The organism is Actinoplanes sp. NPDC048967 (genome assembly GCF_040649415.1).
Lineage (GTDB): Bacteria > Actinomycetota > Actinomycetes > Mycobacteriales > Micromonosporaceae > Actinoplanes.
In genome coordinates this window covers 170,150-227,250 of record NZ_JBEZFL010000004.1, presented here as the reverse complement: position 1 = coordinate 227,250, position 57,101 = coordinate 170,150, and the positions used below count along the sequence as shown (strand labels likewise).

At 71.9% G+C, this 57,101-nt stretch carries 52 protein-coding genes (1 of these 52 cut by a window edge); 27 read left to right on the top strand and 25 right to left on the bottom strand.

The features are described 5' to 3' along the window. From AB0C12_RS18745 to AB0C12_RS18730, 4 genes are all read right to left on the bottom strand, one after another. Positions 1–626 carry the 5' end (the start) of a hemolysin family protein gene (locus tag AB0C12_RS18745; protein WP_360549492.1) on the bottom strand. Its footprint begins 664 nt before the window's first position, so the window shows 626 of its 1,290 coding nt (coding positions 1–626); the start codon lies at positions 624–626; the stop codon falls past the left edge of the window. Between the two features lie 92 nt (positions 627–718). Further along, entirely contained in the window at positions 719–1,186 is a 468-nt protein-coding gene (locus tag AB0C12_RS18740; RefSeq protein ID WP_360549490.1) for a GNAT family N-acetyltransferase, read from the bottom strand. Then, on the bottom strand, positions 1,186–1,893 hold the full coding sequence (bioD, locus tag AB0C12_RS18735; RefSeq protein WP_360550523.1) for a dethiobiotin synthase: 708 nt from the start codon (positions 1,891–1,893) through the stop codon (positions 1,186–1,188). The genes AB0C12_RS18740 and bioD overlap by 1 nt, the downstream gene beginning before the upstream one ends. Positions 1,894–2,573: 680 nt before the next feature. Further along, positions 2,574–3,710 carry an 8-amino-7-oxononanoate synthase gene (locus AB0C12_RS18730; protein ID WP_360550521.1) on the bottom strand — a complete coding sequence of 379 codons (1,137 nt, stop codon included), beginning with the start codon at positions 3,708–3,710 and terminating at the stop codon, positions 2,574–2,576. A 97-nt stretch (positions 3,711–3,807) separates the two neighbouring features. Between AB0C12_RS18730 and bioB the strand changes: the two genes are divergently transcribed. Next, complete coding sequence (gene bioB, locus AB0C12_RS18725) at positions 3,808–4,803, top strand: biotin synthase BioB (protein ID WP_360549488.1); 996 nt, start codon at positions 3,808–3,810, stop codon at positions 4,801–4,803. Next, positions 4,800–4,988: a hypothetical protein gene (locus tag AB0C12_RS18720; protein WP_360549487.1), complete on the top strand. Its 189-nt coding sequence runs from the start codon at positions 4,800–4,802 to the stop codon at positions 4,986–4,988. Before bioB ends, AB0C12_RS18720 begins: the two co-directional genes overlap by 4 nt. A gap of 58 nt (positions 4,989–5,046) precedes the next feature. Here the strand turns inward: AB0C12_RS18720 and AB0C12_RS18715 are convergent, their stop codons facing one another. The 3 genes from AB0C12_RS18715 to AB0C12_RS18705 all read right to left on the bottom strand — a co-directional run bounded on the left by AB0C12_RS18715 (position 5,047) and on the right by AB0C12_RS18705 (position 8,130). Further along, positions 5,047–6,117, bottom strand: coding sequence for a GNAT family N-acetyltransferase (locus AB0C12_RS18715; protein ID WP_360549485.1), 1,071 nt, complete (start codon positions 6,115–6,117; stop codon positions 5,047–5,049). Positions 6,118–6,207: 90 nt separating this feature from the next. Further along, positions 6,208–6,969, bottom strand: a complete 762-nt coding sequence (locus tag AB0C12_RS18710; protein WP_360549483.1) for an amino acid-binding protein — start codon at positions 6,967–6,969, stop codon at positions 6,208–6,210. 144 nt (positions 6,970–7,113) lie between these two features. Further along, complete coding sequence (locus AB0C12_RS18705; protein ID WP_360549482.1) at positions 7,114–8,130, bottom strand: LacI family DNA-binding transcriptional regulator; 1,017 nt, start codon at positions 8,128–8,130, stop codon at positions 7,114–7,116. A gap of 225 nt (positions 8,131–8,355) precedes the next feature. Between AB0C12_RS18705 and AB0C12_RS18700 the strand changes: the two genes are divergently transcribed. The 6 genes from AB0C12_RS18700 to AB0C12_RS18675 all read left to right on the top strand — a co-directional run bounded on the left by AB0C12_RS18700 (position 8,356) and on the right by AB0C12_RS18675 (position 16,491). Next, positions 8,356–9,063 carry a pyrimidine reductase family protein gene (locus AB0C12_RS18700; RefSeq protein WP_360549480.1) on the top strand — a complete coding sequence of 236 codons (708 nt, stop codon included), beginning with the start codon at positions 8,356–8,358 and terminating at the stop codon, positions 9,061–9,063. 104 nt (positions 9,064–9,167) lie between these two features. Next, complete coding sequence (locus tag AB0C12_RS18695; RefSeq protein WP_360549478.1) at positions 9,168–10,919, top strand: ATP-binding protein; 1,752 nt, start codon at positions 9,168–9,170, stop codon at positions 10,917–10,919. Positions 10,920–10,971: 52 nt separating this feature from the next. Beyond that, positions 10,972–12,123, top strand: a complete 1,152-nt coding sequence (locus AB0C12_RS18690; protein ID WP_360549476.1) for an exonuclease SbcCD subunit D — start codon at positions 10,972–10,974, stop codon at positions 12,121–12,123. Then, positions 12,120–14,609 (top strand): SMC family ATPase, encoded by a 2,490-nt coding sequence (locus AB0C12_RS18685; RefSeq protein ID WP_360549474.1) that lies wholly within the window; start codon positions 12,120–12,122, stop codon positions 14,607–14,609. The genes AB0C12_RS18690 and AB0C12_RS18685 overlap by 4 nt, the downstream gene beginning before the upstream one ends. Continuing rightward, entirely contained in the window at positions 14,606–15,574 is a 969-nt protein-coding gene (locus AB0C12_RS18680; RefSeq protein WP_360549472.1) for a hypothetical protein, read from the top strand. The genes AB0C12_RS18685 and AB0C12_RS18680 overlap by 4 nt, the downstream gene beginning before the upstream one ends. A 206-nt stretch (positions 15,575–15,780) precedes the next feature. Further along, a complete protein-coding gene (locus AB0C12_RS18675; protein WP_360549470.1) occupies positions 15,781–16,491 on the top strand; it encodes a helix-turn-helix domain-containing protein in 711 nt (236 codons plus the stop codon). On the opposite strand, the gene AB0C12_RS18670 is transcribed toward AB0C12_RS18675, so the two are convergent. Then, positions 16,473–17,051 carry a dihydrofolate reductase family protein gene (locus AB0C12_RS18670; RefSeq protein WP_360549468.1) on the bottom strand — a complete coding sequence of 193 codons (579 nt, stop codon included), beginning with the start codon at positions 17,049–17,051 and terminating at the stop codon, positions 16,473–16,475. The genes AB0C12_RS18675 and AB0C12_RS18670 overlap by 19 nt on opposite strands. Before the next feature lie 1,103 nt (positions 17,052–18,154). Here AB0C12_RS18670 and AB0C12_RS18665 point away from each other — a divergent pair. From AB0C12_RS18665 to AB0C12_RS18630, 8 genes are all read left to right on the top strand, one after another. Beyond that, on the top strand, positions 18,155–18,832 hold the full coding sequence (locus AB0C12_RS18665) for a sigma-70 family RNA polymerase sigma factor (protein WP_212987627.1): 678 nt from the start codon (positions 18,155–18,157) through the stop codon (positions 18,830–18,832). Then, positions 18,829–19,605 carry a zf-HC2 domain-containing protein gene (locus tag AB0C12_RS18660; RefSeq protein ID WP_360549466.1) on the top strand — a complete coding sequence of 259 codons (777 nt, stop codon included), beginning with the start codon at positions 18,829–18,831 and terminating at the stop codon, positions 19,603–19,605. Before AB0C12_RS18665 ends, AB0C12_RS18660 begins: the two co-directional genes overlap by 4 nt. Before the next feature lie 305 nt (positions 19,606–19,910). Beyond that, complete coding sequence (locus AB0C12_RS18655) at positions 19,911–20,597, top strand: hypothetical protein (protein WP_360549464.1); 687 nt, start codon at positions 19,911–19,913, stop codon at positions 20,595–20,597. Positions 20,598–20,806: 209 nt separating this feature from the next. Beyond that, positions 20,807–21,586, top strand: a complete 780-nt coding sequence (locus tag AB0C12_RS18650) for a DUF4142 domain-containing protein (protein WP_360549462.1) — start codon at positions 20,807–20,809, stop codon at positions 21,584–21,586. Positions 21,587–21,688: 102 nt separating this feature from the next. Then, entirely contained in the window at positions 21,689–22,948 is a 1,260-nt protein-coding gene (locus AB0C12_RS18645; protein WP_360549461.1) for a Pecanex-like protein 1, read from the top strand. A 428-nt stretch (positions 22,949–23,376) separates the two neighbouring features. Beyond that, positions 23,377–24,225 (top strand): DNA-3-methyladenine glycosylase 2 family protein, encoded by an 849-nt coding sequence (locus AB0C12_RS18640; RefSeq protein ID WP_360550519.1) that lies wholly within the window; start codon positions 23,377–23,379, stop codon positions 24,223–24,225. Between the two features lie 35 nt (positions 24,226–24,260). Next, complete coding sequence (locus AB0C12_RS18635; protein WP_360549459.1) at positions 24,261–25,022, top strand: ROK family protein; 762 nt, start codon at positions 24,261–24,263, stop codon at positions 25,020–25,022. Positions 25,023–25,045: 23 nt separating this feature from the next. Beyond that, complete coding sequence (locus AB0C12_RS18630) at positions 25,046–25,780, top strand: HAD-IA family hydrolase (RefSeq protein WP_360549457.1); 735 nt, start codon at positions 25,046–25,048, stop codon at positions 25,778–25,780. 59 nt (positions 25,781–25,839) lie between these two features. On the opposite strand, the gene AB0C12_RS18625 is transcribed toward AB0C12_RS18630, so the two are convergent. The 7 genes from AB0C12_RS18625 to AB0C12_RS18595 all read right to left on the bottom strand — a co-directional run bounded on the left by AB0C12_RS18625 (position 25,840) and on the right by AB0C12_RS18595 (position 31,549). Beyond that, positions 25,840–26,481 (bottom strand): GntR family transcriptional regulator, encoded by a 642-nt coding sequence (locus AB0C12_RS18625; RefSeq protein WP_360549455.1) that lies wholly within the window; start codon positions 26,479–26,481, stop codon positions 25,840–25,842. A gap of 33 nt (positions 26,482–26,514) precedes the next feature. Beyond that, positions 26,515–27,438: a biotin-dependent carboxyltransferase family protein gene (locus AB0C12_RS18620; protein ID WP_360549453.1), complete on the bottom strand. Its 924-nt coding sequence runs from the start codon at positions 27,436–27,438 to the stop codon at positions 26,515–26,517. Beyond that, positions 27,435–28,052 carry an allophanate hydrolase subunit 1 gene (locus AB0C12_RS18615; RefSeq protein ID WP_360549451.1) on the bottom strand — a complete coding sequence of 206 codons (618 nt, stop codon included), beginning with the start codon at positions 28,050–28,052 and terminating at the stop codon, positions 27,435–27,437. Before AB0C12_RS18615 ends, AB0C12_RS18620 begins: the two co-directional genes overlap by 4 nt. Beyond that, a complete protein-coding gene (locus AB0C12_RS18610) occupies positions 28,049–28,816 on the bottom strand; it encodes a putative hydro-lyase (RefSeq protein WP_360549449.1) in 768 nt (255 codons plus the stop codon). The genes AB0C12_RS18615 and AB0C12_RS18610 overlap by 4 nt, the downstream gene beginning before the upstream one ends. Next, complete coding sequence (locus AB0C12_RS18605; RefSeq protein ID WP_360549447.1) at positions 28,813–29,574, bottom strand: 5-oxoprolinase subunit PxpA; 762 nt, start codon at positions 29,572–29,574, stop codon at positions 28,813–28,815. Before AB0C12_RS18605 ends, AB0C12_RS18610 begins: the two co-directional genes overlap by 4 nt. 14 nt (positions 29,575–29,588) lie before the next feature. Then, entirely contained in the window at positions 29,589–30,812 is a 1,224-nt protein-coding gene (locus tag AB0C12_RS18600; protein ID WP_360549445.1) for an NRAMP family divalent metal transporter, read from the bottom strand. A gap of 92 nt (positions 30,813–30,904) precedes the next feature. Continuing rightward, positions 30,905–31,549, bottom strand: coding sequence for a 50S ribosomal protein L11 methyltransferase (locus AB0C12_RS18595; protein WP_360549443.1), 645 nt, complete (start codon positions 31,547–31,549; stop codon positions 30,905–30,907). Positions 31,550–31,627: 78 nt separating this feature from the next. Between AB0C12_RS18595 and AB0C12_RS18590 the strand changes: the two genes are divergently transcribed. Both AB0C12_RS18590 and AB0C12_RS18585 read left to right on the top strand, forming a co-directional pair. Then, a complete protein-coding gene (locus tag AB0C12_RS18590; protein WP_360549441.1) occupies positions 31,628–34,705 on the top strand; it encodes an EAL domain-containing protein in 3,078 nt (1,025 codons plus the stop codon). Positions 34,706–34,806: 101 nt separating this feature from the next. After that, complete coding sequence (locus AB0C12_RS18585; RefSeq protein ID WP_360549439.1) at positions 34,807–35,106, top strand: hypothetical protein; 300 nt, start codon at positions 34,807–34,809, stop codon at positions 35,104–35,106. Positions 35,107–35,166: 60 nt separating this feature from the next. On the opposite strand, the gene AB0C12_RS18580 is transcribed toward AB0C12_RS18585, so the two are convergent. Next, complete coding sequence (locus tag AB0C12_RS18580) at positions 35,167–36,243, bottom strand: NAD-dependent epimerase/dehydratase family protein (RefSeq protein WP_360549437.1); 1,077 nt, start codon at positions 36,241–36,243, stop codon at positions 35,167–35,169. Between the two features lie 60 nt (positions 36,244–36,303). On the opposite strand from AB0C12_RS18580, the gene AB0C12_RS18575 reads away from it, so the two are divergent. The 3 genes from AB0C12_RS18575 to AB0C12_RS18565 are packed head-to-tail and all read left to right on the top strand — an operon-like array spanning position 36,304 to position 39,844. Continuing rightward, on the top strand, positions 36,304–36,792 hold the full coding sequence (locus AB0C12_RS18575) for a 2Fe-2S iron-sulfur cluster-binding protein (RefSeq protein ID WP_360549435.1): 489 nt from the start codon (positions 36,304–36,306) through the stop codon (positions 36,790–36,792). After that, positions 36,789–37,778, top strand: coding sequence for a xanthine dehydrogenase family protein subunit M (locus tag AB0C12_RS18570; protein ID WP_360549433.1), 990 nt, complete (start codon positions 36,789–36,791; stop codon positions 37,776–37,778). Before AB0C12_RS18575 ends, AB0C12_RS18570 begins: the two co-directional genes overlap by 4 nt. After that, positions 37,775–39,844, top strand: coding sequence for a xanthine dehydrogenase family protein molybdopterin-binding subunit (locus AB0C12_RS18565; protein WP_360549431.1), 2,070 nt, complete (start codon positions 37,775–37,777; stop codon positions 39,842–39,844). The genes AB0C12_RS18570 and AB0C12_RS18565 overlap by 4 nt, the downstream gene beginning before the upstream one ends. A gap of 70 nt (positions 39,845–39,914) precedes the next feature. Here the strand turns inward: AB0C12_RS18565 and AB0C12_RS18560 are convergent, their stop codons facing one another. Continuing rightward, positions 39,915–40,265 carry an Lsr2 family protein gene (locus AB0C12_RS18560; RefSeq protein WP_360549429.1) on the bottom strand — a complete coding sequence of 117 codons (351 nt, stop codon included), beginning with the start codon at positions 40,263–40,265 and terminating at the stop codon, positions 39,915–39,917. Between the two features lie 309 nt (positions 40,266–40,574). Here AB0C12_RS18560 and AB0C12_RS18555 point away from each other — a divergent pair, with 309 nt between their 5' ends. Further along, positions 40,575–41,705 (top strand): cellulose binding domain-containing protein, encoded by a 1,131-nt coding sequence (locus AB0C12_RS18555; protein WP_360549427.1) that lies wholly within the window; start codon positions 40,575–40,577, stop codon positions 41,703–41,705. 38 nt (positions 41,706–41,743) lie between these two features. On the opposite strand, the gene AB0C12_RS18550 is transcribed toward AB0C12_RS18555, so the two are convergent. Both AB0C12_RS18550 and AB0C12_RS18545 read right to left on the bottom strand, forming a co-directional pair. Further along, a complete protein-coding gene (locus AB0C12_RS18550; protein WP_360549425.1) occupies positions 41,744–43,399 on the bottom strand; it encodes a GMC family oxidoreductase in 1,656 nt (551 codons plus the stop codon). A 5-nt stretch (positions 43,400–43,404) separates the two neighbouring features. Further along, positions 43,405–44,442 (bottom strand): zinc-binding dehydrogenase, encoded by a 1,038-nt coding sequence (locus AB0C12_RS18545; protein ID WP_360549423.1) that lies wholly within the window; start codon positions 44,440–44,442, stop codon positions 43,405–43,407. Positions 44,443–44,476: 34 nt separating this feature from the next. Here AB0C12_RS18545 and AB0C12_RS18540 point away from each other — a divergent pair, with 34 nt between their 5' ends. Continuing rightward, entirely contained in the window at positions 44,477–45,481 is a 1,005-nt protein-coding gene (locus AB0C12_RS18540) for a LacI family DNA-binding transcriptional regulator (RefSeq protein WP_360549421.1), read from the top strand. A 62-nt stretch (positions 45,482–45,543) separates the two neighbouring features. Here AB0C12_RS18540 and AB0C12_RS18535 read toward each other — a convergent pair whose 3' ends face one another. Then, a complete protein-coding gene (locus tag AB0C12_RS18535) occupies positions 45,544–46,584 on the bottom strand; it encodes a LacI family DNA-binding transcriptional regulator (protein WP_360549420.1) in 1,041 nt (346 codons plus the stop codon). A 43-nt stretch (positions 46,585–46,627) separates the two neighbouring features. Beyond that, a complete protein-coding gene (locus tag AB0C12_RS18530) occupies positions 46,628–47,461 on the bottom strand; it encodes a LuxR C-terminal-related transcriptional regulator (RefSeq protein ID WP_360549418.1) in 834 nt (277 codons plus the stop codon). Positions 47,462–47,545: 84 nt separating this feature from the next. Between AB0C12_RS18530 and AB0C12_RS18525 the strand changes: the two genes are divergently transcribed. After that, positions 47,546–49,162, top strand: a complete 1,617-nt coding sequence (locus AB0C12_RS18525; RefSeq protein ID WP_360549417.1) for an AMP-binding protein — start codon at positions 47,546–47,548, stop codon at positions 49,160–49,162. 58 nt (positions 49,163–49,220) lie between these two features. Here AB0C12_RS18525 and AB0C12_RS18520 read toward each other — a convergent pair whose 3' ends face one another. The 4 genes from AB0C12_RS18520 to AB0C12_RS18505 all read right to left on the bottom strand — a co-directional run bounded on the left by AB0C12_RS18520 (position 49,221) and on the right by AB0C12_RS18505 (position 54,025). Next, positions 49,221–50,909, bottom strand: coding sequence for an AMP-binding protein (locus AB0C12_RS18520; protein WP_360549415.1), 1,689 nt, complete (start codon positions 50,907–50,909; stop codon positions 49,221–49,223). 81 nt (positions 50,910–50,990) lie between these two features. Then, positions 50,991–52,493 (bottom strand): alpha/beta fold hydrolase, encoded by a 1,503-nt coding sequence (locus tag AB0C12_RS18515; protein WP_360549413.1) that lies wholly within the window; start codon positions 52,491–52,493, stop codon positions 50,991–50,993. Positions 52,494–52,532: 39 nt separating this feature from the next. After that, positions 52,533–53,285: an ABC transporter permease gene (locus AB0C12_RS18510; protein ID WP_360549411.1), complete on the bottom strand. Its 753-nt coding sequence runs from the start codon at positions 53,283–53,285 to the stop codon at positions 52,533–52,535. Next, entirely contained in the window at positions 53,282–54,025 is a 744-nt protein-coding gene (locus AB0C12_RS18505; RefSeq protein WP_360549409.1) for an ATP-binding cassette domain-containing protein, read from the bottom strand. Before AB0C12_RS18505 ends, AB0C12_RS18510 begins: the two co-directional genes overlap by 4 nt. Before the next feature lie 151 nt (positions 54,026–54,176). Between AB0C12_RS18505 and AB0C12_RS18500 the strand changes: the two genes are divergently transcribed. The 3 genes from AB0C12_RS18500 to AB0C12_RS18490 are packed head-to-tail and all read left to right on the top strand — an operon-like array spanning position 54,177 to position 56,875. Then, positions 54,177–55,274: a histidine kinase gene (locus AB0C12_RS18500; protein WP_360549407.1), complete on the top strand. Its 1,098-nt coding sequence runs from the start codon at positions 54,177–54,179 to the stop codon at positions 55,272–55,274. Further along, on the top strand, positions 55,265–55,909 hold the full coding sequence (locus AB0C12_RS18495) for a response regulator transcription factor (protein ID WP_360549405.1): 645 nt from the start codon (positions 55,265–55,267) through the stop codon (positions 55,907–55,909). The genes AB0C12_RS18500 and AB0C12_RS18495 overlap by 10 nt, the downstream gene beginning before the upstream one ends. 9 nt (positions 55,910–55,918) lie before the next feature. Further along, on the top strand, positions 55,919–56,875 hold the full coding sequence (locus AB0C12_RS18490) for a hypothetical protein (RefSeq protein WP_360549403.1): 957 nt from the start codon (positions 55,919–55,921) through the stop codon (positions 56,873–56,875). The last annotated feature ends 226 nt before the right edge of the window (positions 56,876–57,101 follow it).

Here is a 57,101-nt window from a genome sequence, read left to right as displayed (position 1 = left end):
ATCCGGTCGGCGATCTCGAACGCACCGCTGATGATGGTCCGCTGCTCGATCGAGAAGTCCTGCTGCGCCGCGACCATGTCGCGGATCTCCTCGGTGCTGACCTCCTCGCGCTGCGCCGACGGGTCACCGCCGGCCAGCCGGACCAGCAGATTCGTCGCGACGCTGAGCAGCCAGACGGCAGGCCGGGAGATGGTCGACAGGATGTCCAGCGGGCGCGCCACCAGCAACGCCCAGCCCTCGGTGCGCTGCATGGCGATCCGCTTCGGCGCCAGCTCACCGATCACCAGCGTGACGAAGGTCAGCACGATGGTGACGATCACGATGGCGGCCGGCTCGGCGGCCGAACCGAGGAAACCCAGCGGTTCGACGAGCGGCCGGGACAACGAGACCGCGGCCGCCGCCGAGGCCAGGAAGCCGGCCAGCGTGATACCGATCTGAATGGTGGCCAGGAACCTGTTGGGATCCCGGGTCAGCCGGCCCAGCACCCGCCCGCGCCGGGAAGCTCGTTCCAGCTTGTGCACCTGGCTGTCACGCAACGACACCAGCGCCATCTCGCTGCCGGAGAAGGCCGCGTTGACCAGCACCAGCACCAGCACGAGCAAGACCTGCCCGCCTATGCCATCCACGACAGTTTCAGCCCCTCAGGCGTTCGGATCACGAGCCCCACAGGCTATAGACACTCGGTTACCGCCGCGCGGCGGCAGGCTGGAAAACCAGTTCAAACCCGCTTTTCCAGGTACGTGATCCCGACCGGCGCCGCCCCCGGCCCCCAGCCGGACTCGACGTACCCGAGGCCGCGGTACAGCCGCAGATTGGCCTCGCTGGTGGCGCCGGTGAACAGCTCGAAGCGGTCGACCCGGCCGGCCAGCGCCGCCTCGACGGCAGTGGTCAGACGCCGTCCGAGCCCCTGCCCCTGCAGGTCGGGAGCCACCGCGAGGCGGCCGATGTGCCCGGTGCGGTCGGCCACCCGGGCGCGTACCGAGCCGACCAGCCGGTGCCCCAGCCGGGCCACGAGCACCACCGTGTCCGGGTCGGCGAGCACGGCCCGGACCTCGTCCAGGGTCTCGGTCAGCGGCGGCAGCGTGAACGAATTGTTCAGCGCACCCTCGGCCAGGAAAGCGGCCCGCTGCACGGTGAGCATCTCACCGGCGTCGGCCGGATCGGCCGCCGCGATGGTGATCTCCATCAGCTGACCTCGTCGGCCCAGACACGCCAGTCGTCCAGCACGCCGAACAACGCGGGCGTCAACCAGCCCGGAGCGGACCGCTGGAAGACACCCGGCTCCATCCCGCCGGCGCCGTCCGGCAACGCGCCGACCAGGTGCGGAACCAGCTCGGTCAGGTTGGCCCAGTGCACGAGTTCCGGTTCCGCGGGCCAGGCACCCAGCACCACCTTGGCCGGCACCCCCCGGCGATCCAGCGCCTCCAACGTCAGCGCGGTGTGGTTGAGCGTGCCCAGCCCGGCCCGGGACACCACAATCGTCCGGCCACCGAGCGTGGTGGCGAGATCGGCGACGGTCCAGGCCTCACCCGAAGGCCGGACGCCCATCGGCACCAGCAGGCCGCCGGCGCCCTCGACGAGCACCAGATCGTGCTTGTCCGCCTCGGCCCGGATCGCGTCCACGACCTCGTAGAGCTCCAGCGGCTCCATCCCGGCGACCTTCGCGGCAGCGAGCGGGGCCAGCGGCTCGGGATAGGACGCCAGGGTGCGCGCGGTGTGCGGATGCGCGAGACGGGTGATCAGGTCGATGTCGGTGGGGCCGCCGCCGGCGGTGCCGGTCTGGCCCGGCTTGACCACGGCCACGCGCAGACCGGCGGCCTGGGCGGCGGCCGCGATGGCCGAGGTGACGATGGTCTTGCCGACGTCGGTGTCCGTGCCGGTGACCAGGACGATGCCGCGCCACTCGCCGGCCTCGGCGGGGCGGGCGGCGGAGCGGGTGGCCGCATCGGGCCCGGGCGCTGGCTCGGCCGTGATGGTGGCCTGGATGGTCTCGGGGGAGAGGTCGGCGTCGCCGGGGGAGGCGGGGCCTACACCGGGCGAGACCGGCACCGGCATCGCGGGGTCGTCCGGGCTGTCCGGCCGGGGGCTGCCCGGCTGGTGGCCCGGTCGGGGGTTGCCCGGCTGATGGCCCGGGCCGGGGTCGCCCGGCTGGTGGCCCGGTCGGGGGCTGCCCGGCTCGTGGCCCGGTCGGGGGTCGCCCGGCTGGTGGCCCGGTCGGGGACCGCCGGGTGGAACGTGGCCTGGGCCCGGCTCGTCCGGGCGGCCCGGCGCGGGCACCGTCGGGGAGATCGGCGCGGGCACCGTCGGGGAGACCGGCGCGGGCACCGTCGGGGAGACCGGCGCGGGCACCGCGGGGGAGACCGGGGCTGGGACCGCGGGGGAGATCGGCGCGGGCACCGCGGGGGAGACCGGGGCTGGGACCGCGGGGGAGATCGGCGCGGGCACCGCGGGGGAGACCGGGACCGCGGGGGAGACCGGGATCGGGACCGCGGGGGAGACCGGGGCCGGCACCGCCGGGGAGACCAGGCGGGGGTCTTCCTCCGGGGAGCGGGGCGGGGCGGTCTGTTCCCACGTCACGGTGCGCACTCCACGATCACGTCCAGGGCTCGGGCGAAGTCCGCCGCCGTGACTCCGGCGTTCAGGGTCAGGCGCAGCCGGGACGAGCCGTCCGGCGTCGACGGCGGTCGGAAGCAGCCCACCGCGATGCCCCGGTCGGCGCAGTCGGCCGCCCAGGCCACCGCCGCCTCCGGGCCTGGCGCGGGCACCGACAGCACCCCGGCCGCCGGCCGCGACACCTCGAACCCGGCCGCACCGAGCCGGCGCGCGGTCAGCTCACCCCGCGCGGCGAGCAGAGCCCGGAGGTCGTCCGCGGCCCGGGCCACCCGCAGTGCCGCGTGCACACCAGCCACCACGGCCGGCGGCGGCGCCGTGTCGTAGATGAATGTGCGACCCGTGTCGATGAGGTGCCGGATCAGCGCGGCCGGGCCGGCGACCACGCCACCCGCGCCGCCCAGGGACTTCGACAGGGTCGCCGTCACGACGACGTCGGGCCGGCCGGCCAGGCCCGCCGCCGCGACACCGCCCGCACCCTCGGCGCCGAGCACACCCACCGCGTGGGCGTCGTCGACCAGCAGCAGCGCCTCGCGGGCGGAGGTCACCGCGTGCAGCTCGGCCAGCGGCGCGAGGTCGCCGTCCACGGAGAAGACCGACTCGGTGACGAACACAGCGGGCCGGCCGGGGTGGGCGTCGAGGATCGCCGCGAGGGCGGCCGGGTCGGCGTGCGGGGCGACGACCACCTCGGCGCCCGAGCTCTTGCAGCCGTCGATCAGCGACGCGTGGTTGTAGCGGTCCGAGACGAGCAGGGTCTCCGGGCCGGCCAGGGCTCGGACGGCCCCCAGGTTGGCCAGGTAGCCCGAGGAGTAGACCAGCGCCTGCTCCGCGCCGAGCCAGTCGGCCAGGTCGGCCTCCAGGGCGGCGTGGGCCCGGGTCGAGCCGCGGACCAGCCGCGAACCGGTGGCGCCCAGGCCGTACTCCCGCAGGGCCCGGACCGACGCCGCGATCACCTCGGGGTGCACGGCCAGGCCGAGGTAGTCGTTGCCGGCCAGGTCGACGACCCGGTCGTCGGCCGGTCGCGGCCGCAAGGTCCTGGTCAGCCCGGCCTTGGCCCGCGTGCGGGCCTGGCGCTCGAGCGCCTCCTGCCAGCCCGCCAAAGCACCCTCACCCTCATCGCCGGAACCCCGTCCGCCGGGCAAACTATCACCCGGCTCCGACATCCAGGCCGGGCGGAACGCCTTGTAGGGTACGGGCATGCCAGAGATCCTCGACCGGGCCCGGGCCCGGGTTCTTGCCGATGGTGCCGGGCTCGACGAGGCGGGGATCCTCGAGGTGCTGCGGCTGCCCGACGAGGATCTGCCGGAGCTGCTCCAGGTGGCGCACGACGTCCGGATGAAGTGGTGCGGCCCGGAGGTCGAGGTCGAGGGCATCGTGTCGCTCAAGACCGGCGGCTGCCCCGAGGACTGCCATTTCTGCTCGCAGTCCGGCCTGTTCACCTCGCCGGTGCGCGCGGTCTGGCTCGACATCCCCTCGCTGGTCGAGGCGGCCAAGCAGACCGCGGCGACCGGAGCGACGGAGTTCTGCATCGTGGCCGCCGTGCGCGGGCCCGACCAGCGGCTCATGGCGCAGATGCGCGAGGGCGTCAAAGCGATCAAGGAAGCCGTCGACATCCAGGTCGCGGCCAGCCTGGGCATGCTCACCCAGGAGCAGGTCGACGAGCTCGTCGAGATGGGTGTGCACCGCTACAACCACAATCTCGAGACCTGCCGGTCCTACTTCTCGAACGTGGTGACCACCCACTCGTGGGAGGAGCGCTGGGGCACGCTCAAGATGGTGCGCGACTCCGGCATGGAGGTCTGCTGCGGTGGCATCCTCGGCCTGGGCGAGTCCGTCGAGCAGCGGGCCGAGTTCGCCGCGCAGCTCGCCGAGCTGGACCCGCACGAGGTCCCGCTGAATTTCCTCAACCCGCGCCCGGGCACCCCGCTGGGCGACCGCCCGGTGGTGGAGGGCAAGGACGCGCTGCGCGCGATCGCCGCCTTCCGGCTGGCGATGCCCCGAACCATCCTGCGGTACGCGGGCGGCCGCGAGATCACCCTGGGCGACCTCGGCACCCGCGACGGCCTGCTCGGCGGCATCAACGCGGTGATCGTCGGCAACTATCTGACGACGCTGGGCCGCCCGGCCACCTCCGACCTGGAGCTGCTGCAGGAGCTGAAGATGCCGGTCAAGGCGCTCTCGGCGACGCTGTGACGGTCCTGGTGTATTGCGACCGGTGCGGTCAGCCGGCCGCGGAGGGTGATCACTCGGCGTGCGCGGCGGCCCGGGAGCTGGAACCGCCCCGGTTCTGCCCGGACTGCCGGCGCCGGATGAAGGTGCAGGTCGTGCCGACCGGCTGGACGGCGACCTGCGTCGAGCACGGGGTACGCCACTCCTAGGACGACCCTTCGGCGACGACGGACCTCGTGGGAGGCCCGCCGTCGCCGCTCTCACCCGTCACCCGGAGGTGGCAGGAGTCTCGTCGCTCGCCGACTGGTGACCCGCGACCGGCAGGGTCAGGGTCAGCAGCGCACCGTCACGGTCGCCGCCGTCCGCGACGCCGAAGCGGCGCAAGGTGCGGAGCATCGCGACGTTGTCGGCACCGGTGTGCGCCACCAGGGCCGAGAAGCTCATCCGGGCCGCCCAGGCGGTCAGCCGGCGCAGCAGCACCGTGCCGATGCCCCGGCGCTGCCAGGCGTCCTGGACCAGCAGAGCCACCTCGCCGAGGTCGCCCTCGGCGAGCAGGTTGGCCATCGCGACGACCCGTTCCTCGCCACTGGCCGGGTCGACGTGCAGGGCGAGCAGCGTCAGACCGTTCGCCGGCTCGAGCATCCGGCGCAGGCGGGCCTCCGAGGGCATCTGGCCGCCACCGAGATAGCGGCGCCGGCGCGACAGCATGGAGCTGTGGGCGTGCATCCGCCGTACGCCTTCGACGTCATCGCCGGTCGCGGCGCGGATCAGCAGCTCGGCGCCGTCCGGCAGCAGCAGCGTGGTCTGGTCGGTGGTCCGGCGCACCAGGGCGCCGCTGACCTCGACCAGCGCCTGGGCCCGGGCGTACTCGGCCGGGGTGAAGGCCGGCGCCGGCCGCAGCACCTCGTAGCTGCCGCCGGCCGGGTCGATGAGCGTCATCCGCTCCTCGTCGAAGCCGTGCAGCACCACCGTGCCCTCGGGCCGCCAGCGCACCTCGGCCGCGTCGAGCAGGGTGACCAGGGCCTCGCCGAGTGAGTCCGGGTCGTGCACCAGCCGGCCGGCCAGCGCGAGGGCCCGGGTCGGCTGGTCGGCCAGTCCCTGGGCCTCGGCCCGCGTGACGAAGGCGTCGCGGCCCCGGCCCCGGGCGATCGCGGCCTGCAGCTCCTGCTCCGACATGGTGTCGGGCGCGTCGACCAGGAAGTCGTCGACCGCGCCGCCCTCGGTGGTGTGCACCTGGACGGCGAGAATGTTGACGGACCGCAGCGCGAGGCTGGCGGTCAGCACGGAGAGGTAGCCCGGCTTGTCCTCGACGGTTGCCCTGATGCGCCACAGCGCCATGCTCGGCACTCCCTCTCCCGGATCGACTCCCTGAACCGAACCCAAGCGTGCCTCGCCGGTGTTACCCGCGCATTGCTTCGGCCGGAACGGCTATGAGGGGTCAGTCACAGCCGTGGCGACCGACGGCACACCGGCCCGGTCGAGGCGGTCGCCGAGGATCACGGCGGCCGCGCGGACCAGCTGCGCGATCCGGTCGACCTCGGTGATGTGGAAGGCGGCGGCGGGCAGATCGTCGTCGTCGGTCCGGGCGATCACCAGGACCAGGCCCGCGCGGCCGAACGGGGCCACCGCGTACCGGGTGCCGTCGGAGCCGGTCATCGGGCGGGCGCGCAGCGGGGTCACCTCGGGCAGGAGCAGCGGGGACGGGGCGCGCCAGCTCGCGTACGTCACCGCGGGCCCGCTGCCGGTCGGCAGGCGCAGGGACGGCTCGTCGACCGGGACGGCCCGGGGCGCGGCGGTGCGCGCGGCCCAGTCGGCCGGCACGATCGCGGCGGCGGCCCAGTCGGCGGCCAGCAGCCCGGGTACGGCGTCGACCAGCGTGGCCAGCCCGTCCGCCGGATTGGCCGCGACCTGGGCCAGCAGCTCGGCGTCGTGACCGCCGGAGACCGGTGCGCCGATCGCCCGCCAGACGCCGTCGACCTGCACACCGGGGATGGCGGCGAGGCCGGCGAGGAGTCGTTCGACGCGGGAGGCACCCGGCCAGACGACGGTGAAGTCGTCCACGGCCCGCCCGCCGAGTCGCTCCAGCACGACGACCTGGACGATGTCGGCCCCGGCGACGCCGAGCGTGCGCGCGACCTGACCGAGGGCTCCCGGGCGGTCCGGCAGGGTGACCCGTACCCGCAGCAACATGCAACTCCTCCCGTCTGGAGAACGGCACGGCAGTACCGTCCCAAGCGCCCAGATTGCCCAACCGGCGTTTCACACCCGTTGCGGCGCCATGTCCCGGCCGTCAAGGGACAGAGATATGCCCGGCACACTTCACGGTAGGACGGGTCAGGCGGACGCGCGACGGACCAGATGGGTGTCGAGCAGAACATGGGAAATCTCGACCGGCTCCCGGCGGATCCGGCACACCAGCAGCTCGGCCATGCGCCGGCCCATCTCCTCGACGGGCTGGTGGACCGTGGTCAGCGGGGGCTCGCACTGGCGGGCCACCGGTGCGTCCTCGAAGCCGATGACCGCGACATCCTGCGGCACGCGCAGGCCCGCTTCCCGCAGGGCGCGCAACGCCCCGCTGGCCATCAGGTCGGAGGCGACGAAGACGGCGTCGAGGTCCGGCTCCCTGTCGAGCAGGGCCCGCATCGCCTTGGCCCCGCCGGCCTCGCTGAAGTCGCCGTACGCCACCAGCTCCGGACCGCTCACCGCCGCGCGGTAGCCGGCCAGCCGGGCCCGGCCGACCTCCATGTCCTGCGGCCCGGCGATCGTGGAAACCCGCCGGGCGCCGTTGCCGATCAGGTATTCGACAGCTTTGCGGGCGCCCGCGGAATTGTCGACGTCGACCAGGAAGTCACTCTCGGCGGCGCGCGCGGAGCGGCCACCGAACACGAACGGCATGCCGCGCTCGCGCAGCACGGCCGGCAGCGGGTCGTCGTCGTGCAGGGAGAGCAGCAGGACGCCGTCGACGTGCTGGCCGGTCAGGTGGTGCTCGACCCGCTCGCGCTGCTCGGGGGACGCGGCCATCGCCAGCCACAGCTGCAGCGGCGTCTCGAGCAGGGCCGCATTGATGCCGCGCAGCACACCGGCGAAGAACGGCTCGCCGAAGACGCGCTCCTGCGACTCGGAGACGACCAGCGCCACCGAGTCCGTCCGCTGGGTCACCAGGGAGCGCGCCGCCCGGTTGGGGACGTAGCCCAGCTCCTGGATGGCGGCCTCGACGGCGGCCTTGGCCTGCGCGCTGACCTGCGACGACCCGTTCAGGACGCGCGATGCGGTGCCGCGGCCGACGCCGGCGCGCGCCGCGACGGCGTCGAGCGTCGGTCGCCCCGGTGCACGGACGGGTTGCCTGGTCATCCGGGCATTATCGCCCTCAGGACCGCCGATGTCTCGCCCGTACGCTGTCAGATTTGACCTTGCCGGGTTCCGGGCTGCCCGCGCGACGCCGGGCGCCTAGGGTTCAGGGATGATCTGTCACGCTTGCCGCGAGCGCCGTCACGAGGACTGCCGGGGCGGGTCGTGGTGCGACTGCCAGCACCGTCCCGTCGAGCCGACTCCGCCGGTCACGGGCCCGGCGTCACCGTGATCGACGTCCATGAGGCCGACCTGGTCGCCTGCTATCCGCGTCGCCCGGAGCCCACCCTGCGGGTGAATTTCGTGGCCAGCATCGACGGCGCCGTGACGGTGAACGGCAAGTCCGCCGGCCTCGGTGGCCCGGGCGACAAAATGATCTTCGACACACTGCGGATGCTCTGCGACGCCCTGGTTGTCGCGGCGGGCACGGTCCGCACCGAGAACTACGACGCGTTACGGCTGACCGGGCCGGCGCGGGAGTGGCGCCGGGCCCACGGCCTGAGCGAGTTCCCGCTCATGGTGGTCGTCTCGGGCTCTCTCGATCTGGACCCCGAGCAGCTCGTCTTCGCGGACGCCCCGATTCGGCCGCTGATCGTCACCCACGCCGGCGCGCCGGCCGACCGCCGGGCGGTCCTGGCTGAGGTGGCCGACATCATCACCGTGGGTGAGGAATCGGTCGATCTCGCCGCGGCGGTCCGCGAGCTGCACGCGCGGGGTGCGACCCAGCTGCTCTGCGAGGGCGGCCCGCACCTTCTCGGCGCGATGATCGCCGCCGATCTGGTCGACGAGCTGTGCCTGACGGTCTCACCCCGGCTGGTCGCCGGCGGTGCCGGCCGGATCGCGGCCGGGCCCGACGGCCCGCCGCGGGAGATGTCGCTGGCCGGCATCCTGGCCGACGGGGACATGCTTTTTCTCCGGTACGCCCGCAGCCGCTAGAAGTTGTGGACAAACCTGTGGACGACCCCTAGAAGTTGTGGACAACGCGTGCCAACCGACGTGCCGTCCGTCGTTTGTCATACGTCTGGTGCAACATGATCGGCGTGTCTGACGAAGTGGTCGAAGTAAGCGAACCGGTCGGGCGTGTCCTCGGCACTGCCGATGCCACCCCGTTGCAGTTCTGGACGGCGGTCACGCCGGGCAGCTACCTGCAGCTCGACGACGTCGTGGTGACCAAGCGTGAGTTGCCCGGCCGCGAGCCGGTGACGATCGCCGGCGTGGTGACCCAGGTCCGCGCCCGGCACGAGGGCGCGCAGTTCGACTCCGACGTCTTCGCCATCGCCGAGGGCACCCTGCCGGCCCTGGTGCAGGAGGCGGCCGAGATCACCACCACCCGGGTCGACCCGGAGCTCTACGTGCCGCCCGCACCCGGCGCCGTCGTGCACCGGGCCTCCGGCGCCGCGCGCGACGCGGCCCTGCACTTCGACCGGATGGAGCGGCGGGTCCCGATGGGCACCGGGCGCGACGGCGTGCCGGTCTTCCTCAACGCCGACTTCCTCGACGGCACCCGCGGCGCCCACGTGTCCATCTCCGGCATCTCGGGCGTGGCCACCAAGACCAGCTTCGCCACCTTCCTGCTCTACTCGGTGTTCCGGTCCGGGCAGCTCGGCGGCGACGCGGTCAACGCCCGCGCCCTGATCTTCAACGTCAAGGGCGAGGACCTGCTCTTCCTCGACCACCCCAACACCAAGCTCGACGAGGCCACCGAGGCGGCGTACGCGCGGCTCGGCCTGCCCGCAACCCCGTTCCCCGACGTGCGGGTCTACGCACCGCCGCGGGCGGATGACTCCTCCGGGGCGCCCGACGTGCAGAGCCGGCTCACCGGGGTCGACAGCTTCTACTGGACGCTCGAGGAGTTCTGCGCCAAGCGGCTGCTGCCGTACGTCTTCGCCGACGCCGACGACGAACGCCAGCAGTACACGATGGTGGTCCACTCGGTCACCGCGCACCTGGCCCGGCACGCGGTGCCCGCCGAGGGTGGCATCAGCATCGACGGCCGGCGGCTGTCGTCGTACGGCGACCTCGTGGACCACGTCGTCGACCAGCTCACCGACGACGAGACCCGGTCCACCTGGGCCGGCAGCGCGGTCAACATGGGCACGGTCAACGCGTTCGCCCGCCGGTTGATCGGCAGCAAGCGCGACCTGGCCCGGCTCATCCGCGGCGACCTGGCCGCCCGTCGCCCGCACCAGATCAAGACCGCCGAGAGCGCCCAGGTCACCGTCGTCGACCTGCACAACCTGCCGGACCGCGCCCAGCGGTTCGTGGTCGGCGTGACCCTCAAGACGGAGTTCGACGACAAGGAGAAGTCGGGCACCGGCCGTCCGCTGCTGTTCGTCGTGCTCGACGAGCTCAACAAGTACGCACCCCGCGAGGGCTCGTCGCCGATCAAGGAGGTGTTGCTCGACATCGCCGAGCGCGGCCGCTCGCTGGGCGTGATCCTGATCGGCGCGCAGCAGACCGCCAGCGAGGTGGAACGCCGGATCGTCACCAACTCGGCGATCCGCGTCGTCGGCCGCCTCGACCCGGCCGAGGCGTCCCGCCCGGAGTACGGCTTCCTGCCCCCGGCGATGCGCCAGCGGGCCCTGCTGGCCCGGCCCGGCACGATGTTCGTCAACCAGCCGGACATCCCCGTCCCACTGTGTGTCGAGTTCCCCTTCCCGGCCTGGGCCACCCGCAAGTCCGAGTCAGGACCGCCCCCGGCAGCCACGATGCGCTCGATAGTGCAGGGGGTCGACCCGTTCGCGGTGGTCGGTGGCCGCGGCGGTTCGTCCGACGACGACATCCCGTTCTAGCCTTCCAGGGCGCCTCCGGCGCACGTCCACACCAACGGCGAAAGATAGTGCGATGCGCATCTTGCACACATCCGACTGGCACGTCGGAAAGGTTCTGAAGGGCCGGACCCGGCACGAGGAACACATCAAGGTGCTCGGCCAGGTCGTGGAGATCGCCCGGGCCGAGCAGCCCGACCTCGTGATCATCGCCGGTGACCTCTACGACACGGCCGCGCCCTCGCCGGACGCCGTCCGCGTGGTGACCCGGGCGCTGTCCGCGCTGCGGCAGACCGGCGCCACGGTGATCGCGATCGGCGGCAACCACGACAACGGCCAGGCGCTGGACGCGCTGCGCCCGTGGGCCGAGGCGGCCGGGATCACGCTGCGCGGGTCCGTCCGCGACAAGCCCGACGACCTGATCCTGACCGGGACGACCGCCGGCGGTGAGCGCTGGCGGCTGGCCGCGCTGCCGTTCCTCTCCCAGCGCTACGCGATCCGCGCCGTGGAGATGTACGAGCTGACCGCGGCCGAGGCCAGCCAGACGTACGCCGACCACATCGCTCGGCTGATCGCCCGGCTCGCGGAGGACTTCGGCGAGCCCGGCGTGGTCAACCTGCTCACCGCCCACCTGACCGTGGTCGGCGCCAGCGCCGGTGGCGGCGAGCGCGAGGCCCACACCGTCATGGGGTACGCGGTCCCGGCCACCGTCTTCCCGCCCGGCACGCACTACGTCGCCCTGGGCCACCTGCACCGTTCCCAGGCGGTCATCGGCCCCTGCCCGGTGCGTTACAGCGGCAGCCCGCTCGCCGTCGACTTCGGCGAGGAGGAGAACATCAGCTCTGTCGCGATCGTGGACGTCTCGGCCGAGAAGGCGGCCAAAGTCCGCGATGTGCCCGTGACCTCGGCCAGGACGCTGCGCACGGTGCGCGGCTCACTCGACCAGCTCGCCACGGTGAACCTTCCGGATGCCTGGCTGCGTGTATTCGTCCGTGAGACGCCACGGGTCGGGCTGCGCGAGGACGTCCAGGAGCTCCTGCCCAACGCCCTGGAGGTGCGCATCGATCCGGACATGGTCCCCGACCGGGCCGGGGAGCGGATGGCGCAGCGCGCCGGGCGCAGCCCCCGCCAGCTCTTCGGCGACTATCTGGACAATCGCGGCAACGCCGAGGAAGGCGTCCGGGAACTCTTCGACGAGCTCTACGACGAGGTGAGCACCCACTCATGAGGCCGCTACGGCTCGACATGGCCGGTTTCACGGTCTTCCGGGAGGAGACCACGGTCGACTTCACCGACGCGGACTATTTCGCGCTGGTGGGGCCGACCGGCTCGGGGAAGTCCACGGTGCTCGACGGCATCTGCTTCGCCCTCTACGGCAGCGTGCCCCGCTGGGGCGGCAGCCGCGGCATCGGCAACGCGCTGGCGCCCTCGGCCACCGAGGCCCGGGTGCGGCTCGTCTTCGAGTCCGCCGGTTCCCGCTACGTGGCGACCCGGGTGGTGCGCCGCGACGGCCGGGGCAACGTCAAGACGGCCGGCGCGGGCCTGCAGCTCATGCCGCCGGGCTTCGACGTGACCCGGCTCGACACCGGGATGAGCCTGGAGGACCTCGGCGATGTGCTCGCCGGGACCCCGGCCGAGATGGACAGTGCGATCGTCGAGGCCGTCGGGCTGCCGTACGAGCAGTTCACCAGCTGCGTGATCCTGCCCCAGGGCCAGTTCGCCGACTTCCTGCACGCCAAGCCGGCCACCCGCCAGCAGATCCTGGTCAACCTGCTCGGCCTGCACGTCTACGAGGAGGTCCAGGCCAAGGCCTCGACCCGCGCGACGAAGGCGGAGGCCCAGCTGGCCACCCTCGACCAGCTGCTGGCCGGCCTGACCGACGCCGACGACGAGGCGGTCGACGCCGCCGAGACCCGCCTGACCGCGATGCGCGAGCTGACCCGGGCCGTCGAGCAGGCGGTGCCCCAGCTCAGCGTCGTCCGGGCCCGCGAGACCGAGCTGGCCGCGGCCCGCGACGCGATCGCCGGCGAGCTGGCCGTGCTCGCCCGGGTCAGGATGCCGGCCGGCAGCGCCAAGGTCGCCGAGGCCGCGGCCGCCGCCCGGGCCGGCGCCGAGCAGGCGGCGGCGGGCGTGCGCGCGGCCGAGGAGCGCGAAGAAAAGGTACGGGGTGAGCTGGCCGCCGCCGGTGACGCGGGCTCGCTCGGTCTGCTGCTGGACCGCCACCTCGAACTGGACAGGCTGACCGGCCAGGCGGAGTGGTTCGCGGGCGAGGTCTCCGTGGCCGAGGTCGAATACCAGGACGCCGTGGCGGCCGCCGACCTGGCCCGGGCCGCGCACACCGGCGCCGAGCAGCTGCTGGAGCAGGCCCGCCTGGAATACGCCGAGGCCCAGACCCTGGACCGCGCGGCCGCTCTGCGGGCGCACCTGACGGCCGGTCACGACTGCCCGGTGTGCGCCCAGCCGGTGACCGAGGTACCACCGATGCCGGAGGGCTCGGCGGTCCAGGCCGCCGAGCGCACGGGCAAGGCGGCCCGGGCGGCGGCAGACGTGGCGTCGACGGCGTTCAAGCAGCGCGACGCCGTGGCCCGGGAGCTCGAGCGCGGCCTCGACCGCAAGCGTGCCCAGCTGGAGCAGCACCGGTCCCGGCTCACCGAGGTGCGCGCCGCGCTGGCCGACTCGCCCGGCGTCGACGCCCTGCGCCGGCAGCTGGAGGAGCTCACCAAACTGCAGAAGAAGCTCGACCACGCCGGTGCGGCGGTCCGCGAGGCCCGCGACACCCAGCGGCGGGCGCACGCGGCGGTCGCGGCGGCCGACGAGCAGCAGCGTACGGCCTGGCGTTCGTTCGACACGGTCCGCGACGCGGTGGCCCGGTTCTCGCCCCCGCCGGCCGACCGGGACGACCTCGCCGCGGCCTGGTCCACGCTGGTCGAGTGGGCGCGCACGTCCGCCCAGGAGCGGGAGGAAGCCCGCGCCGAGGCCGCGGCGGCGGTCGAGGCCGCGCACGCGGAGACCCAGCAGGCCCGCGCGGCCGTGCTGACCCTGTTCACCGACGCCGGGCTTCATGCGCCCTCCGGCGGTGCCGACGCCGACCTCATCCGGGCCGCCGCGGTGGCCGCCGAACGGGCCGAGGCGGCGTGGCAGCGGCTGGTCGACCGCCGCGAGCAGGCCAGGGAGCTCGCCGAGCAGCGCGCCACCCTGCTGCGCGACGGCCGGGTGGCCAAGGCCCTGGCCGGTCACCTGCGGGCCAACAACTTCGAGCGCTGGCTGCTCGAGGAGGCACTGGATCTGCTCGTCGACGGCGCGTCGCGGATCCTGCGCGAGCTGACCGGGGGACAGTACGACCTGATGCACGACAAGGGTGAGTTCTTCGTCATCGACCACCACGACGCGGGCCTGCGGCGCGGGGTCCGCACCCTGTCCGGCGGCGAGACGTTCCAGGCGTCCCTCGCGCTGGCGCTCGCCCTCTCCGAGCAACTGGCCGGCATGTCGACGACGGCGGCCAGCCTGGAGTCGATCGTGCTCGACGAGGGCTTCGGCACCCTGGACGCGGCGACGCTGGACGTGGTGGCGGCGACCCTGGAAAACCTGGCCGCCCGCGGGGACCGGATGGTCGGGGTGGTCACCCACGTCAACGCGCTGGCGGAACGCGTACCGGTGCGGTTCGAGGTGCACAAGGACGCCCGTACGGCTCATGTGGAAAGGGTTGGTCTGTGACGCGGATGTTCGTCGACGCCTGGGATCCGTCGTACGGGGCGTCGTTCGAGGGCGACTCGTCGGACGGCCCGGCGTCGCCCAGCAGCGCGCAGGTCGACACGGACGTCGAGGTGCCCGCCGACCAGTGGGCCCCGATCGACGTCTCGTCCCGGGTCCGCTGCCCCGACGTGGTGTTCCTCGTCGACGGCGTCCGCCGCAACGATGCCGGCCTCTGGACGGCCGAGGAGGACGGCCTGTCGTACGCCGGCCTGGCCGCCTCGTACGCCGCCGGCGTAGTGCGCTGCGACCTCCGCAACGGCATCGCGGAGCTCGCCGGAGCACGCGTGGCCCGAGGTCTGTTCACCGCCTCGCCGAGCGCGGAGGACCTCCAAGCAGGCTCGGTCCGCTACGAAGTGCACCGGGTCAGCGGCACCGGCGAGGCGAGCAAGCTGCCGGCCGCGGTCCAGGCGCCCCTGACCGCCCTGGAGATCGACATCTCCGGCGCGGCCCGCGACGGCGGCTCGGACGGCGCGGACCTGCTGGTGGTGGACGGCCCGTTGCGCAACAGGAGGCAGCTGCCCCGCACGATCGGCTATGTGAAGACGCAGCAGAAGCAGTACCTGCCTGCGGCACTGACCGCCGTGGTGACCTCACTGCGGCCGACCCAGCGCACACCGGTCTTCCAGCTGGGCACGGTATGGGGCGGCTGGTCCTGGTATCTCAGGTTGCCGGGGGCCTCGGGAGCGCCGTGGTCGGGCATCGTGCGGATCGAGTGCTCCCCGGACCTGACCCCGGCCGAGGCGATCGAGCTGGCGGATCTGTCGTCCGCGACTCTGCCGAGGTTCGCCTCATCGTCCTACAAGGACCCTCGCGCACCGCAGAATCTGGTGCCGATCGCGGGGCTGGAGCGGCGCCTGCGGGGGATGCTGGGTGACGCGCGGGTGCTGCACCGCGCCCTGACCCTGGCCACCGCCCGGAGCCGCTGACCTCGCCGCCTGCTGAATCCGCCACGCGCTGATCGCGCCGGCTGGCTGGCTGGCTCGCCGCTTGCCGTGCCGCTGGCTGGGCGCGTGGGCTGCGGCTGATCGCGTTGTGTTGCCTACTGTGCCGCTGGCTGGGCGCGCTGCCCGCCACGGGCTGGTCTCCGCTGCGTGCTGACCACACCCGCGGCCGGGCAGCGTATCTTCTGCCCGTGGGACTGCGGTTCGAGACGCGACGGTCCGACTCTCCGTGGGTCGACGCCGTGTGGACCTGCGCGAGCGAGCAGGTCACCGCGATGACGTCCGTCGCCGGGGTGCGCTGGGGCCTGGTGTTCTGGACGCAGGCCGGCCAGGCATATGCGGGTATCACCGGTCCGGAGACCCGGACCGGCACGGCGCCCGTGCCGGAGGGCGCGATCTTCACGGGTATCGAGTTCGCCGTCGGCACCTCGTTGCGGGCCGTGCCCACGCCGGCGCTGATCGACGGTGGTATCGAGCTTCCCGACACCACCCGCCGGACGTTCCGGCTGGACGGCGCGCGCTGGGAGACGCCCGGCCCCGACGACGCTGAGGCCCTCGTCGCGCGTCTTGTCCGGGCCGGGATCGTGGTCCGGGACCCGCTCGTCGCCGACGTGCTGCGTGGTCACCGCCCGGACGTCTCTGAGCGTACGGTCGAACGCCGGTTCCGCGCCGCGACCGGAATGACCCGGGGCGCGGTCCGGCAGATCGAGCGGGCCCGCACAGCGGCGGAGCTGCTGGCGGCCGGCGACCCGGCCGCCGAGGTCGTCGCCAAGCTCGACTACTTCGACGAGCCACACCTGGCCCGGGCACTGCGCTCCTACGTCGGACGCACCGCTAGGCAGCTGCGCGAGGGCGACGGCGGTGCGATCGCCCTCGACCTGGATCAGCGCTTGACGTCGTAGACCAGCTTGAGGATCCCGTTCGAGTAGCTCTCCGACTCCCGCAGCGTGAGCATGTGCTTGTCCCGGTCGGCCCGGCCGAACAAGCTCTTCCCGCCACCGAGCAGCACGGGAAAGACGAGCAGGTGGTACCGGTCGATCAGGCCCGCGTCCGACAACCGCCGAGCCAGCTCCGCGCTCCCGTGGATGAAGATCGCGCCGCCTTCGCCCCGCTTGAGCTCGGCGACATCCTCGGTCGAGTGCAGGACCGTCGTCGGACCCCATCCGTCGACCAGGGCGTCGTCGGTCAGCGTGCTCGACACGACGAACTTGGGCAGGTCCTTGTAAGCGGCGTGGTCGTCGGAACCGGGCCAGACCGGCGCGAACGCCTGGTAGCTGCGGCGGCCGAACATCAGCGCCGTGGTGTCGGCGAGTTCCTCACCCTTCAGCGACCAGGCCTCCGGGACGAACTCGAGGTCCTTGACCACCCAGCCGCCGCTGCGATGCTCCTCGCCCGGCCCGCCGCCGGGCGAGTCCACGACGCCGTCCAGCGACATGAAACCGGTGTAGACCAGGTCACGCATGGTGCTGTCTCCTCATGCTCGGGGGAGCGGTCGGATCCACGCTAGAACGCGGCCACGGCCGCCGTCTTGGACGGAAACGACAGCCATCCCGACCGGCTGCCCGGGCGGGCTGCAGCCTGACCGACCGGTACGGCGTGCGGCACCGAACCCACCGGCGCAGCTGGGCCGGATGGCCGAGGCCGCCCACTCCGCTGCCCGGGCTGGCGTGATGGTCGCGCCGCCGGGCTGGCGGCGGACCAGTTGGGCCGAACCCGGCGGTATGGCTGGAACCGCCCACTTCCGTCGCCCGAGGCTGAGGCGGCCCGGTCTGGCGCGACGGCCGAGGCCGCCCACTTCCGTCGCCCGAGGCTGGGGCGGCCCGGTCTGGCGCGATGGCCGAGGCCGCCCACTTCCGTCGCCCGAGGCTACGGCGGACCGGTCTGGCGCGATGGCCGAGGCCGCCCACTTCGTCGCCCGAGGCTACGGCGGACCGGTCTGGCGGGGACGGCCAAGGAAGCCCACTTCCGTTGAGCGGGGAGGGCGGCGGTCCGGTTGCGGCCGGGCATGCCGGGACCGCTCACTTCGCTGTCCCGGGGCCGGCGGCGGTTCGGTTCGGCCAGGCCCGGGCAGGGCAGGGCAGCCCGAACGCCGCGGAAACGTCCGGTGGGCGATTCGGAATCTTTGTGAGTTTTCCGGGACGCACAGGCCGCTGACCGTTCGCGCCCCCATCCTGGCGGACCGGTCGGTTTACGCTGGCCACGCGGCCCGGCACTGCCCGCACCAGACCCCACCCCCGCCCAGCCTCTTGGCCAAATGCCAACAGCCGGTGAGGGCACCCGCACCCGCCGCGACCAAGAGCCGCCTCCGGCGAGCCGATGGCGGACTCCGCGTCTGTCGTCCTCACCGGCTTGCTGAGTATTATTCGCGTGCCCCCGAGTACATATCGGTGTCTATGCATGAAAGTCGCGCCCCCTCGTGGCTTGGACCCGGAGGAATCTCTTGCAACTGCGCCTCGCTGCCGGCCGGCCCCTCGGGCTTCCGGAAATTTTCCCGTTCGCTTTGATCCCGGCCGGTGTTCCGAGCCGTATGACAGGCGACGGGGAAAGCACCGGCTGGAGGATTCGATGCATGCGTTGGTCATGGAGCGGCTCACGCCGGACAGGGTGTGCGCGATGACGCAGCAGCGGTCCGGTGGTAGGTGGCAGGCTCTCGACGGAGGCCGTGGTGCGGACAATGATGATGCCGTGATTCCACGACAGGCCCGGCACGGGGCTGCGTCGGAGACGGCGAGCCACGAGGACACGCTTGTCCGCATGCTCTACGAGGAGCACGCGGGTCCCCTGCTGATGTTCGTGCTGCGGCTCACCGGCGGCGACCGGCAGCGGGCCGAGGACATCGTGCAGGAGACGCTCCTGCGGGCCTGGCGCAACGCGCACCGGCTCGGTGCCCAGGGCCAGCAGTCGTTGCGTCCGTGGCTGGTCACCGTCGCCCGGCGCATCGCCATCGACGATCACCGCAGCGTGAGCGCCCGGCCACCGGAGACGTACGACCGGGAGCTGGAGAGTTTTCCCAGCACCGCCGACGACACCGACCGCGTGTTGCAGCTCATGACCGTGACCGACGCGCTCCGTACGCTCAGCCAGTCGCACCGTGAGATCCTGGTCGAGACGTACTTCCGCGGCAAGACTGTTCCGGAGGCGGCCGAGGTTCTCGGCCTGCCGCTGGGCACTGCCAAGTCTCGTGTGTACTACGCCCTGCGGGCCCTGCGTACGGCCTTGCAGCAGCGGGGGGTGACGGAATGACCCAGGAACAACACTTCGACGTCGCGTCGTACGCGCTGGGCGTGCTCGACGAGCGTGACGCCTCCCGCTTCGAGGATCACCTGATCGACTGCCCGGCCTGCGCCATCGAGCTCGAGTCGCTGCTGCCGGTCGTGGACATCCTCTCGGACGTGGACGCGGACGCCCTGGTGGCGACCGAGCAGTCGCGCCGGGACGGCCTGATGCTCAAGACGATGATCGGTGAGGTGAAGCGGGAGCGTCGCCGGGCCAACAGCCGGCGGCTCTACTCGCTGGCCGCGGCGGTCGTGGTCTTCGCGATGCTCTCCATCGGCGCGCTCTTCGCCGGGGGCCAGTGGCTCGGCAACTCCGACCCGCAGAACCCGAACCAGCAGGCCCGGTCGAGCAAGCAGCTCGATCCGCTGCCGGCCGCCGAGGGCGGCACCGGTATCGGTGGGCCGGACCTGGTGGGCGAGCGGATCGGCGGCACGGATCCGCGCAGCGGGGTCAGCGCCGACGTGGGCCTGGAGGCCAAGGACTGGGGCACCCAGGTGTCGTTCGCGGTCTCCAACATCAAGGGTCCGCTGACCTGCCGGCTCGTCGTGGTCCGGCGGGACGGCGCCTCGGAGGTGCTGTCGTCCTGGAAGGTCGGCGACAAGGGCTGGGGCACGGCCGCGCAGCCCGAGCCGCTGCTGCTGCAGGCCGTCACGGCACTGCCGCGGGCGGACATCGCCTTCCTGCAGATCCAGTCGGTGGACGACAAGGGCGGCACGGAGACCCTGGTCCGCGTGCCCTGATCCGAGACAACTTTGTGCAGCCCGGCCGCGTCAGCGCGGCCGGGCTTCGCTGTTTCCGGGCGGGGCAAAAATGAATGAGGCTCGTCGCGCAATTACTGATTGCTAATAGGCCCGGCACGCTGTGCGACAAAGGTGCAGGTGGGCCACTCAATCACGTATCGCGCCGGCGTTCGGTTCAATCCAAATTCAGAGAAATTGATTGGCCCGATTCTTCAACCGCCGGCGGCGCCGGCGCGTACTACAGCCCGAACACGGAGATCGACGATCCCAGTTGGAGGGCACCAGTGGTACCGGAGAAGCGGAAGTTGAAGGTCGTCGGCGCCTCTATCGCGGCGGCGTTCGTGCTGACCGGTTGCGCCCCGGCGGGACTGGACAACGCCAGCGACTACGGCGCGGAGCCGGCGGCCAACGCTGTCGACGCGACCGCCACCCCGAATCCCACCGCGGAGCCGGACGGTGACGCCCCCGAGGGTGACGAGGCCGACGCCCCGGAGCTCAGCGAGGACGAGGTCACCTCCGAGCTGACCGCGGCCAAGGTCAAGCGGATGGGCGAGACGGTCCAGAACGAGGACGGCTTCGTGCTGTACCGCTTCGACGACGACAAGGTGAAGCCCGAGGTCGTCTCCGAGTGCAACGGTGACTGCGCCAAGGTGTGGCCGCCCGCGGTCATCAACAAGGGTGAGAAGCCCAAGCTGAAGGGCGTCGACGCGGACAAGGTCGGCACCGTGACCCGCGAGGACGGCACGCTCCAGCTGACCATCGACAAGTGGCCGGTGTACACCTACATCGGCGACAAGAAGGCCGGTCAGTGGAAGGGCCAGAACGTCGGCAAGAAGTGGTTCGTCATCACTCCCGAAGGCAAGAAGAACCTGACCTGCCTCCCGGCCCCGTCCAAGGCTGTCGCACCGCCCGCGGACGACGAGGAAGAGGGCGGCAGCGACTCGTCCGGTGACGCCGGCAGCGCGGAGTCAGGCTCCGACTACAGCTACTGATCGACCTGTACGGGTGGCGGCCGGTCGACGTCCACGGCGTCGGCCGGCCACCACCGCGAAAGACCGGAACCGCTATAAGTCTTCGTTAATTCGGGCCTAAATACATCGCATCGGCGGGCCCGCCACGAAACGCTTCTCGTAGCGTTTCGCTCGATCGGCCGACAGGCCACCGAAATTGTTTACCCGAATCGTTGTCGGAGGTGTGAAAGATGATTGCCGCCCGCTCCTCGCGCCGGCTGCACCGCTGGCTGGTGGGCGTCCTGGCAATGGTCCTGACGGTCCTGCTGGCGCCGGCCGGAATGGCCCGTGCCGCGGAACCCGGCCCCGTACCGGTCCCGCCGGAGAACATCGGTTCCAACAAGGGCGGCACTGCCAGCGCGGCCGACCGTGACTTCGTCATCAAGGTCCGCCTGGCCGGTCTGTGGGAGATCCCGGCGGGCAACATGGCCGTGGAGAAGTCCGAGAACCCGGATATCAAGAAGATCGGCCGCTCCATCTCCGCCCAGCATGTCGTGCTGGACAAGCTCGACATCGCGGTCGCCAAGAAGCTGGGCATCGCACTGCCGAACCAGCCGAACAGCGACCAGCAGGGCTGGCTCAACGAGATGAAGAACGCGCCGTCGTCCGAGGTCTTCGATCAGGTTTACATCGACCGGCTGCGCGCCGCGCACGGCAAGATCTTCCCCGCCATCGCGACCATCCGGGCCAGCACGCGCAACGACGCGGTCCGCAAGCTGGCGCAGCAGACGAACCAGTTCGTGATGACCCACATGACGTTGCTGGAAGGTAGCGGCATCGTCGACTACGGCGCGCTGCCGACGGCGGCGGCGCCGGCCGACAACGGCCCGGTTCCGGTCGACAACGCGATGCTCGCAGCCGCGGGCGCCGGCGGTGTACCGGGCGTGAACACCTCGGTCATCCTCCTCGTTCTCGCCGGTGCCCTCGTGGCCGGTGTGATCACCACCATGCGCATCTTCCGGACGCGATAGCCCGCGGACGGTCCGACCTGGCCAGCCGACCAGGCCGTACGGCATCACCCCCAGGCGGCTGCTCCACCGCCCGCCACGTGTGCGACAGAGAAAGGTGTCACCATGCGAAGGTCGCAGTACCGGCGCGAATCCTCGAAATCAAAGTGGTTCACCGGTCGGCGCCGGATCATCGCCGCGGTAGCCACCCTGGTTGCCTTCGGCGGCATTGTCACCGTCACGCAGGTCTCGGACGCGAGCACGAAGCGTTCCACCCAGCGTGCTCTGGCCGCCTGTAACAACATCCAGGCTCCGAAGTCGTCGAAGTTGTCGACCAAGACCAAGAAGGGCACCTACACCACCAACGGTGGCAAGGTGACCCAGCACGCGGACGACGGCGCGGGCGACGTGCCGACGACCGCGCAGATGCGGGCCCGCTGCCGGCAGTGGGTCATGCAGAACGCCGGCAACAACAGCGGCGGCGGCAACAACAACGGCGGCAACAACAACGGCGGCGCCGCGTCCCCGGCCCCCTCGGCCAGCAACGGCACCAACGCCGGCGAGGGCGGCAACACCGGTGGCAACAACAACGGTGGCAACAACGGCGGTGGCAACAACAACGGTGGCAACAACAACGGTGGCAACAACGGCGGCGGCGCGACCCCGCCCCCGGGCGCTGGTCTGGGCATCCTGGCCAACAGCTGTGACGGCAGCCAGCTGACCGCGCACGACGGCTTCCAGAACGGCAACCGTTGTGTCTCGACCGAGTTCGGTGAGGTCGGCGCGCAGGAGAACAACCCGTCGCTGCTGATCACCGAGGCGCCCACCGAGGTCGCCCCGAACACGCCGTTCACCCTCAAGGTGAGCACCCGCAACCTGATCCGCGACCGCTTCCTCGCGGCCGGCCAGGGCGGGTACTACGTGGAGAGCTCGGTCCTGCAGGACGGCATCGTCCGGGGTCACTTCCACACCGCCTGCCGCATGCTGGCCAGCACCAACGAGGCTCCCGACCCGGCTCCGGTCCCCGCGTTCTTCGTGGCGACCGAGGACAAGCAGGGTGGCCGCGCCCCCGACACCGTGACCATCCAGGTCGCCGGGTTGCCGACCGAGGGCGATGCACAGTGCGCCTCGTGGGCCGGTGACGGTTCGCACCGCATTCCGATGATGCAGCGCGCCAACCAGACCCCCGCCTTCGACGCGGTGCGCATCCGGGTCGGCGGCGGCGGCAACCAGGACCAGGGCGACCAGGACCAGGGTGACCAGAACCAGGGCGGCGACCAGAACCAGGGTGGCGACCAGAACCAGGGCGGTCAGCAGGATCAGGGTGGCCAGCAGGGTGGCAACAACAACGGCCAGAACCGGAACGGCCAGAACCAGAACAACTGAGTACGGAGCCCTGCCGCACCGGGACCGAACCCCGCGGGGCGCGCCACCTGAGGTGACGCCGCCCCGCGAGGGACCCCCCATCGGGACCGGCCGCCGTCCACCCCCCTGAGGACGGCAAGACCTGCGGCAGGCGGTTCGGGTAAGGAATCGGCTGACGAAAGGAGGCGCGGGACCGCTCGAGCCGAGCTACGCAGCTCCGCTACCGGGTGACGCGGACCGACTCGGGTGTCCGCCAACCCGCACCGATGGCCCTGACCAGGAGCGCGGTCAGGGCCATCGGCATGTCCGCGCCCGGGACGGTCGGCCGGGCGGCCGGAAGTGACCCGGCGCGCGGAAGGTGGCCCGGGCGGCCGGATGGTGGCACAGTGTCCCGGGTGACGACGACGCGCCGGCTGCAGCTGCCGGACGGCTACCACTTCACCCGTACGGTGCGGTCCCTGCTCGTCGTCCGCTACGACCCCTGCGGCACGTTCGACGACCGCGACTTCTGGCTCTCCGCGCGTACCCCTGAGGGTCCTGGCTCTTTGCATCTCGCCCGGGCCGGCGCGGAGCTCACCGCGACCGGGCACGGGCCCGGCGCGGCCTGGCTGGTCGATCGCGCGGACGCGATCGCCGGCCTGCGCGACGACCTCGGCGACTTCCCGGCCCGGGCGGCCGCGCACCCGGTGGTCGCGCGGCTGGCCAGGACCTTTTCGGGGGTACGTTTCCCCGCCACCGGCCAGGTTTTCCACCGGCTGCTCCGGGCGATCCTGGAGCAGAAAGTGACCGGCATCGAGGCACACCGGGCGTACCGGGCGATCGTCAAGCACTTCGGCGAGCCGGCGCCGGGCCCGGCCGGGCTGGTGCTGCCGCCCGACCCGCAGGCCGTCGCCGCGACGCCGTACTGGACCTTCCATCCCTTCGGCGTCGAGCAGCGCCGCACCCAGGCTCTGCAACGGGCGGCCGTGGTCGCCGCCCGGCTGGAGCAGTGCGCCGACAGCGCCGAGGCCACCCGCCGGCTCACCGCGATCCCGGGCATCGGCCCGTGGACGGCGGCCGAGGTGGTCCGCACCACGTACGGCGACGCGGACGCGGTGAGCGTCGGCGACTTCCACATCCCCAACACGGTGGCCTGGGCGCTGGCCGGCGAGGCCCGCGGCACCGACGCCCGGATGCTGGAGCTGCTGGAGCCGTACGCCGGGCACCGCGGGCGGGTGTGCGACCTGCTCGCGGCCGGCGGGATCAGCGCCCCCAAGTTCGGCCCGCGGATGCCCATCCGATCGTTCGCGAGGTTCTGACTGTCATCCGCCGGACGCACGTTGCACACTGGGGCGTGGCTTTCACGTTGACGATCGACTGCGGCGGCGGTGGCATCAAGGGGTCGGTGCTCGACGAGGCCGGCACGATGCGCGCCCAGCCGTTGCGTGTCCCGACGCCGTATCCGCTGCCCCCCGACCTGTTCGTCAAGATGCTGGTCGAGCTGGGCGAACGGCTGCCGTCCGCGGACCGGGTGACCGTCGGGATGCCCGGCATGCTGCGCCATGGGGTGGTGGTCGCGACGCCGCACTACGTGACCCGCAGCGGCCCCCGGACGAAGGTGGATCCGGAGCTGGTCGACGCCTGGCACGGTTTCGACGCGCGGACCGCGCTGGCCGAGGCGTTCGGGCTGCCCACGCTGGTGCTCAACGACGCCGAGGTGCACGGCGCCGGGGTGGTCGCCGGCACCGGCTGCGAGCTGATCCTGACCCTGGGCACCGGGCTGGGCTGCGCGCTGTTCGACGGTGGCCAGCTCGCCCCGCACCTGGAGATGTCGCAGGCGCCGGTGCGGTGGGGGATGAGTTACGACACGTACATCGGCGAGCACGAGCGGCGCCGGCTCGGTGACGCGCTCTGGTCCCGGCGGGTCCGCAACGTGGTGGAGGGGCTGCGCCCGGTGTTCCTCTGGGACCGCATCTACCTGGGCGGCGGCAACTCGCGGCTGATCACGCCGACCCAGCTCGCCCGGATGGGCGACGACGTCGTGGTGGTGCCCAACACCGCCGGCATCGTCGGCGGGGTGCGCGCGTGGACGCTGCGGGCGGACGGCGGCCGATAGGTTCGCCTCGATAGGTTGGCAGCATGCTGAGCGTTCCGGCCGCCCTGCTTCTCGACTTCGGTGGTGTGCTCGCCGACGCCCCGCCGCAGGATCCGGCGCCACCCGAGCTGGTGCTGCGGCTCTACAACGTGACCGACGGGGTGCTGACGCCCGGGGAGATCAACCGGTCGCTGACCGCCGGGCATCACGCGTACGCGCGGTGGCGGGACGAGGACCATCCCGATGAGCTCGGGCAGGCCGAGGTCTGGCAGCGTTTCGTCACCGGGGACTGGCCGCGGCGGGCTCAGGACGCCGTACGCATGCATGCCACGAAGCTCAGCTACGACTGGGCCTGGCGTTCGACGTGGGCCCTGCGCCCGGGCATCCCGGAGGCGTTGCGGGCAGCCCGCGCCGCGGAGCTGCCGATGGCCGTCGTCAGCAACACACTGTGCGGGGCCGCGCACCGTGACTTCCTCACCAAGGCCGGCATCGGCGGTCTCTTCGGGGTGCAGATCTACAGCGACGAGGCGGGCGTCCGCAAGCCGAACCCGGAGATGATCTGGCGCGCCGCCCGCGACCTCGGGGTACGCGCGGAGAAGTGCTGGTTCGTCGGGGACAGCCGCCGGCGTGACGTCGTGTGTGCCCGGCGGGCCGACGCCGCGGCGGCCATCCTGATGCGGTCGGCACGCACCGACCGTGAGGACCCGGCCGCCTTCCCGGAGCCGGACGCCGTGGTCGAGGACGGCTTCGGCCTGCGTGACCTGCTGCCTGCGCGCTGAGACAGTGCGCGCTGAGACAGTGCGCGCTGAGACATGGCGCGCTGAGGCAGCCGGCCGGCTCAGGGCAGGTGGCCCAGGACCACGCGTTCGGAGGTGAGCAGGTAGTCGCGCAGCAGCGCCGCCGCCTCGCGGGCCTGGCCGTCCTCGTAGGTCGTGGCGATCTCGTCGTTCATCGCGACGAACGGCCGGTGCAGCGCTTCGATGTTCGGCGCGGCGGCGAAGGCCAGCCGCAGCTCGGCGGTCAGCTGGCGCATCCAGCCGTCCAGCCGCGGACTGCCGGCCAGCGCCACGATCTGCTCGTGGAAGTGCATGTTGGCCGTGCCCACCGCGCGCCAGTCACCGGCCGCGACCCCGCGCCGGGCCTCGTCGACCGCGGCCCGCATTCCGGCGGCGCGGGGCGGATCTGTCGGGGCCTGCTCCAGCGCCGAGCATTCCAGCAGGACGCGTACCCGGTAGATGTCCGCGATCTGCGCCGAGCTCAGGGTGGCCACGAAGACGCCCCGGTGCGGCCGGCGGACCAGCAGCCCCTCCTCGACCAGCGTCGAGAAAGCCTCCCGCAGCGTGTTGCGGGAGACGCCCAGCGGACCGGTCAGCGAGGACTCGGACAGCCGGGTGCCCGGCGCCAGCTCGCCGTTGATCATCGAACTGCGCAGCTGCTCCACCGCCCGGGCCGCGGAGCCGGGCTTCTCCACCGTTGTCACCAGGTCAGTCAACCAGCCGCCGGAGCCGGCCGGTCACGCGGGCGCGACCACGAACCGCAGCCGGGCGCCCGGACGGGCCTGCGCGGCGCGGTCGGCGGCGGCCGGGGTGAGCACGGCGATCACCGGATAGCCGCCGGTCACCGGGTGATCGGCCTGGAAGACGATCGGGTGCCCGTCCGGCGGCACCTGCACCGAGCCACGGACCACGCCTTCGCTGGGTAGCTCGTCGGTGCGGGCGCGGGCCAGCACGGGCCCGTCCAGTCGCAGACCGACCGAGTCGCTGCTCGGGGAGACGGTGAATTCCGCACTGAGGAACGTCTGGATCGCCTCCGCGGTGAACCAGTCGTCCCGCGGTCCGAGGTCCACCTCCAGCGGCCCATCCGCATCCGCCGGCCCGCCCACACCCTCGGCCAAGGGGGAGGGAGTGCCGGACGGCGAGGCAGTGGAGGGCAGGGCTGCGAGGGACGGCGAGGTGGTGCGGGGAGAAGGCGTGGCCGGGGCCGGGCCGATCGGGAGGGTGTCGCCGACGGCCGGTTTGGCCGGGCCGATCCCCGCGAGCCGGTCGGTCGAGCGCGAATCCAGGACCGCCGGCACAGCCAGACCCCCGCGCACGGCCAGATAACTACGCAGTCCCCGCCGGGGCATGGTCACCGTCACCTCGGCGCCGGCCGGGACGCTGACGACCTCCTCGACCGCGGTCCGCGTACCGTCCACAGTGAGCACCGCGTCCGTACCGGTCAGCGCCACCGTCGCCGGTTCGTCGAAGCGGACCCGCAGGCCGCCGAGGGTGCACTCCAGCACCGCAGCTCCGCGCGGGTTGCCGACCAGCGCGTTCGCCCGCGCGTACGCGCCGCGGTCCACCGCCCCGGAGGGCGCCACCCCCTGCCCGGCGTGCCCGGGCCGGCCCTCGTCCTTGATCACCGTCAGCGGCCCGGTGCGCAGGATGGTCAGGGTCATCGGTCCACCGCCTTGAAGATCACCTCGACGCCGGGGACCAGCAGAGCCGGCTCGGGCCGGTCCAGGTCCCACATGCGTTCCGAGGTGCTGCCGATCAGTTGCCAGCCGCCCGGGCTGTCGCTGGGGTAGACGCCCGAGAAGCGGCCCGCCAGCCCGACCGAGCCGGCTGGGATCCGGGTGCGGGGCGAGTCGCGCCGGGGCACGTCGAGCCGGGGGTCGCCGCCGGTGAGGTAGCCGAAGCCGGGGACGAAACCCGCGAAGGCCACCGTCCACCGCGAACCCGTGTGCAGCTCGACCACCTCGTCGGGGCTGAGCCCGGTGCGTTCGGCCACCTCGGCGAGGTCAGGGCCGTCGTAGCGCACCGGTATCTCCACAGTGCCGCTCCCGGCCTCGCGCCGGGCGTCGAGGCGCAGGCCCGCGGTGGCCTCCCGCACGGCCGCCGGTGAGGTGACCGCCGGATCGATCTTGATCAGCACCGTGCGGGCGGCCGGCACCAGGTCGACCACGCCGGGCAGGGCGGCCGACCGCAGCGCGGCGTAGAGGGCCAGGGCCGCGTCGAGGTCGTCGACCTCGACCAGCAGCGCCTCGCGGCCGCAGCGGAGAAAACTCGTCATCGCTCATATTCCGTGTCGGGGACGTCGGTCACGAACATGTGCCCGGGCGCGTGGGTGATCGCGTACGGCACCTGGGAGGCCATCACGGCCGCCTGCGGGGTGACGCCGCAGGCCCAGAACACCGGGACCTCACCCGGGCGGATCTCCACCGGCTCGCCGAAGTCGGGCCGGTCCAGGTCGGTGAGGCCGAGCCCGGCCGGGTCACCGATGTGCACCGGGGCGCCGTGCACGGCCGGGAAGCGCGCGCTGATCGTGACGGCCTCGGCCACCCGCTCCGCGGGGATGGGCCGCATCGAGACGACGAGCTCCCCGCGCATCCGCCCGGCCGGTCGGCAGTTCCGGGAGGTACGGAACATCGGCACGTTGCGGCCGGTGGAGATGTGCCGCACGTCGATGCCGGCGGCGATCAGTGACGCCTCGAAGCTGAAACTGCACCCGATCAGGAACGCCACCAGGTCGTCCCGCCACGCGGCGGTGGCGTCCGGTACCTCCTCGACGAGCCGGCCGTCCCGCCAGATCCGGTACAGCGGCAGGTCGGTGCGCAGGTCGGCGCCCTCGGCCAGCACGGTGGCCGGTGAGCCCGGGTCGCTGACGTCCAGCACCGGGCACGGCTTGGGGTTGCGCTGGGCGTACAGCAGCATGTCCCAGGCCCAGTCGCGGGGCACGGCGATCAGGTTGGCCTGGGCCACGCCGGGGGCCAGGCCGGCGGTCTGGCGGACCAGCCCGGCCCGGAACATGGCCCGCAGATCGGCGGCCGGCTTCACGAGCCGGTCCCGGCGAACGCGGTGATCGGCACTCCGGCAGCGGAGATCGCTTCGTGGACCGCCCGGGCCATCGCGACCGCGCCCGGCGAGTCACCGTGCACGCAGATCGAATCGGCCTCCACCTTGATCACCGAGCCGTCCACCGCGATCAGGGTCCGGTCCGTGACCAGCCGCAGCATCCGTTCCGCCACCTGGGCCGGGTCGTGCAACAACGCGCCGGGCTCGCGCCGCGGGACCAGCGTTCCGTCCGGGTGGTACCCGCGGTCGGCGAAGGCCTCGCGGACGGTGGTCAGCCCGGCCTCCTCGGCCAGGTGCAGGAAGACCGAGCCGGGCAGGCCGAGTACGGGCAGGTCCGGGTCGTACCGGCGGACGGCTTCGACCACGGCGGCGGCCTGCTGCTCGTGGCGCACGATCGAGTTGTAGAGCGCGCCGTGCGGCTTGACGTAGAGCACCCGGTCGCCGGCCGCCCGGGCCAGCCCGTCCAGGGCGCCGAGCTGATAGATCACGTCCGCGGTCAGGTCGGCGCTGTCGTAGTCGATGAAGCGCCGGCCGAAGCCGGCGAGATCCCGGTAGCCGACCTGGGCGCCGATCACGACGCCCTTGGAGACGGCCCGTTCGCAGGTGGCCAGCAGGGTCCGCGGGTCGCCGGCGTGGAAGCCGCAGGCGATGTTGGCGCTGCTCACCACGTCGAGCATGGCGTTGTCGTCGCCGAGCTGCCAGGTGCCGAAGCCCTCGCCGAGGTCGCTGTTGAGATCCATCATTCCTCCTGGGCTCAGCCGGCGAGATAGTCGAAGATCGAGCGGGCCGAGGTGATGCCCATGTACCAGGTCAGCGCCGCGACGACCGCGCCGAGGACGAGCAGCCACATCGGGTACGCGTACCCCCGCAGCAGTTCGCGCCGGCGCCAGGCGGCGTACAGCAGGATGGTGAACCCGATCGGCAGGATCAGCCCGTTGAACCCGCCGGCGAAGACCAGCAGGGCCGACGGCGCCGTACCGATCAGCAGGAAGATGGTCGTGGTGACGGCGATGAACGCGACCGTCGCCCAGGACCGGGGGCGTGGTTCGCTGAAGCGCTGGGAGAAGGCGTCGAAGAACGACACCGAGGTGAACGCCGCGCCGACCACCGAGGTGATGGCCGCCGCCCAGAGGATCACGCCGAACGCCCGCAGCCCGAACTCGCCGGCCGCCGACTCGAAGGCCTGCGCGGTCGCGTTGCCCTTGGTGTTGAGCACGACGCCGCTGCTGACCACGCCGAGGATGGCCAGGAAGAGCAGGAAGCGCATGAGGCCGGTGACGGCGATGCCGGTCAGCGCGCCCCGGGTGACCTCGCGGGCGTGCTCGGGGCCGGTGGTGCCGCTGTCCAGCAGCCGGTGCGCACCGGAGTAGGTGATGTAGCCGCCGACCGTGCCGCCGATGATCGTGGTGATCGCGGCGAAGTCGATCTCGTCGGGCAGCACCGTCTGGCGCAGCGCCTCGCCGACCGGTGGGTCCGAGACGATCGCGACGTACACGGTCAGCAGGATCATCAGGACGCCGAGCCCGATGAGCAGCCGGTCCATCGCCATCCCGGCCCGCTTGACCAGGAAGATGGAGATCGCGATCAGCGCGCTGATCAGGCCGCCGAGCTTCGGGTCCAGGCCCAGGGCGGCGTTCAGGCCGAGTCCCGAGCCGGCCACGTTGCCGATGTTGAAGACCAGGCCACCGAGGATGACCAGCGCCGCGAGCAGATGGCCGGCGCCCGGCACGACGGCGTTGGCGAGCTCGTGCGCCCGCTTGCCGCTGATCGAGACGATCCGCCAGATGTTCATCTGGACGACGAAGTCCACCAGGATCGACATCAAGATGCCGAACGCGAACGCGGCGCCCAGGGCCGCCGTGAAAGTGGTGGTCTGGGTGATGAAGCCGGGGCCGATCGCGCTGGTCGCCATCAGGAAGATGGCACCGATCAGGGCGGTCCGGCGGGTACGGGCGGGGCTGGGCGTCTGCGTGGTCATGGGCGCTCCTCGGATCGGGGTAGTTCGATGGAGGCACCCCTGACGGTAGGGATTGTTCAACGATCCCACAAGAGTTGTTGAACAATCCGCGATTACCGGCTCGTGAAATCCACCTGCCACACGCTGGTCCGCCGGACCGGCACCGACTCCAACGCCTCCAGGACGGGCACCTCGTACGTCGTCCGCCGGATCATCCCGTCGACCGGCAGGTACGCCCGCCCCGGATCCCCGACCAGCACCAACGCCCCGCGCCCGGCCGCGCGCCGCAGGAACGGCAGCACCCGCCCGGCCATCTCCCGGCTGTAGAACACGTCGCCGGCCAGGATCACGTCGGCGTCCGGATACCCGCTCGCGAGCAGATCACCCTCCACCAGCCGGATCGGCACACCGTTGGCCTCGGCGTTGGCCTCGGCGGCGGCCAGCGAGAGCGGATCGATGTCGTTGGCCGTCACCGTGCGGGCCCCGGCGCGGGCCGCCGCCACCGCGACCAGGCCCGAACCGGTCGCCAGGTCCAGCACCGCCCGTCCGCTGACCAGGTCGGGCTCGTCGAGCACGTGCCGCGCCAGGGCCTGGCCCCCGGCCCAGGCGAACGCCCAGAACGGCGGCGGCTGCTCGGCGCCGGCCGCCTCGGTGCGCTCCCAGAGCTCGATCGGCTCCTCGGCCTGGTACAGCACCAGTTCAGGGAGGAAGGGCAGGGGCGCGAGCCGCGTGTTGGCGCGGACGAAGTCGGTGGACACGTACTGATTCTGCTCAGTTGCTCCGGTGCGGGACCGATCAGGGCAGCGTCCGGCTTTGACGACGCGGAGAGGAGCAGCATGCCGACCAGAGTGACGGCTGCCCTCTTCGGCACCTGGATGGTGGCGGTCGGCGCGGCCTTCGCGCTGGAGCCGGCCTGGCAGCTGCCCGTACACCTGGTCGCCGGGGCCTCCGCCGTGCTGGCCGTGGTCTTCGGCCTGCGCCGGCACGACCCGGTCCGGCGCGGGCCGTGGCACCTGCTGGCCGTCTCCGTGGTGCTCTCGGTGCTCGGCACGGCCGCCTACAGCGCCGGCCCGGACGCCCTGCGGGCCGTCCCCAGCCTGCATGCGATCGGTACGGGCATGCTGCTCGCCGCCTACCCGGCGCTGGCCCTGGTGCTCTACTGGTTCGTCCGGCTCCGCACGGGTGGCCGCCGCGATCGGGGCGGACTGCTCGACGCCCTCACCCTGACCTCCGGCGTGGCCCTGCTGGCCTGGACCTTCGTGATCGGCCCGCACCTGCGTGACACCGAGCTGTCGACGGTCGGGCAGTGGATCGCGATCGCGTTCCCGGTCGGCGACCTGCTCTGCCTGGCCCTGCTGACCCGGCTGCTGACCGCCTCCGGACGACGGTTGCCGGCCGGCGGCTGGCTCGCCGCCGGTGTCCTGGCCCTGCTGCTCGCCGATGTCGGCGGCAATCTCGTCACCCTGCGCGACGACATCGCCTTCCTGGCCGTCTTCGGCCGGGTCCCGCTGTACGCCGCCGTCGGCCTGGCCGCGCTGAGCCCCTCGATGGCCGCGCTGACCCGGCCGGTCGCCACCCCGCTGGCCGAGCTCGGCCGGGTCCGCCTCGCCCTGCTCGCCCTCGCCTCGCTGGTCGCCCCGGCCGTGCTGGTCCTCCAGGTGGGCGTCGACGGCGAAGTGCCCGACCTGGACGTCGTCGCCGTCCTCAGCGCCTGCACGTTCCTGCTGGTCCTGGCCCGGATGGCGGGCATCATGGCCAGCCACCGGCTGGCCCTGGCCCGCGAGCGGGGACTCCGCGAGGCCTCGGCGGCGCTGGTCTCCGCGGCCGACGCGGACGAGGTCGGCGAAGCGGTCCGGACGGCCGTGGCCCAGCTGCTGCCGGCCGACGTGCCGCACCGGGTGGTGCTGGCCATGGCCATCACCGAGCCGGAGGAGCCCGTCTCACCCGAGGCCGCGGCCCAGTCCGACCACGACCGCAGCACCGGTACGGCCGCCCGCCTGGTCGCCACCCGCGACGTGGACTGGGCGGTGGCGGTCCGACTCACCCAGTTCAACATGGTGCTGCGCTGCCCGCTGGTGCTCCAGGACCGCCCGACCGGGGACCCGCTCGTCGGGGTGCTGCACGTCGGCGGTCCCACCTGGGCCTTGCTCGGCCTGCAGCGGGCGCTGGAGGTGCTGGCCACCCAGGTCGCGCTGGCGCTGGAGCGGATCGCGCTGAGCCACGAGGTGACCCGCCGCAACAGCGAGGCCTACTTCCGCACGCTGGTGCAGAACACCTCCGACGTCATCCTGATCATCGACGAGGAGGACCGGGTCCGGTACGCGAGCCCGTCCGCCGGACACGTGCTGGGCGCCGACCCGGTGGGCGTGTCCCTGCCCGATCTGATCCACCCCGGCGACCGGCTGCGGCTGGCCGACGTGCTCGCCGCCGTTCGTGGCGGCGAGGGGACGCAGGAGGGCCTGGACTTCCGGGCTGTCGGGCGGCGCCGTACCGAAGTGATGCTCGAGATGCACTGCCGGGACCTGCGCGCGGACCAGACCGTCGCCGGCCTGGTCGTCACCCTGCGCGACGTCACCGAGCGCCGTCAGCTCGAACGCGAACTCACCCACCAGGCGTTCCACGACTCGCTGACCGGGCTGGCCAACCGGGTGCTGTTCGCCGACCGGCTCCAGCACGCGCTGGCCCGCGGCGCCCGGGACGGCTCGGTGGTCGGCGTGCTCTTCATCGACCTGGACGATTTCAAGGTCGTCAACGACACCCTGGGCCACGCGACCGGCGACCAGCTGCTGATCGCGGTGGCCGGCCGGATCGCCGGCGCGCTGCGGGCCGACGACACGGCTGCCCGGCTCGGCGGCGACGAGTTCGCCGCGCTGGTGGAGAACGTGCAGGACCCGGGGGCGGTCGAGGAGACGGCCACCCGGATCCTGGCCGCGCTGTCCGAGCCGATCATCGTCGACGGCGGGTCGCTGCAGGCGGTGGCCAGCATCGGCATCACCACCACGCCGGAAGCGGACACCGCCGACGCGCTGCTGCGGCAGGCCGACCTGGCCCTCTACGTGGCGAAGGGCGCCGGCAAGAACCAGTGGCGGCGCTACCAGGCGCACCTGCACAGCGCGATGGTGGAGCGGCTGGAGCTGCGCTCGGCGCTGGACCACGCGGTCAACGAGGGCCACTTCCTGCTCCAGTTCCAGCCCATCGTCGATCTCGCCACGGACGAGGCGGTCGGCTTCGAGGCGCTGGTCCGCTGGCACCATCCGCAGCGCGGGATCATCGCGCCGGACGAGTTCATCGAGGTGGCCGAGGAGAGCGGGCTGATCGTCCCGATGGGCCGCTGGGTCCTCGACCAGGCGCTGCACACGGTCGCGCAGTGGCGGCGCATCCTGCCGCGCGCCCGCCAGCCGTACGTCTCGGTCAACGTCTCGGTCCGTCAGTTCCGCCAGTCCGGCTTCGTCGAGCAGGTCAAGGCGTCGCTGGAGTACGCCGGGGTGCCGGCTCGGGCGCTGATGCTGGAGATCACCGAGACTCTGCTGATGGGGGACGACGAGCAGATCTGGGCCGATCTGGCCGTGCTGCAGGAGCTGGGCGTGCGGATCGCGATCGACGACTTCGGCACCGGCTACTCGTCGCTGGGTTACCTGCGGCAGCGCCCGATCGACGTGCTGAAGATCGACAAGACCTTCATCGACGACATGGTCGGCAGCGAGCAGCAGCTCGCGCTGGTGGCGGGGATCGTGAGCCTGGCCCGCACGCTCAATCTGACCGTGGTCGCCGAGGGCATCGAGGACGCCACCCACCGGCTCATCCTGGCCCAGCTGGGCTGTCCGCTGGGGCAGGGCTACTACTACTCGGCGCCGCTGGACGCGACCGAGGCGCTGGCCTGGCTGCGCAACCCGCTGCCGCTGGCTGTGGCCTGACTTTTCCGCTGCATTTGATTTTTATGCGGAAGGCCCCTCGGGGCGCGGACGAACGCGAAAGACTTTCGGGTGTTCACCAACCGACCCTGAAAGGACAAACCATGCGACGTCCGGGCCTGCTCCTCGCCGGTGTGCTGCTGGCGACCGGCTCCAGTCTCGCTATCGCGGCCCCCGCCTCCGCCACCGGCTCCGCCCCCGACCACCGGCGGCACTGCTGGTATCAGTCGCACGGCCATTGGTTCCCCTGGCACCACGACTGGTACGACGACTGGGACGACGGCGATCACTGGAGCGCCGGCACCCCGAGCCGCGACGACCGTCGCCGGCACTGCTACCGCTACCGCGGAGGTGGCGGTGGCGGTGGCGTGGTCATCATCAGCACCGGGGGTGGCCGACGCTGACCCGTCATACGGTGCTCCAGCAGGCCCGGATGCCTCGGCAGCCGGGCCTGCCGCTGCCTGTCAGTACGGGTTGCCGGAGCCGGGCAGCCGGCCACGGAGGACCCCGCCCAGGCGACCCGGCAGCGCGGGATCACCGGACAGCGGCGGGCTGTCGGTGTGGGCCCGGTCGGCCAGGCCCGCCACCAGCTCCTTGAGGGTGTGCACCGCGTCCACCAGCGGACGCCAGCCCAGCTCCGCCTTGATCCGGTCGCACGACATCAGCGGCGCCTTGAGCCCGAGCCGGACCCAGCCCACGTCGACCGGCTGCAACCGCAACCGCCAGCTCAGATCGGCCGCGCCGCGCAGGACGAAGCCCGGCACCGGCACCTCCCGGCCCTGGAACGCGGCCGCCGCCACCGAGGGATCCAGCACCGGACCCGCGGCCACGTTGAAGGCGCCCCGCACATCGGCCAGCAGAGCCCGGGCGTACGCGTCAGCCACATCGTCCGCGTGCACCGCCTGCACCCGCAGCCCCGGATGCGAGGGGATCACCGGGATCCGTCCGAACTTCAGCAGCCGCGCGGGCAGCAGCGGACCGGCGAAGTACCGGCCGATCTCCGTACCGATGTCCCGCTGGAAGATCAGCCCCGGCCGCAGCCGGACGATCCGCAGCATCGGGTGATCCGACTCCACCCGGTCCAGCAGGCCCTCGACCAGCGCCTTGTGCCGGCTGTAGGAGGAACCGAGCACACCCGTGCGGGGCCACGCCTCGGTGACGAAGGCGTGCTTCGGGCCGGGCGCGTAGGTCCCGACCGAGGAGGCGTACGCCAGCGTCGGCACCCCGGCGCGCAGCACGGCCTCGACCACCGTCCGGCTGCCCAGCACGTTGGTGCGGAACAGCAGCCGCTGGTCGTGGCTGGGCTGGATCTGCCAGGCCAGGTGGACGACCGCGTCCGCGCCGCGGAAGATCTCGGTCAGCTGCTGCGCGGCGCCCGGAGCGCCGATGTCGCAGGAGTGCCACTCCACCGCGTCGTACGGCTCGACCCTGGGCGGCAGCCGGCGGACCACCCCGGCGAGATCGACGCCCGGCTCGTTCCGCAGCCGGCGGAGCAGGGCCGTGCCTGAGTTGCCGGTCGCTCCGACGATCACCACTCGCATCGTGTGCTGGTACCCGGCGAGCCGGCGGTTGAATCACCGGACCGCGGGTAGGCACCGTCCATGGATCTCGTCGTGAACGGCGTCGAGCACACGCTCGACCTCGACCCGCGCACCACCCTGCTGGACGCACTGCGCGAGCACCTGCACCTCACCGGGGCCAAGAAGGGCTGTGACCACGGCCAGTGCGGCGCCTGCACCGTCCTGCTCGACGGCCGCCGGGTGAACAGCTGCCTGATCCTGGCGATCAGCCAGCAGGACGCCCGGATCACCACCGTGGAAGGCCTGGGCACCGAGGAGGAGCCGCACCCGGTGCAGCAGGGCTTCCTCGACCACGACGGCTTCCAGTGCGGCTACTGCACGCCCGGGCAGATCTGCTCCGCGGTGGGCATGCTCGACGAGGTCGCCCGCGGCTGGCCCAGCGCGGTCACCCGCGGCGACGACGTGCGCCTCGAGGATGCCGAGATCCGCGAGCGGATGAGCGGCAACCTGTGCCGCTGCGGCGCGTATGCCAACATCGTCCCGGCCATCGCGCAGGCCTCCGGCCGATGAGGACATTCGAGTACGCACCCGCCGACGACGTCGCCTCGGCCGTGGCCCGGCTGGCCGGCGCGCCCAGCGGCTCCTTCCTGGCCGGAGGCACCAACCTCGTCGACCTGATGAAGCTCGGTGTGGCCACCCCGGACGTGCTGGTCGACATCAACCGGCTGCCGCTGCACGAGGTGACCAGGCTGCCCGACGGCGGCCTGCGGATCGGCGCCGGCGTCCGCAACAGCGACCTGGCCGCGCACCCGGAGGTCCGCCGGTCGTACCCGGTGCTGAGCCAGGCGTTGCTCGCCGGCGCCTCCGGCCAGCTGCGCAACATGGCCACCACGGGCGGCAACCTGTTGCAGCGCACCCGCTGCCGGTACTTCATGGATGCCACCAAGCCGTGCAACAAGCACGCACCCGGCACCGGCTGCCCGGCCCGCGACGGTGACCACCGCAATCTGGCGATCCTCGGCGCCTCCGAGCACTGCGTCGCCACCCATCCGTCCGACATGGCTGTCGCGCTGGCCGCCCTGGACGCGACCGTGCGGGTGACCGGGCCCGACGGCGAGCGGGACATCCCGCTCAACGACCTGCACCGGCTGCCCGGCGATACCCCGCACGTCGACACCGTGCTGCGGCACGGGGAGCTGATCACGGCGGTGGACCTGCCCGTGCTGGAGGCGGCCCGGGTGTCCGCGTACCGCAAGGCCCGGGACCGGGCCTCCTACGCTTTCGCGGTGGGGTCGGTGGCCGCGGCGGTGCACGCCGAGGACGGCGTGGTGCACGACGTACGGCTGGCCTTCGGCGCCGTGGCCCACAAGCCCTGGCGGGCGTACGCGGCGGAGCAGGCCCTGCTCGGCCGTCCGGCCACCCGTGAGTCCTTCCTGGCCGCGGCGGACGCCGAACTCGCCGCCGCCGAACCGCTGCGCGACAACGCGTTCAAGGTCACGTTGATCCGCAACCTGGTCGCGGCGACGCTGACCGGCCTGACGGGAGCCGCCCGATGACCGCCACCACCGCACCCGCCGTCGGGAGCCCGCTCGGCCGGATCGAGGGCCCGGCCAAGGTCACCGGCGCGGCCCGGTACGCCGCCGAGTATCCGGTGGAGGACGTCGTGCACGCCTGGGTGGTCCAGTCGCCCGTGGCCCGCGGCACCCTCGACGCCGTCATCGTCGATCCGACCACTGAGGACGACGACGTGCTCGCCGTCCTCTGGCACGGCAACGCCCCGCGGCTGGAGCAGCCCGACGACCCGGAGCTGGCCGTCCTGCAGTCCGAGCGGATCAGCTACCGCGGTCAGGCGGTCGCGCTGGTCGTCGCCCGCACCCTGGAGGCCGCCCGGCGGGCCGCGCAGGTCATCGGGCTGGAGATCACCGAGGAGCCGCACGACACGCTGCTGACCGCCGACCACCCGGAGATCTACTCTCCGGAGCAGGTGAACCCGGCGTTCCCGGCCGACACCCGTTCCGGCGACGTGGAGCAGGCTTTCGCCGCCGCGCCGGTCAAGGTGGACGTGACGTACCGGACCCCGGCGCTGCACAACAATCCGATGGAGCCGCACGCCACCATCGCGGTGTGGCAGGGCGACGACCTGGTCCTGTACGACTCGAACCAGCACCCGCCGGGCGTGGCCGGTGCGGTCGGCGCCGTCTTCGGCCTGCCCGCCGAGCGGGTCCACGTGATCACCGAGCATGTCGGCGGCGGCTTCGGTTCCAAGGGCTCGGCCCGCCCCAACGCCGTGCTGGCCGCGCTGGGGGCCCGGGTGGTGGGCCGGCCGGTGAAGCTGGCCCTGCCCCGCCAGGCCCTGTTCAGCATGGTCGGCCACCGCACACCGACCATCCAGCGGATCCGGCTGGCCGCCGAGCGCGACGGCACGCTGACCGCCATCGACCACGAGGCCGTCGAGCACACTTCCCGGCTGTTCGAGTTCGCCGAGCAGACCACGGTCGCGACCCGGCACATGTACGCCGCCGCGAACCGGCACACCGGCCATCGCCTGGTCCGCCTCGACATGCCGACCCCGCGCTGGATGCGGGCCCCCGGCGAGGCGCCCGGCATGGTCGGTCTGGAGTGCGCGATGGACGAGCTGGCCGAGGAGCTCGGCCTGGACCCGATCGAGCTGCGCATTCGCAATGAGCCGCGGGTCGAGCCTGAGTCCGGCGTCCCGTTCAGCAGCCGGCAGTACCTTCAGTGCCTGCGCGAGGGAGCCGAGCGTTTCGGCTGGGCCGACCGTGATCCCCGGCCGCGCAGCCGCCGGGAGGGCAACTGGTGGGTCGGCCTGGGCGTCGCCGGCGCGACCTATCCGACGATGGCGCAGCCCTCGACCGCCCGGGTCCGCGCCCGGCCCGACGGCCGGTACGACGTGGCGGTGGCCGCCACCGACATCGGCACCGGCGCCCGGACGATCCTCACCCAGATCGCCGCGGACGAGCTCGGTGTGCCGGTCGACCGGGTCCGCGTCCGGATCGGGGACAGCACGCTGCCCAAGGCGTCGGTGGCGGGCGGATCGTCCGGCAGCGCCTCGTGGGGCTGGGCGGTCACCGGAGCCTGCCGCGAGCTGCGCCGCTCCGGCAACGACGAGGCGGTCTACGACAGCACCGAGGAGGTGCAGCAGCAGGAGAAGGACGGCAAGCACGCGTACGGCGCGCACTTCGCGGAGGTCCGGGTGGACGCGGACACCGGCGAGGTCCGGGTGTCGCGCCTGTTCGGCATGTACGCGGTCGGCCGGGTCCTGAACCCGCGGACCGCCCGCAGCCAGTTCATCGGCGGCATGACGATGGGCCTGGGCATGGCGCTGCACGAGGAGGGCGTGCTGGACCCGGCGATGGGCGACTGGGTCAACCACGACCTGGCCGAGTACCACGTGCCGGTGCACGCGGACATCGAGTCCGTCGAGGCGGCCTGGCTCTCCGAGGACGACCGGGCGGTCAACCCGATGGGCAGCAAGGGCATCGGCGAGATCGGCATCGTGGGCTCACCCGCGGCCATCGTGAACGCGGTCCGGCACGCCACCGGCATCCGGGTGCGGGACCTGCCGGTGCGGCTGGACAAGCTGTTGCCGTACCTGGCCTGAGAACGCCTTAACCATCCTTAAGCAGAAATCGGCGCCGCCCACCGGGCGGCGCCGATTTGCCGTGCGGGAGCTATCGCTTGCTGTGGTACGCCTCGACGATCGAACTCGGGATGCGGCCCCGCTCGGAGACCTCGTAGCCGTTCTTACCGGCCCACTCCCGAATGGCCTGATTCTGGTCGCGGCTGGCGCGGCCGGTGCTCGCCGGGGCGCCACCGCGGCGGGCGGAACGCGACTCGACACCGGACCGGCCGACCCGCGTCGCCACCGCGAGGTAGGGGTCCAACGCCTTACGCAGCTTGCCGGCGTTCTTCTCCGACAGGTCGATCGTGTAGTTCACACCGTCGAGTCCGAACTCGACGGTGCGGTCGGCCTCGCCGCCGTCGAGGTCATCGGTCAGAAGGGTAATTACCTGCTTGGCCATGATGTGGTTGCTCCCGGGACGGTGCCATTGTCTATGAGAATTCCTGCGTATTCATTCTGTCCGGCCATGCCGACGGGTGCAAATTGTCCGCCCTGCATGTCGCGCAGATCATCCGTCCCATTCTCCCAGTCCGGGCCGCCGTGCCGCCGGCCATTGGGCCGCCGTACCCGGGCCGGGCAGGCCGCCGGCGCGGAGAACTTCACGAAACTTCTCCGCAACACTTCTCACGCCTGTCAATGTGTTGTACGTTGCGTGGGAGCGCTCCCACGCCGCCCCCTCCCCGGGGCATCCCCACCACCAGGAGCAGTCATGAGACGTGTCATCCGGGCCGTCACGGCCGCCGCTCTGCTCGCCGCGGGCGCGATCACGACATTCGTGGTCGCCGGTCCCGCGAGCGCCGACACGCAGATCTGCGAGCAGTACGGCTCCACCACCATCGGCGGCCGCTACGTCGTGATGAACAACCGCTGGGGCACCTCGGCCCAGCAGTGCATCAACGTCACCAGCACCGGCTTCGCCATCACCAGTCAGCAGGGCGTCGGCAGCACCAGTGGCGCGCCGGTGTCCTACCCGGCCATCTTCGTCGGCTGCCACTACACGAACTGCTCGCCCGGCACCAACCTGCCGATGCAGGTCAGCTCGATCAGCAGCGCGACCAGCAGCATCAGCTACAACTACGTCTCCGGCGCCACCTACGACGCGGCGTACGACATCTGGCTCGACCCGACGCCCAAGCGCGACGGCGTCAACGCCATGGAGATCATGATCTGGTTCAACCGCCAGGGCTCGATCCAGCCGATCGGCTCGGTCGTGGGCAGCACCACCATCGGCGGGCGCACCTGGCAGGTCTGGCAGGGCAGCAACGGCTCCAACAACGTCATCTCGTACGTGGCCCCGTCGGCGATCTCCAGCTGGAACTTCAGCGTCCTGGACTTCATCAACGACGTGAAGAACCGCGGCGCGATCACCAGCTCGTGGTACCTGACCAGCATCCAGGCCGGCTTCGAGCCGTGGATCGGCGGCACCGGCCTGGCCGTCACGAACTTCTCGGCCGCGGTCAACGGCGGCGGCAGCAACCCCGGCAACCCGGGCAACCCGACCACCCCGCCGCCGGGCGGCACCACCGGCTGCCGGGTCACCTACTCGGCCGACTCGTGGGGCAACGGCTTCGTGGCCAACGTGACCGTGGCCAACACCGGCAACAGCGCGCTCAACGGCTGGACCCTCGGCTTCACCCTCCCGAGCGGCCAGGCCGTGACCAACGCGTGGAACGCCACGCTGTCGGGCACCAGCGGCGCACTGACCGCCCGCAACTCGGCCCACAACGGCAGCATCCCGGCCGGCGGCAGCACCTCGTTCGGCTTCCAGGGCACCTACAGCGGCTCCTTCGCCAGCCCGTCCGCGTTCACCCTCAACGGGTCGGCCTGCACCAGGGCCTGACCCCCACCAGCATCACAGCAGCCCCGCCCCGTCGCCGATCAACCCGGCGGCGGGGCGGCCGGCGTTATCCGCAGGGCCGCGGGGGCGTGGGCCGGGACCGCGGGGGAACGGGGTGCCACGGGCTCGACACGTTCGTAAGCCGCGCCGAGAGCGGGCCGCGGATCCGCCTCACCCTTGTTGGGCCACAGCGACAGGGCCCGCTCAGCCAGCGCGGTGATGGTCAGCGACGGGTTCACCCCGAGGTTGGCCGGGATCACCGAACCGTCCACCACGTGCAGGCCGGGGTAGCCGTACACCCGCTGGTAGGGGTCGACCACGCCGGTCGCGGGAGAGTCGCCGATGGTCACGCCGCCGAGGATGTGCGCGGTCATCGGGATGTCGAAGACGTCACCCACCGAGCCGCCGGGATGACCACCGATCTTGGCGGCCATCCGGCGTACCGCCTCGTGACCGACGGGGATCCAGGTCGGGTTGACCGGTCCGTGGCCGGGCCCGGTGGTGAGCCGGCCGCGCTTGGTGCGCCGTACCGTCAAAGAGTTGTCCACGGTCTGCATGACCAGCGCGATGATGGTCCGGTCGCTCCAGCGTCGCTTCGACAGCGACCGCAGCAGCGTGCGCGGGTGCCGCAGCGCCTGGCCGAGGAAGCGGACCGGCCGCGGCACGCGGCCGCCGCCGTCCACCAGCAGGGTGGTGAGCAGGCCCATCGCGTTGCTGCCGGGCCCGTAGCGGACCGGCTCGATATGGGTCTCGGCGTCCGGGTGGAAGCTCGAGGTGATCGCCACCCCGCGGGAGAACGGCTTTTCCGGTACGGACACGGACTGCGCGCCGAGCAGCGCCTCCGAGTTGGTCCGGGTCAGCGCACCGAGCCGGTCGGAGAGCGCGGGCAGCACACCGGTGTCCCGCATGGCGTGCAGCAGCCGCTGCGTGCCGAGCGCGCCGGCCGACAGCACCACCTCCCGCGCGGTGAAGGTGCCCTGTGAGGTGGTCAGCTCCCAGCCGTCGCCGGCGGGCCGCAACGCCGAGACGGTGGTGTCCGGGTGCACGACCGCGCCGGCCCGCTCGGCGAGGTAGAGGTAGTTGAGGTCGAGCCGGTTCTTGGCCCCGAGCCGGCACCCGATCATGCAGTCACCGCACTCGGTGCACCCGGTCCGGGCGGGCCCGGCCCCGCCGAAATAGGGATCCGGCACGGTCCGGCCGGGCTCACCGAAGAAAACCCCGACCGGGGTACGCCGGAAAGTGCCGCCGACTCCCATGTCCTGCGCGACGGCCTGGATGACCTCGTCGGACGGCGTCATCGACGGTTGCACGGTGACGCCCAGCATCCGGGAGGCCTGCGCGTAGTGCTGTTCCAGCTCGCGGGCCCAGTCGGTGATGCCGGCCCAGCGCGGATCGGCGAAGAACGCGGCCGGCGGCTGGTAGAGCGTGTTCGCGTAGACCAGCGATCCGCCGCCGACGCCCGCCGCGGAGAGCACAACGATGTCCTTGAGCAGGGTGATCCGCTGGATGCCGCGCAGGCCCAGCGCGGGCGCCCAGAGGAACGCCCGCAGATCCCAGGACGTCCTGGGCAGCGTCTCGGGGGTGAAGCGCCGGCCGGCCTCGAGCACGCCGACCCGGTAACCCTTCTCGGTCAGCCGCAACGCGGTGACACTCCCGCCGAACCCACTGCCCACGACGACGATGTCGTAGTCCGTCATGCCGCTCAGCTCACCACGTCGACACCGATCGAACCAGACTTGACGAGCACCTTGATGTGCTCCCCGCTCTCGGCATCGGCGAAGGCCGCCGCGGCCTGACTCAACGGCCGGACCGCCGTCACGAAATCGGCCGCCGTCACCACGCCGTCGCGCAGCAGCACCATCGCCTCGGCGTAGTCCTCCGGCAGGTACGTCGCACTGCCCTGGATCCGCAACTGGCTGTCCTGCAGCAACGCGAGCGGAATCGTCACCTCGCCGGCTGGCACGCCGACCACCACGACAGTGCCACCCTTGTCGGCGATCGCGAGAGACTGCGTCATCGTCGACTGCTCGGCCACGCAGTCGAACACCACGTCGGCGCTCTCGCCGAGCGCTGCCCGTACCTGATCGGCGGCGTCCGCAGCCGTCGCGTCCACGGCCGCGTCCGCACCGAAAACCAGCGCCCGCTTGCGGCTGGCCGCCGAGCGCGCCGTCACGACGATCCGCCGGGCGCCCTGCGCCCGCGCCACCTTCAAAGTCAGCAGACCGATGGTCCCCACCCCGAGAATCGCCACCGCCCGGTCGCGAACCCCGCCGGCCAGCCGGAGAGCGTGCACGGGAGTGGAAAGCGGCTCGATCAGGGCCGCGGTGGCATCGTCGAAGTCGTCGGGCACACCATGCAGGCGCCGAGCGTCGATGGTGAACACGTCGGCCATCCCGCCCTGCTCGGACCCGCAGCCGAAGAACCCGAGCCGCTCGCACAGGTTCTGCCGCCCGGCCCGGCACTGCTTGCACTCCCAGCAGGGCAGGTCCGGCTCGACCGTGGCCCGCTGCCCGACCCGGACCGAGGTCACATCCGCGGCGACCGCGGTGACCACCCCGACCACCTCATGCCCGGGCGCGTACGGCGGATGAACGTTCGGATGCCGGCCCCGCAGGGCGTGCGTGTCGGAGCCGCACACGCCGGCCACCACCATCCGCAGCTGTGCCTCACCCGGTCCCGGCTCCGGGACAGCCGCCTCGACGACCTGGACCCCGTCCGGCAGCACCACGACACGCATCATGGCTGGAGCATAGGACCTGGGTTTACGCTAAGCCGTGCGAGCAGCGACGATGGCCGACATCGCCCGGCGTGCCGGCGTGTCCCGCATCGCCGTCTCGTACGCGCTGAACGGCCGTCCCGGGGTCTCCGCGGACCTGCGCCAGCGCATCCTGGGCATCGCCCGTGAACTCGGCTACCGCGCGAACGGCCCGGCCCTGGCTTTGCACGGGGCGGCCGCCCACGCGATCGGGCTGGTGCTGCTGCGCTCGTCGGCGGCGCTGACCGTGGAGGTCTTCCGCCGCCAGCTGATCGCCGGCATCCAGGAGGAACTGGCCGTCCGCGGCTTCGGTCTGGCACTGCAGCTGGTGACGGACCTGGAGGAGGAAGCGCGGGTCCACCGCCGATGGAGCGCCGAACGCCGGGTCGACGGCGTGCTGATCTGCGACCCCCGGGTGGACGACCCCAGGTTGGCGGCGGTCCGCCGGCTGGGCCTGCCGGCGGCGCTGATCGCCAGCACACCGGACGACGGCCTGCCCGGGGCGTGGTGCGACGACCGGGGATGGACGCTGGAACTGGTGCAGCACCTGGCTGAGCTGGGCCACGTCCGGGTGGCCCGGGTCAGCGGGCCGGCGGGGATGGTGCACACGGCGATCCGGGACGAGGCGATGGCCCGGGCGTGCGCTGAGCGGGGAATGACGCTGACGATCGTGCGGGCCGATTACACGGGCCGGGCCGGGGCCGAAAGGACCCGGGAGCTGCTGGGCGGATCGGCGCGGCCGACCGCGATCGTGTACGACAACGACGTTATGGCGGTGGCTGGGCTGGGGGTCGCGGGGGAGCTGGGGGTGGCGGTGCCGGGGGATCTGTCGGTCGTGGCTTGTGAGGATTCGCCGCTCTGTCAGGTGGTGGGGCCGCCGTTGACGGTTGTTCGGCGGGATATTGCGGCTTACGGGGGACTGGCGGTGGCTCAGTTGTTCGCGGCGTTGGATGGGGATGTGCGGGCGCCGGTGCAGGCTGCGGGCGGGCGTCTTGAGGTGCGGCGGAGTACTGGGCCGGCCTGAGGGGCGTCTGCTTCGCGTTCGCCCTGCGCCCGCACCGCCGGACTCGATCAGTGATGGCCGTATCAGCTGGTCGCCGTTTCCGTGGCCGGCGGCGGCGCTGTGCTTGCGCGGGCGACCAGATGGGCCGGCTCGTCGAGCCGGCTGGCGACCTCGTCGCCCGCGATGACCGCCAGCAGCAGCCGGGCCGCGTTCTCGCCGTAGGCGACGATGTCGCGGGTGAGCGCGGTCAGCGGCGGATGCACGAGCCCGCAGACCGGCGAATCGTCCCAGGCGACGATGGACAGCTCGGCCGGCACGGCGAACCCCAGTTCCTGCGCGGTGGCCAGCCCGGCGATCGCCATGATGTCGTTGTCGTACACGATCGCCGTCGGCCGCGGCCGGGTGTGCAGCAGGTCGCGGGTGGCCTGGGCGCCGGCCTCGCCGGTGTAGTCGGTCCAGACCGGGGGTGCCTCGGTGATCCCCAGCCGTTCGCAGGTCTCGGCGAAGGCGCGGCTGCGGGCACCGGTGTGTGCCAGCTCGGGGATCCCGGCGACCCGGGCGATCCGGCGGTGACCGAGCCCGGCCAGGTGCTCGACCGCCTCGGTCACCGATACCGCGTCGTCGGACCAGAGACTCGGCAGCAGCTCACCCTCGGTAGGCGGCCCCACGACGACGGCGGGCAGCCCGATCTCCGCCACAGCCGGCACCCGTGGATCGTCCGCGCGGACGTCACAGAGCAGCACCCCGTCGACCCGGCCCTCGATCCACCACTGCCGGTAGACCTCGATCTCGGCCGCCGGGTCGTCGTCCGGGACCATCTGCAGGAGCAACGCGTACGAGCGGGTGGACAGCTCGGCCTCGAGCCCGCTGACCAGCTCCATGAAGAACGGCTCGACACCCAGCGTGCTGGCCGGCCGCCGCAATGCGAGCCCGACGACCTTGGCGGGCGCCCCGGCGAGCGCCCGCGCGGCGGCGCTGGCCCGGAAGCCCATCCGGTCGGCGATCGCGAGGATGCGGGCGCGGGTGTCCTCGGAGACCCCGGGCCGGTCGTTCAACGCGTAGGAGACGGCGCCCTTGGAGACCCCGGCCTCGCGGGCGATATCGGCGATCGTCGGTCTCTTCACTTTCCTGACCCTAGGCCTGCTCGGCCAGTCCTGGTGCCGCTGTTCACGGCAGGAAGCCGAGCCGCCGGGCCGTCACGATCGTCTCCATCCGGCCGTGCGTGCCCAGCTTGCGCATCGCGTTGCGCAGATAGCTCTTGACCGTCTCCGGCAGGAGCCCGAGCCGCCGGGCGGCCTCCGCGTTGCCACAGCCCACCGCGACCATGGCCAGCACGTCGAGCTCCCGCGGCGACAGCGGGTTGGGCGACCGCTCCGAGCCGCCGGACTGGGCGAGCAGCGCGCACACGTCCTGGAGCCGGGACCGCAGCGCAGGGTCATCGACCTCTTGGGCGATCGTGCGGAGGTCGGCGTGCGCCTGGCGGACGTCCTCCCACTCCGGGGCGGTCGGCGCCGCCCGGGTCAGGGCCGCGGTCGTCTCCAGCTCGGCGATCCGGCGCTGCACTTCCCGGCGTACGGTCACCTCGGTGCCGATTCGCGCCGCCACCTGGCTCATCGCGTCGAGCGCCCGGGTCCCCACCGACAGCGGCTCCCGCGTGCCGGCGTACAGCACCGCCAGGACGGAACCGCCCATCGCGACCGGCACCGCGGCGATCGCCCGCAACCCCTCGGCGGTGACCGGTTTGTCGTACTCGTGACTGATCCGTGTGTCGGTGGCGTAGTCCTCGACCCGGCCCGGCCGCGCCGTGCTGACGACCCGCCCGCCGAGACCGTTTCCGGCGCTGACCACCAGCCCGTGCAGCGCGCCGGTCACCGTGCCCGCGAAGTCGGTCAGCCGCATGGCCCGGCCGTCGGCGGCCACCGCCCCGCCGAACGCGACCGGCAGCCCGGTCACCCGCCGGACCCGGCCCAGCGCGGCGGACAGATCGGCTGTTTCGAGCACGTCACCAGCATGTCGCGGACCGGGTTCGCGGTCCACCCCTGAACGGGGGTGGCGCCGCCGCGGGGAGCGGCTCATGCTGCAGAAATGCTCTCCTATGCTTCCGGGACCTCCGACGTGCCGCTGCTCGGCGAGACGATCGGCGCGAACCTCGAACGCACAGTGGCGACCCACGGCGACCGCGAGGCGCTGGTGGATGTGGCCGCCGGCCGCCGCTGGACCTACACCGAGTTCGACGCCGCGGTGAACGAGGTCGCCCGTGGCCTGCTGGCCCGCGGCATCGACAAGGGCGACCGGGTGGGGATCTGGGCGCCGAACTGCGCGGAATGGGTCATCACGCAGTACGCGACCGCGAAGATCGGCGCGATCCTGGTGAACATCAACCCGGCGTACCGCACCCACGAGCTGGACTATGTGATCCGGCAGGCCGGCGTGCGCCTGCTGATGAGCGCGGTCGCTTTCAAGACGAGTGACTACCGCGGCATGATCGCCGAGATCGGCTTCACCGAGACGGTCTTCATCGGCACCCCGGACTGGGACGACCTGATCGCCGCCGGCCAGGGCGGCTCGCTGGAGGAACGAGCCGCGACGCTGGCCTTCGACGACCCGATCAACATCCAGTACACGTCCGGCACGACGGGCTTCCCGAAGGGCGCGACGCTGTCGCACCACAACATCCTCAACAACGGCTTCTTCGTCGGCGAGTTGGTCGGCTACACCGAGCAGGACCGGATCTGCATCCCGGTGCCGCTCTACCACTGCTTCGGGATGGTGATGGGCAACCTGGCGGCGACCTCGCACGGTGCGTGCATGGTGCTGCCGGCTCAGGGCTTCGACCCCGCGGCCTCGCTGCGCGCGGTCACCCAGGAGAAATGCACGTCTCTGTACGGCGTACCGACCATGTTCATCGCCGAACTGGGCCTGCCCGACTTCGCCGCGTACGACCTGTCGTCGCTGCGCACCGGGATCATGGCGGGCTCGCCGTGCCCGGTGGAGGTGATGAAGCGGGTGGTGGCCGAGATGCACATGACCGAGGTGGCGATCTGTTACGGCATGACGGAAACCTCGCCGGTCTCGACGATGACCCGCCGCGACGACGGCCTGGACCGCCGTACGGAAACAGTGGGCCGCGTGATGCCGCACCTGGAGTCGAAGGTGGTCGACCCGGCGACGGGCCTGCCGACGCCACGCGGCGAGGCGGGGGAGCTGTGCACTCGCGGCTACTCGGTGATGCTCGGTTACTGGGATCAGGCGGAGGCGACCGCGGAAGCGATCGACGAGGCCCGCTGGATGCACACGGGAGACCTGGCCACGATGGACGAGCACGGCTACGTGAACATCGTCGGCCGGATCAAGGACCTGGTGATCCGGGGCGGCGAGAACGTCTACCCGAGGGAGGTGGAGGAGTTCCTCTACTCCCACCCGGACGTGTCGGACGTCCAGGTGATCGGCGTCCCGGACCAGAGGTACGGCGAAGAACTGATGGCCTGGGTGGTGATGCGCCCGGGGGCAACGCCGCTGACCGCTGAGGCGGTCCGCGACTTCTGCCGGGGAAAGCTCGCCCATTACAAAGTGCCGCGGTATGTGCATGTGGTGGACGGCTTCCCGATGACGGTGACCGGGAAAGTGCGAAAGGTGGAGATGCGAGAGCAGGCCGTGGAGATCCTGGACCTCCATGACGCCGCCGGCATTCGCAACGCCTGACTCCATCCGCACTGCGATCCGTTTCCCGTCCCCCTGCATCGCGTCCGTGGCCACAGAGTCAGCCGCGGTCCAGATATTCGCCGTCGGGCGTTGCGTCCGCCGACGCATGCTTGGCGCGTTCGGCCTCGCGGAGCTGAACCCGCCGGATCTTGCCGGAGATCGTCTTCGGCAGCTCGGTGAACTCCATCCGTCGCACCCGCTGGTAGGGCGACAGGTGCGCGCGGCAATGCGTAAAGATCGCTTGGGCGGTCTCGTCGTTGGCCGCCCATCCCTCGGCCAGGACCACATAGGCCTTCGGCACGTTGAGTCGCAGTGCGTCCGGTGACGGCACGATGGCGGCCTCCACGACCGCCTCGTGCTCGATCAGCACGCTCTCCAGTTCGAAGGGCGAGATGCGGTAGTCCGACGCCTTGAACACGTCATCGGTGCGGCCGACGTAGGTGATGTAGCCGTCCGCGTCGCGGGAGCCGATGTCGCCCGTGTGGTAATAGCCGTTCGCCATGGCCTGCGCCGTCAGCTCGGCGTCGCCGTGATAGCCGACCATCAGGCCCAGCGGGCGAGGCTCGAGTCGCAGGCAGATCTCGCCCTCGTCCGCATGCTCACCCGTCAGCGGGTCGATCAGCGCCACCTGGTAGCCGGGGACAGGGCGGCCCATCGATCCCGGCCGTACATTCTGGCCCGGGGTGTTCGCGATCTGGACCGTCGTCTCGGTCTGGCCGAAGCCGTCGCGGATCGTGACGCCCCAGGCCTTCCGGACCTGCTCGATGACCTCGGGGTTCAGCGGTTCCCCGGCACCGACCACCAGCCGTGGCGGGTTCTTCAGTGCCGTGAGGTCGGACTGGATCAGCATCCGCCACACCGTCGGCGGCGCGCAGAAGCTCGTCACCCCGCACCGCTGCATCTCGCGCAGCAGACGCGGCGCGTCGAACCGCGTGTAGTTGTGGATGAACACGCACGCCTGCGCGTTCCACGGGGCGAACACGTTGCTCCACGCGTGTTTCGCCCAGCCGGGCGACGAGATGTTGAGGTGGACGTCGCCGGGCCGCAGACCGATCCAGTACATCGTGGACAGATGTCCCGCGGGGTACGAGGCGTGCGTGTGCTCGACCAGCTTGGGACGCGCAGTCGTGCCGGAGGTGAAGTAGAGCAGCAGCGTGTCGCTGGACTGCGTGACTCCGTCCGGCGTGAACTCGGTGGAGCCGGCGTAGGCGTCGGAGAAGTCGTGCCAGCCGTCGGTGGGCGAGCCGACCGCGATGCGCGTGACCTCTGCACCGACGTCAGCGAACCGCTCAGCCGCCGAGGCGAGGGCAATGACGTGCTGCGCGCCGCCGCGGGTCACCCTGTCCCGGGCGTCGGCCGCACCGAGCAGCGGCGTCGCCGGGATGATGACCGCACCGAGCTTCATGACCGCGAGGATGGTGTCCCAGAGCTCCACCTGGTTGCCGAGCATCATCACGATCCGGTCGCCGCGGGCGACGCCGAGCTCCCGCAGCCAGGTGGCGACCTGGTTGGAGCGGGCGGCCATCTCGGCGAAGGAGTAGCGCTGCTCCGAGCCGTCCTCCTCGACGATCCACAGGGCGGGGCTGTCGTTGCCCTCGGCGATCACGTCGAACCAGTCGAGTGCCCAGTTGAACACGCCGAGCTGCGGCCAGCCGAACTGCGCGTACGCCTCTGCGTAGTCCTCGCCGTGCTCCAGCAGGAAGTCCCGGGCCTCGCGGAACGCCGCCGTACCGTCAGTCGCCGCCATTTCTCCTCCTCAGGCTGATCTGGGTCAGACTGCCCCGCTGCCGGGGAGCCCGCCACCCCCGCGCGGGGGTGGCGGACGTGGTCACTCGGAACAGGTCGTGTCGCCGGCCGGCAGGCGGCCGCTGGCCAGGTATGCGTCAACTGCCTCGTCGACGCAGCTCGCGCCCCGGAACAGATAAACGCCGTGGGTACGCGCCCCGGCCAGCACGATCATCCGCGAGCCGGTCAGCGCCCGGTGCAACGCCCGTGCGCCGGGTAGCTGGGAGTTGACGTCCTTCTCGGCCTGGACGATCAGCGCGGACGTGCCGTTGTGTACGTCGATCGGCCGCTCCGCCGGCGCGTACGGCCAGAAGGAGCAAGGCGTGATCGTGCGAGCGAGCGGCTCGAACAGTGGTGAGGAGGCTCGGTGCCGCTGAATGTCCCGCCAGTAGACCTCCGGGTCCCGCGCGACGGCAGCGTCACCGCAGAGGATCGCGGTCTGAGCGGTGTGGGTCGCCGACCCCACCCCGTCGACCAGGCTCGCAAGCGTCTCGCTCATGCCCTCGGTGGGCTCGGCGGGCAGCCCGTCGGCCGCCCGCGCGAGAATCAGCACCACGGTCGCCAGCTCACCGTTCTCCGTGTCGTCGGTGAGCGGCGTGACGATCAACGCGGGCAGCAGGCTGTCGTCCACCCGGTACGCGCCAACGGTCAGCGGGCGCCGGGCTGAGGCCGCATGGATCCGGCGCACGGTGCCTAGTACCGCCTCGACTGTCTTGCCCAGGTGATAGTCGGCGTCGCGCGCGGCAGCCCATGCAGCCCACTCCCGCAGCCCGGTCTCGCGTCCGGCAGCGGCATTCCGCAGCACGCGTGTTCCGGACAAAGCCGGATCGACAGCGCTGTCCAGAACCATCCGATCGGCTCGACGGGGGAAAAGCTGGGTGTAGACCGCGCCGAGATAGGAGCCCTGCGAGTAGCCCAGGTAGGAGAGCTTCGGCGCGCCGACCGCGGCCCGGATCCGGTCCATGTCGCGAGCCATGTTGGCAGTGGACGCATGCCGGAGCAGCTTCCCCTCCGCGCTGCCGCAGCGCCCGGCGAGGTCACGGTCCAGGGCCACCGTCGCGTCGAATCCCGCCCGGTCGGCGCCGGCTGAGCGGGGCAGCCAATAGGCGGGCCATCGGCAGTCGACAGGAGTGCTGCGACCGGCGAAGCGAGGGTCCATGCCGATCAGGTCGAAGCGCTCGCCCGTCGCGCCCATCGCAGCCCGGGCAAGCGGAACGCTGTCCAGCACGGGCGACGCAGGGCCACCCAGGTTGATGATCATGGGACCGATGTGGTGCGCGGTGTCGCTGCCCCGGCTGCGGGCGATCGCCACGGTGATGGTGCGGCCGTGCGGCTCGGCATAGTCCAGCGGCACAGTCACGTCGCCGCACTCGACACCGGCATCGGCCAGGGCGTGCCCCTCAGTATCGTCCGGTCCGGCAGCACAGGGATGCCAGAAGAGTGTTGGACTGTTGCCCGCGCTGATCCGAGGTTCAGTGGGGAGCGCGGTCCCCGAGAGGCCGGCGGTCAGGGACAACGCGGTGACGATGGTGGCGACGGTCAGCATTAGTGGACTCCTGTCGTGAGCAGGTGGTGGGGTAGGAGGTCAGGCATCGCTGCGGCGGAGGCGCCATGCGGCCACTGCGAGCAGACCGGCTGCGTAGAGCACGAAGACGGCGAATCCGGCCCACGGGGACAGCAGCGTCGAGTCGGGGCGCGTCGAGGTGATCGCCAGCCCGGCCGGGGAGGGCAGCCAGGGATAGATGTCGTCGGCCGGCCCCGCCGGCAGGAAGCCGGCCAGCATCTGCGGTCCGAACAGAATTCCGATGACCGCCGCGACACCGCCGGCCGTGCGACGCAGAACCGCGCCGAGGCCGAGCCCGATCACTGCGACCACCGTCAGATAGAGCGCTGCGCCGATGACCGCTCGTGCCACCCCGGGCTCGCCGAGAGAGACGTCGAGGTGCTCGGCCGACAGCACCGACTGGCCGGTCAGGAAAGCGCCGAACACGGCCGGCAGGCACAGCGTGAAGATCGCGACCGAGAGAACCGCTGCCTTGCCCCGGAGCACCCGGCTGCGCCTCGGAACGGCCGCGAAGGTCGTGCGGATCAGGCCGCTCGTGTACTCGTTCGTGATCATCAGGACCCCGAGGACTCCCACGGCGAGCTGGGCCACCTGGACTCCGGACAGGCTCACGCTCACCGCGTCGAAACCCGTGGGATCGGCCGGTGGGCGGGTGACGCGGACCATCGCGTACAGGATGCCGAAGCCGATGATCAGGGCAAGGGCGCTGAGCAGGGACCAGGCGGTGGAGGAGACCGAGCGGAACTTGGTCAGCTCGGCGCGCATGACGCTCATCGGTGGCTCCCGTTCCGGGTCGGGGAGGGGAACTCGACGGCCGGGCTGGTGAGGTCGACGAACGCGTCCTCGAGTGAGCTGTGACCCGAATCGGCCACGAGGCTCGCCAGACTCGTGTCGGCGACCAGTCGTCCCTTGCCGATCACCACCACGTGGTCCGCGGTCAGCGCCATCTCGGTCATGAGGTGGGACGAGACGAACACCGTGCGCCCCCGCGCGGCGAGGTCACGCAGCAGGCCGCGGACCCAGCGGATGCCCTCGGTGTCCAGGCCGTTCAGCGGCTCGTCGAGGATGAGCGTGTGCGGGTCGCCCAGGAGCGCGGTCGCGATGCCGAGCCGCTGCTCCATGCCGAGGGAGAACCGGCCGGCGCGGCGCTTGGCGATGTCGGCCAGGCCGACCGTCTCGATCACGTCCAGCACCCGCGCTCGCGGCAGGCCGTTGGACTGCGCCAGGGCGAGCAGGTGGTGGTACGGGCTGCGCGCCGGATGCACAGCCCGCGCGTCCAGCAGCGCCCCGACCTCCCGCAGCGGCGTGCGATGGGCCGCGTACGGCTTGCCGTTGACCGTCACCGAGCCGCGGGTCGGCCGGTCCAGCCCCAGCATCATGCGCATCGTCGTGGACTTGCCGGCGCCGTTGGGCCCCAGGAAGCCCGTGACGACGCCCGGCCGCACCGTGAAGGTCAGGTCCTCCACCGCACACTTCGCGCCGTACCGCTTGGTCAGGCCCTTTGCCTCGATCATGATGGCTCCTTCCGTGGTCGCCTCCCAGGCTTCCGGCACGACGGTTCGGCGTCAGTGGGGTGCGCGCGCTGCCGAGGGTGGGGTTTTCCTCACCCCACGCCCGGGGTTTTCCGGATGGTCAGGCCGGTCCCCGATCCCTACCGTCGACGGCGTGGACATCCGCTTCTTCCCGACGGACCGCGTGACGACCGGGCGATCGATCTGCCATCTCCTGGTCGGCGCCGCGCTGTCGATGCTGGCTGCCGGTCTGTTCGGGCTGCTGGTGACCCTGTGGGGGGCCGCGCTGCTCAGCCTCGTCACCGGGCCGGACGGCGGCGCGTTCCTCGTCGTCCTCTACGTCGTCGCCGTGCCGGCCTTACCGCTGGTCTTCGCCTGGTTCGTGCACGAGATCGCCGTGCTGCACCGGTTGCGGTTCCGCCGACTGCTGGAGATCACCATCGCCGAGCCGGCCTGGACGCTGCGCAGCACGGGACGCCAGCTGATGTATCACGCCTGGGCTTTGCTGATCGCGGTCCCGGCAACCGTGCTGATCATTGCTCCGCCGGCGGCCCGGCGCTTCGTGCGGCACGATCGGCAGACCGCCGACCGCCTGCTCGGGCCCACCAACGTCGAGATCCTCAAGCAACGGGTGGACTGGTTGCGCAGCAGCCGGGCGGCGATCGTCCTCGCCACCGACGAGGAACGCCGGCGCATCGAACGCGATCTGCACGACGGCGCCCAGCAGCGGTTGCTGTCCCTGGCGCTGAATCTCGGCATTGCCCGGGAGGCGATCACGGCGCCCTCACCCGAGGCCGATGCGATCGTGGCGGCGCACGACGAGGCGCTCACGGCGCTCAGCGAGCTCCGGCAGTTCGTGCGGGGCCTGCACCCGGCTGTGCTCAACGACCGTGGTCTGGACGCCGCCATCTCCGGACTGGCCGCCCGGGCCAAGATCCCGATCCACGTCTCCGTGCAGGTGCAGCCGCGCTGCCCGGCGTCGATCGAGGCGGTCGCCTACTTCGTCGTCTCGGAGGCCCTGACGAACGTGGCCAAGCACTCCTCAGCACTGACCGCCTCCGTGACATTGACTCGCCTAGGGAGCGAATTGCGTATCGAGGTCGCCGACGAGGGCCGTGGTGGCGCCACCGCGAAGCCCGGTGGAGGGATAGCGGGACTCATCCAACGAACCGCGTCCGTCGACGGGCAGCTCTCCTTGAGCAGCCCGGTCGGTGGGCCGACCGTCCTCGAGGTGGTTCTGCCGTGCGGCTGATCCTTGCGGAGGATTCGGTGCTGTTGCGCGCCGGCCTGACGAAATTGCTCAGCGACGGCGGCTTCGACGTGCTGGCCGCCGTGGGCGACGGCGAGGAGCTCCTGCGTGCGGTGGCCGAGCACGAGCCCGAGGTGGTGGTCGTCGACGTGCGCATGCCGCCCACCCATACCGATGAGGGCATCCGCGCGGCTCTGACGATCCGCCAGCGATATCCGAAGATCGCCATTCTGGTGCTGTCGCAGTACGTCGAGGAGCGGTACGCCAACGATCTGCTGTCGGCGGCTTCGAGTTCGGTCGGTTACCTGCTCAAGGACAGGGTTGCCCGGGTCCGTGACTTCCTTGACGCGCTGCGCCGGATCGCCGAGGGCGGCACGGCCCTGGACCCGGAGGTGGTCGCTCAGCTCATGGTGCGCCGCCGGCCGGACTTCCGGGAGCGGCTCACGCCACGTGAGCTGGAGGTGTTGCGGTTGATGGCGGAGGGGCGTTCCAACAACGGCATCGTCGACTCGCTGGGTGTCAGTCACAGCGCGGTCGAGAAGTACGTCAGCAACATCTTCGCGAAGCTCGACCTGCCGCCGACCGATACCGACCACCGCCGCGTCCTGGCGGTGCTCAAGTACCTCGGTGATGGCTAGGATCCGCCGATGATCACACTCATCGGCCGGGCCGCCACCGACGACTGGGAGGCGGTGGACGAGCTGGAGCGGATCGCCAAGGCCGACCCGGCGGCCCTACGTCCGCATCTGCGGGAGCTGTTGGATCGCGGGCTGCTCTGGCCCTCTGTTCTGTTCGCGGCGGCGGATGAGGAGACGGTGCGAGAGGTCATCGCGCGGATCGACCGCGGCGACGAGCGCCTCGGTCACCTACTGCTGATCTTGTCCGAGGCCCGCACCGCGGCGGCCGCGGCCGCGTTCCGGCGGTGGCAGGAGAGTCCACCGCCGGGGATGGAGCGGTTGCACATCGACGCCTTGGCCTATGCGCGCCAGGGCGGCTGGGACCTTCGCCCGGACGGTACGAACCACGAGCTTTACGGCCCGGTCGCCTATGAACTCCACATGGTGGACACACCGGAGGCGGACGGCGAAAGGGCAGAGGCGGACGGCGACCTGGTCTGTCCGTGGTGTGCGTCGCCGATCTGGACAGTCCTTGACCTTGATACGGCGGATCCGGACGTCGCCCGGGCGCTTGCGCACACCGGCTGGTCGGGCCGGCTGCGCGTCACCACCTGCTTCCTCTGCACCAACTACACGACGCTGTTCACCGACGTCACCCCTGACGGCGGTGCGGTCTGGTCGGCTTGCAACGAGCGTCCCGACTATCTCCGTACCTCCGCGGAAGAGCCGCCCCCGGTGCTGCCCGAGCTGGGCCCGATCCGCGCGAGTCCGCGGCTGGCCAGCGCCTGGAGCGAGGGCGGCTCGACGCTGGGTGGCGCCCCGGACTGGATCCAGGACGCGGAGTATCCGCAGTGCCCGAGCTGCGCTGTGACCATGGACTACGTCGGCCTGGTGGGCGGCGCCGACCTGGGCTGGGGAGAGGGGGCGGACTACATCTTCCTGCACGCTGGCTGCCGCATCGTAGCTGTCACCTACCAACAGAGCTGACCGTCCCGGCGACAGCTAGGGGAAACGCCGCGGCGCCTGACGCGACGACGCTTGCGCGCTTAACGCGACGACGCTTGCGCGCTTAACGCGACGACGCTTGCGCGCCGAACGCGACGACGCTTGCGGCGCCCAATACGACGATGCTGCGGTGCCCAACGCGACGACGCAGCGGCGCTGCAGCGCCTAACGCGACGACGCAGCGGCGCTGCAGCGCCTAACGCGACGG

Excerpts from the sequence above, each read along its gene's own strand:
- AB0C12_RS18740 (WP_360549490.1), bottom strand. The coding sequence starts at position 1,186 with ATGGAGATCACCATCGCGGCGGCCGATCCGGCCGACGCCGGTGAGATG.
- bioB (WP_360549488.1), top strand. The coding sequence starts at position 3,808 with ATGCCAGAGATCCTCGACCGGGCCCGGGCCCGGGTTCTTGCCGATGGT.
- AB0C12_RS18715 (WP_360549485.1), bottom strand. The coding sequence starts at position 6,117 with ATGGCGCTGTGGCGCATCAGGGCAACCGTCGAGGACAAGCCGGGCTAC.
- AB0C12_RS18710 (WP_360549483.1), bottom strand. The coding sequence starts at position 6,969 with ATGTTGCTGCGGGTACGGGTCACCCTGCCGGACCGCCCGGGAGCCCTC.
- AB0C12_RS18705 (WP_360549482.1), bottom strand. The coding sequence starts at position 8,130 with ATGACCAGGCAACCCGTCCGTGCACCGGGGCGACCGACGCTCGACGCC.
- AB0C12_RS18690 (WP_360549476.1), top strand. The coding sequence starts at position 10,972 with ATGCGCATCTTGCACACATCCGACTGGCACGTCGGAAAGGTTCTGAAG.
- AB0C12_RS18685 (WP_360549474.1), top strand. The coding sequence starts at position 12,120 with ATGAGGCCGCTACGGCTCGACATGGCCGGTTTCACGGTCTTCCGGGAG.
- AB0C12_RS18670 (WP_360549468.1), bottom strand. The coding sequence starts at position 17,051 with ATGCGTGACCTGGTCTACACCGGTTTCATGTCGCTGGACGGCGTCGTG.
- AB0C12_RS18665 (WP_212987627.1), top strand. The coding sequence starts at position 18,155 with ATGCATGCGTTGGTCATGGAGCGGCTCACGCCGGACAGGGTGTGCGCG.
- AB0C12_RS18660 (WP_360549466.1), top strand. The coding sequence starts at position 18,829 with ATGACCCAGGAACAACACTTCGACGTCGCGTCGTACGCGCTGGGCGTG.
- AB0C12_RS18650 (WP_360549462.1), top strand. The coding sequence starts at position 20,807 with ATGATTGCCGCCCGCTCCTCGCGCCGGCTGCACCGCTGGCTGGTGGGC.
- AB0C12_RS18645 (WP_360549461.1), top strand. The coding sequence starts at position 21,689 with ATGCGAAGGTCGCAGTACCGGCGCGAATCCTCGAAATCAAAGTGGTTC.
- AB0C12_RS18630 (WP_360549457.1), top strand. The coding sequence starts at position 25,046 with ATGCTGAGCGTTCCGGCCGCCCTGCTTCTCGACTTCGGTGGTGTGCTC.
- AB0C12_RS18620 (WP_360549453.1), bottom strand. The coding sequence starts at position 27,438 with ATGACCCTGACCATCCTGCGCACCGGGCCGCTGACGGTGATCAAGGAC.
- AB0C12_RS18615 (WP_360549451.1), bottom strand. The coding sequence starts at position 28,052 with ATGACGAGTTTTCTCCGCTGCGGCCGCGAGGCGCTGCTGGTCGAGGTC.
- AB0C12_RS18605 (WP_360549447.1), bottom strand. The coding sequence starts at position 29,574 with ATGGATCTCAACAGCGACCTCGGCGAGGGCTTCGGCACCTGGCAGCTC.
- AB0C12_RS18600 (WP_360549445.1), bottom strand. The coding sequence starts at position 30,812 with ATGACCACGCAGACGCCCAGCCCCGCCCGTACCCGCCGGACCGCCCTG.
- AB0C12_RS18590 (WP_360549441.1), top strand. The coding sequence starts at position 31,628 with ATGCCGACCAGAGTGACGGCTGCCCTCTTCGGCACCTGGATGGTGGCG.
- AB0C12_RS18585 (WP_360549439.1), top strand. The coding sequence starts at position 34,807 with ATGCGACGTCCGGGCCTGCTCCTCGCCGGTGTGCTGCTGGCGACCGGC.
- AB0C12_RS18580 (WP_360549437.1), bottom strand. The coding sequence starts at position 36,243 with ATGCGAGTGGTGATCGTCGGAGCGACCGGCAACTCAGGCACGGCCCTG.
- AB0C12_RS18575 (WP_360549435.1), top strand. The coding sequence starts at position 36,304 with ATGGATCTCGTCGTGAACGGCGTCGAGCACACGCTCGACCTCGACCCG.
- AB0C12_RS18570 (WP_360549433.1), top strand. The coding sequence starts at position 36,789 with ATGAGGACATTCGAGTACGCACCCGCCGACGACGTCGCCTCGGCCGTG.
- AB0C12_RS18565 (WP_360549431.1), top strand. The coding sequence starts at position 37,775 with ATGACCGCCACCACCGCACCCGCCGTCGGGAGCCCGCTCGGCCGGATC.
- AB0C12_RS18560 (WP_360549429.1), bottom strand. The coding sequence starts at position 40,265 with ATGGCCAAGCAGGTAATTACCCTTCTGACCGATGACCTCGACGGCGGC.
- AB0C12_RS18555 (WP_360549427.1), top strand. The coding sequence starts at position 40,575 with ATGAGACGTGTCATCCGGGCCGTCACGGCCGCCGCTCTGCTCGCCGCG.
- AB0C12_RS18550 (WP_360549425.1), bottom strand. The coding sequence starts at position 43,399 with ATGACGGACTACGACATCGTCGTCGTGGGCAGTGGGTTCGGCGGGAGT.
- AB0C12_RS18545 (WP_360549423.1), bottom strand. The coding sequence starts at position 44,442 with ATGATGCGTGTCGTGGTGCTGCCGGACGGGGTCCAGGTCGTCGAGGCG.
- AB0C12_RS18525 (WP_360549417.1), top strand. The coding sequence starts at position 47,546 with ATGCTCTCCTATGCTTCCGGGACCTCCGACGTGCCGCTGCTCGGCGAG.
- AB0C12_RS18520 (WP_360549415.1), bottom strand. The coding sequence starts at position 50,909 with ATGGCGGCGACTGACGGTACGGCGGCGTTCCGCGAGGCCCGGGACTTC.
- AB0C12_RS18515 (WP_360549413.1), bottom strand. The coding sequence starts at position 52,493 with ATGCTGACCGTCGCCACCATCGTCACCGCGTTGTCCCTGACCGCCGGC.
- AB0C12_RS18510 (WP_360549411.1), bottom strand. The coding sequence starts at position 53,285 with ATGAGCGTCATGCGCGCCGAGCTGACCAAGTTCCGCTCGGTCTCCTCC.
- AB0C12_RS18505 (WP_360549409.1), bottom strand. The coding sequence starts at position 54,025 with ATGATCGAGGCAAAGGGCCTGACCAAGCGGTACGGCGCGAAGTGTGCG.
- AB0C12_RS18490 (WP_360549403.1), top strand. The coding sequence starts at position 55,919 with ATGATCACACTCATCGGCCGGGCCGCCACCGACGACTGGGAGGCGGTG.